Raw genomic sequence first — 50,826 nt, 5'->3', positions numbered from 1 at the left:
TGTTAGTTTTTGGGTTGTCGTTTGCAGGAGCTTTTTTTTCTGCCGGTTCCTCTGTAACCGCTTGTTTTACTTGGCTTGGATTTGCTGCCTGGTGATCTAAAATTTGATACACTAAGTCAAGCTTTTTCATAGTGCGAAACTTAGGCACATTTAAGGCTTTTGCAATTTCCTGCAATTCAGGAAGCTTTTTCGCTTTTAATTCAGAAATCTCTAACATTTAAATTTGTTGTATAATTTACGTTTAGGTATAAATTTTCGAAAGAAGAAATCTAGGAAAATTTTATTTTGAAGGTAAGTAATCTAATTTTGAATAGATTACGTATTTTGTGGTGCAAGTATACGATTTTATTTTTGTTTTTTAAACATATTTATGAAAAGAAACTCTTATTTTTGCTATCCGTTAAGAAAAAGTTGTAATGTTACAGAGAATTCAAACCGTATATTTACTATTAACTGCAGGGATTGCAGGTGTGCTCTGGATATATTTACCTTATGGAACTGGTGTTGATAAAGAAGCTCTTTATATGATTACAAAGCCTTTTCTTATGGGGATGTTTATTGGATCTGCTATTTTAGCGTTAATTTCCATTTTTTTATTTAAGAATAGAAAGCTTCAATTTGTATTGGGGCGTATCAATATAATATTAAACTTTATTTTACTAGGAGTATTTGTTTATTGGTCTCCAACGGTATCTGGAGAGACTTATGTTTCTGAGAAAGGTATTGGGATGATCATTCCTATTATTTCTATCGTTTTATTAGTGATGGCCAATAGGGCTATTAAAAAGGATGAGAATCTTGTAAAATCGGTTGACCGATTACGATAAACCTAACATCTTAGTAGTATTAGTGCGTTAAAACCCGGAGTATGCCAACTCCGGGTTTTATATTAATAATATTTTAGTTTTTAAAATACTACCGTATTGAAATCTGATGGTTGAATTGATATCTTAGTAAAGTAGGATCTATTTAATGGTTTTTTGAAAAAAAATACTAGAAATCATTTTGTCTCATCTACTTTTTTCCTAGTTCAATAACTTCTAGGTTTTCAATTTTACCTGAATCTAAAGTAAATCTAAGCATTGTTCTTACTTTATGAAACCCATGTTTTCCTGCAGCGCCTGGATTCATATGTAACAATCCATTTTTGTTGTCAGGAATTACTTTTAAGATGTGTGAGTGTCCGCAAATAAATAATTTAGGAGGGTTAGATTTGATCTCATCTCTGGTATTGATGTTATATTTAGGTGGGTATCCACCAATATGCGTAATCCATACTGTAACGCCTTCACAAGTAAATCTTTGATCTAGTGGATACGCAACTCTCACTTTATCATCATCAATATTGCCATATACCGCCCGTAGGGGCTTAAGTTTTTCAATAGCATCTGTAACTTTTAGATCCCCAATATCGCCGGCGTGCCATACTTCATCCGCTTCATTTACATAATGTAAAATGCGATCATCAATATAGCTATGTGTATCGCTAAGCAGTAATATTTTTTTCATATATATTCTATAAAAATCATTTATCACATAATAAGAAAACAGAAACCATATTGTAACAGGTATCTTTATTTTAAAAACTATATTTGTTTTCAGTTTTGTGCAAAAATATAATACTTTGAGGTACTTTTTAGAACTTTCTTATGATGGAACTCCGTATCACGGATGGCAGAGACAACCTAATGCGATTACGATCCAAGAAGTTCTGGAAGATTCATTGTCAACTTTACTGCGAGAAAAAGTTGAAATCGTTGGTGCCGGACGAACAGATACAGGTGTTCATGCTAAACAAATTATGGCGCATTTTGATTATAAAAAAGATATTGAAACGGATCAATTAAAATACAAACTCAATTCTATTTTGCCTCCTGAGATTGCCATACAAAAGGTTTATGATGTAAAAGATGATGCACATGCTAGATTTGATGCGCTGAGTAGGTCTTATGAATATTATGTTACTTTATCTAAAGATCCTTTTGTTATAAATAAGGCATACTATTTTAAAAAAACATTAGATTTGGATGTAATGAATGATGCTGCTAAATTACTGTTAAACTATACTAATTTTAAATGTTTTAGCAAGTCCAAAACCGATGTAAAAACGTATAATTGCACTATTACAGAGGCTATTTGGGAAAGACAAGGAAATCAATTAGTTTTTAAAATTTCGGCTAATCGATTTTTAAGAAATATGGTAAGAGCCATAGTAGGGACATTAATAGAGATAGGAGAAGGTAAACTAATCAGGGAAGATTTGGTAGCTATAATTAGAAGTGAAGATCGTAGTCAAGCCGGGTATTCAGTTCCTGCTTGTGGACTTTATTTAACTTCGGTAACATATCCAAAAACAATAATTAGATAGATGGCAGAAAAGAATAATAAGGGTAAAGCTTTTGATTTTAAATTATTCAGGCGATTGATTACGTTTACTAATCCTTATCGTTTGACTTTTTATCTGATAGGGTTTTCAGCCGTATTGTTATCTGTGTTCGCAATCCTTAGGCCTTATCTTCTTAGGCAAACCATCGACAGGACTATTGTTCCTCAGGATCAAGAATTGTTGGTGTATTTTATATCTCTCATGTTGGGGGTGTTATTAGTTGATGTAATTCTACAATTCTTATTTATTTATTTTGCTAATTGGCTTGGTCAGGGAGTGATACGAGATATCAGAGTTAAATTGTTCAAGCATATGCTTGGTTTTAAAAAGCAATATTATGATCAATCTGCAGTCGGAAGACTAGTAACCAGAGCCGTTAGCGATATAGAAACAATTGCTAGTATTTTTAGTCAAGGACTGTTTATGATTTTTAGTGATTTGCTAAAAATGATGGTGGTTTTGGGGTATATGTTATATCAGAGTTGGCAACTTACTCTTTTGGTTCTTGTAGTTTTGCCAGTTATAGTATATGCAACTCGAATTTTTCAAAAGAAAATGAAAGCAGCTTTTGAAGAAGTAAGAACCCAGGTTTCTAATTTAAATTCTTTTGTACAAGAGCGAATTACAGGCATGAAAATTGTTCAGCTTTTTGCTAGGGAAGAAACTGAATACGCAAATTTTAAAGAAATTAATGAGAAGCATAAAAAAGGCTGGATAAAGACGGTTTGGTATAACTCAATTTTCTTTCCTATAGCAGAGATGTCTAGTTCTGTGGCTATAGGTCTTATTGTCTGGTTTGGAGGATTAAGAGCGGCAGAGTTAGATGGTATTACCCTTGGTCTTGTTATTGAGTTTATTCAATTATCTCAGATTTTGTTTAGACCATTACGCCAAATAGCAGATAAGTTTAACACACTACAGATGGGTATGGTAGCTGCTAATAGAGTCTTTAAAATTTTGGATACTGATGCTAAAATCGAAAATAATGGAGAGCTATTGCTGGAAAATGTTAATGGTAGGATAACTTTTGATAAAGTAAGATTTAGTTATGTCGAAGAAGAAGAGGTTTTAAAAGGGATTTCTTTTCATGTTAATGTCGGAGAAACTGTAGCTATAGTTGGTGCAACAGGAGCTGGTAAATCAACGATTATAAATTTATTAAGTAGGTTTTATGAAATTGATAGTGGTGTTATTTCTATAGATGATACAGATATCAAAAAAGTTGATTTAGAATCTTTACGAAGTCATATAGCTGTAGTATTACAGGATGTATTTTTGTTTGCTGATACAATTTTGAATAATATCACACTTAATAATCCTGAAATAACTGAGGAGCAGGTTCAAGAAGCTGCCAAAGAGATCGGAATACATGAATTTATTATGAGTCTTCCGGAAGGCTACCATTATAATGTAAAGGAGAGAGGTGTAATGCTTTCATCAGGGCAGAGACAGCTAATTTCTTTTTTGAGAGCTTATGTTACTAACCCAGAGGTCTTAGTATTGGATGAAGCTACATCTTCAGTAGATTCTCATAGTGAAGAGTTGATACAGGATGCTACTGATAAAATTACTAAAGGCAGAACCTCAATAGTTATTGCGCATCGATTGGCTACCATCAAAAATGCAGATAAGATCATTGTGATGGATCAAGGTGAAATTATGGAGCAAGGCAATCATAGAGAGCTTCTGGAAATCGAAAATGGATATTACCGCAATCTTTATGAGGTGCAATTTGCAGAAGTGAGGGAGGTTTAGTTTATAAAACCATTTCCTTCGAGAATTTTCTTAGTAACAACAGCAATAAGTATAATTCCAAAAACGATTATAAAAACTAATAGCCATCCGACTAGCCCTTTAATAATAACTTTTTTATAACTAATTTGATATAAATTCTTAAATAAAAAAGCTGCATATATTAATTGAATTAAGGTGAAAATAAAACTACTTTCTTCTGTATAATCTCCAAGACTAAACGTTATAATATATGGTATAAAAGTTAGTATTGTAAGATGTGAAGTAAGGTAAGAGTTGATAACAATGTGTTCTGTGAAATTATATTTCTTATACTTTCTAAATATAAATCGTGATATCACTGAATAGAAAGGAATTAATATAAAATAGCCTAATGTTGGAAACTTCTCTGTTATTTCAATAAAAACCTGAGCAAATCTTGATGATTCTTCTAGTTTTTCTGCTTCCGATGGAATATTGAACCCTTTTTCTTTTATAAAAGTCAAAATAGCTGCTAACGTTACAGATAATAAGAAATATGATCCTACGTTTAAATGCTTTTTCCTTATTCCATGAATATAACCATCAATAACTTCGTGCGGTCTTATAGTTAAGTCTTTAATTGTTTTAAAAAAAGTATTATCAACATTAAAATAGACTTCACTAACTTCAGCAGCTAGGTTTTTAAATGTAATTCTTTTACTAATTTTTTTTGCTCCGCAGTTGGGACAGAAATTATAAGTCTCAATCTGATGGTCACAATTTTTACAATTACTGATAGGTAATAATTCACTCATTAAACCAAGTGTTTTTTAATTTTCTCAATTAGTTCTTCCTTTGTTTTATACATAATAAACTCCCCATTTTTTATGTATGATATTTGCCCGGTTTCCTCACTTACTACTAGTGCTAATGCATCAGTTTTTTCGGTGATACCGGCTGCAGCCCTGTGGCGTAATCCAAACCGAAGAGGCATATCTCTTTCATTGGTTACTGGCAGGATAACACGTGTAGCAAGAATTCTATTGTCTTCTATAATCATGGCTCCATCGTGTAGTGGGCTGTTTTTATAAAAAATGCTTTCTATAATCGGTGTATTTACCACAATGTCCATGCTGTCACCTGAGGTTTTTACAAAATCTAAAGATGTATTTCTTTTGATTACTATTAAAGCTCCAGTATGAGTTTTACCCATATGCTCACAAGCATTAATAATTGCTTCTATATCGGTTAGGGTTTCTTCAGTAGTATCTCTAATAATTTTTAATTGCCTTAAGAAATTACGTCGCTTTCCAATATTTGTAGAGCCAATCATTAGTAAAAATCTTCGTATCTCTTGCTGAAAAACAACAATAAGAACAAACATTCCTACCGCAATAAATTCGCCTAAAACACCACTTAACATCTCCATAGCCAGAAACTGAGTGAGTTTCCATACCAGATAGATCATTACTATACCGATAAAGATGTTTATTGCTGCGGTTCCCTTAACCAACTTATAGATATAGTAAAGAAGTAAAGCCACTAATACAATATCTAATATGTCGAGTATTCTAAGATTTATTAAATCCAAATGCTGGGTTTTTTGTAAAAATATAAAAATTAGCGAAACCCTGTTTTTTAAAACTCACTAAAAACAGAAGTAGTATAAGAGGTCTTTTTGATAAAAAAACGAATTACTTCTGGTATGTCCTAACTAGTTTAATGCATTCTACAGCTTCTTTTACATCATGGACACGTAATATAGAAGCTCCATTTAATAATGCTATAGTGTTTAAACTTGTAGTTCCATTAAGTGATTCTGAAGGAGTGTTGTTTAGGGTTTTGTAAATCATTGACTTTCTAGAAACTCCCGCTAAAATAGGTAAGTCCTGAAATTTTAAAAGATAAAGCTTTTGTAGTAGCTCAAAATTTTGAGTTATATTTTTGGCAAAACCAAATCCAGGATCAATTATGATGTCGCTAATGCCAGCTTTTCTAGCCTCAGCTACTTTTGCTGAAAAATATAATTGTATTTCCTTAATCAGGTCATCATAGTGATCCATTGATTTCATAGTCTGTGGATTACCTTTCATATGCATCATGATATATGGAACCTTAAGTTTACCAACTGTAGGAATCATTTTTGGATCCAAGTTTCCTGCCGAAATATCATTAACAATAGCAGCTCCAGCTTCAATACAGGGTTTTGCAATATCACTTCTAAAGGTGTCAATCGAGAGTAATATGTTAGGAAATTTTTTCATCAATAATTCTACGACTGGTAATATTCGGGTAAGCTCTTCACTTTTAGTAATATCCTGTGCTCCAGGCCTTGAAGAATACCCGCCAAGATCAATAAAAGTAGCTTCTTCAGACAACATTCTTTCGACTTTATCGAGAATCTGTTTTTCATCTTTATACTTTCCGCCATCATAAAATGAATCTGGAGTTAAGTTTAGAATCCCCATAACTCTAGGAGTTGATAGGTCAATTAATGAGCCTTTGCAGTTAATGGTCATTTGTAGGAATACAGTTTTTTAGCTTTTATTTGGTATAATTGCCATATTAAAGCGAAATTTACGCAAAATTCAACAGTTTTATGCAAGATACGTCTACACAATATGACGCCGTGATTAGTAAATGCCGCGATCTTTATATCAAAAAAATGAAAGATTATGGTAGTGCCTGGAGAATTCTTAGGTTACCTTCTTTAACAGATCAGATTTTTATCAAAGCACAACGAATTAGAAGCCTTCAGGAAAATGAAGTTCGAAAAGTTGATGAAGGAGAAGTGCCTGAGTTTATTGGGATTATTAATTACAGTATCATGGCATTGATACAGATTGAAAAAGGAATTGCAGAACAGCCGGATTTATCTCCCGATGAGGCAGCCGATTTGTATAATAAGCATATCAATATTACGAAAACGCTGATGATGAATAAAAACCATGATTATGGAGAAGCATGGAGAGATATGCGAGTGAGTTCTTTGACTGATTTAATTATTCAGAAATTGCTTCGTGTAAAACAGATTGAAGATAATAAAGGTAAAACTATCGTTAGCGAGGGAATTGATGCTAATTACCAGGATATGATTAATTATGCAGTATTTGCAATGATTCATTTAGGAGAAGCAATTGATGTGTAGAAGTTTAAAATACTGTTAAATTAAAAGTACTAAAATCCAAAGCCCCTTATATTGCTTTAATTTTTTTGTGATATCTAAAACAACAATTATATATAGATGAAAATACTTGTTCATTTTTCGAGAATATTTGTAGCAGCACTTTTTTTGTTTTCAGGATTTGTTAAGCTTAATGATCCGTTAGGTTTTTCATATAAGTTACAAGAATATTTCAGCGAAGGTGTTTTGAATATGGAGTTTCTCATCCCGGTAGCTTTATTACTGGCGGTATTTTTAGTTATTTTTGAAGTGATTTTAGGAATAACTTTAATTTTAGGATATCTGCCTAAATTTACAGTTTGGTCATTGCTACTAATGATTGTATTTTTTACGTTTCTTACGTTTTATTCAGCATATTTTAATAAAGTAACAGACTGTGGGTGTTTTGGAGATGCATTGCCGCTCACTCCTTGGGAGTCATTTACCAAAGACATTATTCTTCTTGTTTTGATTTTGGTTCTATTCTTTGGAAGAAAGCATATCACGCCAATTCTGCCAGCTGCATCTCATAAATGGATTGTTTTTATGAGTTTTACAGCCTGTCTGGCGTTTGCTTATCACGTATTGATGCATCTACCAACATTTGATTTCAGAGCTTATAAGATCGGAACTAATATTCAGAAGGGTATGGAAGTTCCCGAAGACGCTCCAAAAGCTGTGTTTGATTATCATTGGAAATTTAATGTTAATGGTGAAGAAAAAATTATTACTACTAACGGAGAATATCCTACTGTAGAAGGAGGAACTTATATCGACGTAGAGACTGAAGTTGTAGAAGAAGGTTATGCACCACCAATTCACGATTTTTCTATAGAAAAGAATGGAAATGATTACACCACAGAGTATCTCGAAAAAGAAAATGTGATAGCAATTATAATGTATAATCTGTCCAAAAGTGAAGCCGAAGGACTAAGCAGGATTAAAGAATTTACTGATAATGCCATGGCTCAGGGTTATGATGTGATTGGACTTACCGCTTCAACTCCAATAACAATATCACAAATTAAACAGCAGTATAGTCTAGATTTCGATTTCTATACTACAGATGAAACAGCTTTGAAAACCATTCTTCGTTCCAATCCAGGTATTATACAATTAAAGAAAGGAACTATAGTAGATAAACTACATTGGAATGATGCCGATGATCTTACGCTAGAAAAGGTAGAGCCTTCTAAACCAAGGATTAATTTAAAATTAAAAGCACAGCTAGATAGCATTATGAAATTGGATCAAGCGGGTAGAGATGCTGGTGATATTTCTTGGGAAGAACAAGTAGTGATAGATAGTACGAATACTATTTTTATTGAAAAGGTTTTTGAAAAATATGGATATCCGGGTAAATCTTTGGTAGGAGGTGCAACTAATGCAGTTGCTTGGTCGGTGATTTATCATTCTGATAAAATAGGAAAACATTTTCCCCTTTTTAAGAAAGCTGGAGAAAAAGGGGAGCTAGAGCAAGTACTTGTTGCAATTATGGAAGATCGATATTTGATGGAACAAGGTAAAGAACAAATATATGGTACTCAAAACATAACATTAAATGCCGAAAGCAAAAATCCAATTCCGATAATATGGCCTATAAGAGATCCTGAATTCGTTAATGAGAGAAGACAGCAGATAGGATTACAAGAAACTATAGAACAATCCTGTAAACATTTACTGGGAGTGGATTATAAAGTATATACTATTGAAGAAATCAAAAAGCTCGATAAAAACGTTCAATAACTTATGTTCAGCTACCTCATTACCAAACTAAGCTATGCATTACTTACTTTATTAGGTGTAGTAACAGTGATCTTTTTGCTTTTTACTCTACTTCCTGGTGATCCTGCACAGATGATGTTAGGTCAAAATGAGAGCGAAGAACAGTTGAAAAATGTTAGAAAAAAATATGGTTTTGATCAACCTATTACTACGCAATACAGACACTATCTAAATGATTTATCACCGATTTCCTTTCATAGTTTAGACGAAGAAGATTTTTCATACTTTACTACTAAAAAGTACTCTGCAATAAAATTATTTACAATAGGAAATACTGTTGGGGTAATTAAGTTTCCTTATATGCGAGAATCTTTTCAGAAGAATGGAAAAAAAGTTAGTGAAGTCATTAGCGAAACGCTCCCCAATACAGCAGTACTTGCTGTTTCGGCTATCTTTATTGCAATATGTCTGGGTATTGTTTTAGGTGTAATAAGCGCTTTAACCAAAGATCAATGGACTGATAAGTTGATTCAGTTGTTAAGTACATTAGGAATGAGTCTTCCTTCTTTTTTTAGCGCGATTATTTTTGCGTGGCTTTTTGGTTATGTGTTGCACGAGTATACAAATCTAAATATGACAGGCAGTTTGTATGAAGTAGATGATTTTGGATCAGGAAGTTATATACAATGGAAAAACCTGATATTACCAGCAATTGTATTAGGAATTAGACCATTAGCAGTAATTACTCAGCTCATGCGTAATTCTCTATTAGAAGTAATGACTCAGGATTATATCCGCACGGCAAAAGCAAAAGGGCTTTCGATGTTTCAAATTATTAGAAGACATGCTTTAAAAAACTCTTTAAACCCTGTCGTAACAGCAATTTCCGGATGGTTTGCTTCACTACTTGCTGGTGCAGTTTTTGTGGAATACATCTTTGGATGGAATGGATTAGGTAAAGAGATCGTAGATGCATTAAATACTTTAGACTTACCTATAATTATGGGTTCTGTTATTGTAATAGCTACTATGTTCATTGTTATCAATATATTTGTCGATATTATTTATGGATGGTTGGATCCAAGAATTAGGGTCTGAAGCTTTCTTTACATAATGAGTTAACCATACTTTAAACCAAAACATAAAATTTTAGATTAATGAGAAAAAAAATTGTAGCCGGAAACTGGAAAATGAATAAAAACCTGTCTGATACTAAGGTTTTGCTTTCGGAATTAAAAGCTCAACTGGCCGGAGTATCTGAAGCAGAAATTGTTGTAGCACCTACATATGTGAATTTATATTCAGCTTCAGAAGCATTAAAAGGTTCAGGTGTAAAAGTTGCTGCGCAAAATATGCATCAAGCAGAAAACGGAGCGTACACAGGTGAAATATCTGCTGATATGCTAAAGGATATAGGAGTAAAAACTGTGATTTTAGGACATAGTGAACGTAGAGCTTATTTTGGAGAAACAGATGCATTATTGGTAGAAAAAGTAAATACTGCGTTAAAACATGGTATCAAAGTGATTTTTTGCTTTGGAGAAGAGTTGGATGACCGCAAGAGTGATAATCATTTTAATGTTGTAGAAAGTCAGCTGAAAAACGGTCTTTTTCATATTGATGCTGCCAATTGGAAAAACATAGTTCTAGCATATGAACCAGTTTGGGCTATAGGTACCGGAGAGACGGCAAGTCCAGAACAGGCTCAAGAGATGCACGCTTTTATTCGTAGTACGATTGAAAAAGCATTTGATGCTACAGTAGCTGATGAGGTTTCTATTTTGTATGGAGGAAGTGTAAAACCAAATAATGCTGTTGAAATCTTTGCTAAGCCAGATGTAGATGGAGGTTTGATTGGAGGAGCTTCTTTAGATGCAGAAAGCTTTGCAGCTATTGCAAAGGCGATTTAAGGAAGAATAGAATAAATAAAGAATATATAAGAAAGCATCCTAAAATCAGGATGCTTTTTTGATTAGTAAAATAGTACATTTGTACTATAAAAACAACCTTATGTCAAACACTAAATATCTGGGATATTATTTTAAAGTTAATCCACTTCAGCCTACATCAGAAATCTTGATTGCAGAATTAGGATACGCAGGATTCGAAAGCTTTGTAGAGACTGAAGAAGGAGTCAATGCTTTTATTCGAGAAGAAGACTGGAATGAGGCGATCTTAAATGATATTCATGTGTTGACCTCTGGTGAGTTTAGTATTGATTACTCCTTTGAGGAAATCGAACAGATCAATTGGAATACCGAGTGGGAAAAGAATTTCAACCCGATTGTGGTGGATGATATATGTACCGTTAGAGCACCATTTCATGAAAAACCGGATACGCAGTTTGATATTGTTATTGAGCCCAAGATGTCTTTTGGTACCGGACATCACGAAACAACTCATATGATGATTCAGCATTTGCTTAAAGCTGATTTAAAGGATAAAAAGGTTTTGGATATGGGGTGCGGAACAGGTGTTTTGGCTATTTTGTCAGAAATGAGAGGAGCAGGTTCCATAGAAGCTATTGATATTGATAATTGGTGTTATCTAAATACAATGGAAAATGTAGAGCGTAATAATTGTAATAATATTAAAGCGTTTGAAGGTGATGCTTCACTGCTTCAACGAAAAAAATATGATGTAGTTATTGCTAATATTAATCGTAATGTATTGCTAAACGATATTTCGGTATATGCAAGTTGTCTAAACCCAAATGGGGAGCTGTTTTTAAGTGGTTTTTATAGCGAAGATCTAAATATGATTACAGAAGAATGTAAAAAACATAATTTGCAGTTTATAAACTATATAAATAGAAATAACTGGATAGCAGCTTCTTATGAGTTAAAATAATGCCTTTAGATCGTTATTATTGTACTAAACTGTTATATTTGTAATGTAAAAAGTAATGAGCCATGAGTACTCAGGAAAAAATTCAGGAAGAAGTTTTAGAGAAAACAGTAGATCAAAGTAATAATGAGATTGTATTATATAATGATGATGTAAATACATTTGATCACGTTATAGAGACATTAATTTATACTTGTGAACACACACCTATACAGGCAGAGCAATGTGCTTTGTTGGTACATTATAAAGGAAAATGTACCGTTAAATCAGGAGTTTACGAAGAATTAGTTCCTAGATGCTCTAAACTACTTCAGGCAGGCTTAAGTGCAGAAATCGTTTAAAGAAATTATATGTATATAGAAAAAAACTCAACTTTTGTTGAGTTTTTTTGTTTTATGCTCGTTTCGTTGTTCTCTAAATAAATCACGATGAAGAACCTAAAAATGTTTTTTTAGTAATACCTATTGGTCATTTTTATATAGCTTTTGAATGGTTTTTTTTGTAAAAATCGGTTTTATATATGTTATTTATTTAACAATTATAAAAAATATGTGAATTATATCATATTTCAGGGAGTATAATTTATATTTTTTGAATTGTAAGAAAAATCTTCAAATCTTGTTTTTTATACAATATACTTTAAGATTTATCTTACAAGTAGATTATTAGGATATTTTGAAAGATATTACCTTCTAGTTTATAAAATTACTTGTGTATTTTATCGGTTTTTTTGATAAATTTAAAGTGCATACTTTTTTGTGTTTAGTCTTTTTCTTTGAATTAATCTTATGATTTTGTCTTTTATGGAAAGAATAGTTTAAAAAATTAACTGATATTTAGAAAAAAATATCATATCTTCAGCGTTCAATTTTTTTAAGTTCAAAGCTTTAATATAATTGAATCCAAAGTAAACCTTGTGTTTATTTTGGTTTGTAACTACACAAACTCAACTTGTTAAAAATGAAAAAAATCAAATTATTGGCGCTTTGCGCTATCGCGGCAGGAGTAGTAACTTCTTGCCAAAATGATGAAATTACTAATGATGCACAACCAGAAGTAGCTATTGAACAACTTTCTAAAACACATATCGATGCAATGTGGGCTGCAGGTGTAAGTCCTATTGATGCGAGATATGGAGATTTGAAGCGTTTAGATGGTTCGGTAGAAAGAGCTATTTTTTCTGGTGATGTAGCAATAGCTATTGCACAATTAGAACAAGGAATGCATTCATTAGTAAAAGATAATGCTAAACAATACAGAACGAATAACTTGATTAGTAGCAGTAACAGAACTATTGATATTCTAGGGTTTACAAGAAGCGATTTTGCTTTAACTAGTACAATGAGAACTGGTTTACAATGGGCTGTTAATAACTATAACAGAATAAATACTACTCTTAATTTTAGACTTACTTTTGGAGAAAACTTCCAGGCTGCGGATATGGTAGTGTACAATAATAACCAAGGTGGAGCTGGTGGACAAGCTGAATTCCCTAGTGGAGGAAGACCAGGGAAATTCATTCAGATTAATGCTGGTACAGGTTCTTTTGGAGGTAGTAATGTAAACAATGTTAATGAGCACGTAATCGGACATGAGATAGGTCATGCTGTTGGTTTCAGACATACAGACTATGCAAGAAGAAGATGTGGTGGAGCTAACGAAGGTAGTGGTGGTGTAGGAGCTATCAATGTTCCTGGTACTCCTTCTGAAAACCGTTGGGGAGCTAGCGGTCTTGATTCTGACTCTTTAATGATTTCTTGTTTCGATGGAAGCGAGGATGGAGAGTTTAGTAGCTTCGATGTCGTAGCTTTAGAATTCCTTTATTAAAAAATAAATCATATAAATAAAATCAAAGCTTTGAACTTTTGTAAAGCCATCTACCTAAGGTAGATGGCTTTTTTTTACTTAATTTCAATTTCTTACAAGATAATTTCTTTATTATCTAATGCAGATTTCAAATCAGCCTTTACTGTAGTGAGGGTCCCAAAAAACCTGGCCCCGTCTTTTCTCTTAATTGTTACAATTGTCTTACCATCCTTTGATGTTTCGATTTTAGTAACCACTACACTTTTTCCTTTAAGGTTTTTGTAATTTGCAACTCCGCCTCTTTTGATGATAAAATTCGTTTTAGGAAAATGAATGTAATGATATTGTTGTGCCGATGGCTTTCCAATAGTTAGTATATCTCCAATACTAACATCCTGTTGATTATCAATATCGTTTTGATACAGATGTAATGACGATAATGATAATAATGCAAAAAATATGAGCTTTTTCATATCGTAATTGGTTTATTGTTAATGATTCGTTGTTGTAATTACAAATTTATTATAAAACATTTATAAGGAAAAAACAAAACGGTTAAATAAAAGTTAATCTATTATCGTTTAATAGTAATACTTTTATATTTGTGATATAAATTGTTAATAACATGAAATATCTACTCCAAAATTTGAAGGTTACGATTAATGATAAAATTTATGTAAAAGATCCCGAGTCTTCTGCACTTGGTAAGCGAATTATAGAGAATAGTATTCTTATGATTGATGAGATCGGGTTTGAAAGCTTTACATTTAAAAAACTGGGAGAAAAGATTGGATCTAATGAAAGTTCCGTATATCGCTATTTTGAGAATAAACATAAACTGCTGCTGTATTTAACATCCTGGTATTGGGGTTGGCTAGAATACCAATTGGTTTTTACGACTAATAGCATTGCAGATCCAAAAGAAAAACTGAGAAAAGCGATAGAGATTATCACAAGAACCATTGTTCAGGATTCTTCATTTTCGCATATAAATGAAGTCCTATTGAGTAAAATTGTAGTTAACGAAAATTCTAAGTCATATTTGACCAAAGAAGTCGATAAAGAAAATAAGGAAGGTTATTTTTCTATTTATAAAAGATTGGTAACTCGACTTAAAGATATGATAGTAGGATTAGATAGCAGCTATATGTACCCTTCTAGTCTGGCAAGTACGGTTATAGAAGGTGCACTGCATCAGCATTTTTTAAAGGATCATTTTTCTTCATTAACAGATTGTGATAAAGAACATACTCCTACGCTTTATTTTACTGAATTGGTTTTTAATGCACTAAAGAATACATCTAATGTCTAAAACTGTATTGACTGCTTGGCAGAGGTTTGTTGGACTTTTGCAATTAGATAAAAGAGACATTCTACAGACATTTTACTACGCTATATTTGCGGGTTTAGTAAACCTTTCTTTACCATTGGGTATACAAGCGATTATCAACCTTATTCAGGGAGCTCAGATTAGTACTTCTTGGGTTGTATTAGTAATCCTTGTTACACTAGGCGTATTATTTGTTGGGATTTTACAGCTGATGCAAATTCGTATTATAGAAAATGTACAGCAAAAAATCTTTACTAGAGCTTCGTTTGAGTTTTCATATCGGTTTCCGAAAATCAAGATGAGCGAATTGCGTAATTTCTATCCACCTGAACTGGCAAATCGTTTTTTTGATACCTTAAACACCCAGAAAGGATTAGCAAAAATATTAGTAGATATACCCGCAGCAATATTGCAGATTATTTTTGGGTTGATGCTATTATCCTTCTATCACCCATTCTTTATTATTTATGGAATTCTATTGTTGCTCTTGGTGTATGTAGTTTTTAAATATACTGCAAAAAAGGGTTTAGAAACTAGCCTTAAGGAATCTAAAAGTAAATATAAAGTAGCACATTGGATTCAGGAGATTGCCAGGTCTGTTGTCAGTTTTAAATTGTCAGGCAAAACTAATCTGGCCCTAAATAAAAATGATGCTTTGGTAACAGAATACCTAGCAGCTAGAGAAAGTCATTTTAAGGTTTTGGTGTTGCAGTTTATACAAATGATCGGTTTTAAGGTCCTTGTAACAGCTGGATTATTATTGATAGGAGGAATTCTTGTACTAAATCAAGAAATGAATATAGGTCAGTTTGTAGCAGCAGAAATAATAATAGTATTGGTAATAGCCTCTGTAGAAAAGTTGATCACAGGCTTAGAGTCTTTTTATGATGTACTTACTTCTTTAGAAAAATTAGGACAAGTTGTAGATAAAGAATTAGAGCCACAAGACGGAGAAATGCCTTTTAAACAAAATGAAGGGTTTACTGTCGAGTTAGATCAAGTTTCCTATACCACTGCTGAAGCTAAAAGAAAAATCTTAGATGATATTTCATTAACTATAAGTGAGGATTGTACCATTTTGATTCAAGGACCCAATAGTTCAGGAAAATCTACATTACTAAGACTGATTGCCGGATTGATCGAACCAGATAATGGAAGTGTGTATGTAAATAATGTGTTGTTAAGTGGAATCAATCTTAATTATTATAGAGCTCATTTAGGTCAATCCTTAACAGAAGAATCACCGTTTGAAGGTACAATTCTGGAAAACATCACTTTTGGAGATTCTAATATATCTATGGAAGATGTGTATTGGGCGTTAGAAAAAGTAGGGCTGACTCAATATGTAAAAGAGCAGCCAAAGGGATTAAAAACTATCATTTATCCTGAAGGAAAGCAGATGGCATATACTGTTACTAAAAAGATAGTGTTAGCTCGAAGTATAGTAAGAAAACCTAAGCTTTTGATTTTAAAAGATCCTTTAGATCAGTTTGATGAACAAGAAGTAACTCGGATTATGAATTTTCTAACAGAACCTTCAAAACCTTGGGCATTGGTTGTAGTAAGCCAAAACCCTAAATGGATAAAGCATTGTGGTAGAATTATCAATATAGAAAAAGGAAAAATTGTAAGTGAAAAATAAGAAACTATGTTGAACATCACACATAATAAATTAAATAGGAAAGTTGATCTTTCTGAATATACTGCTGTTCAGAAAGTATTTCATAAAAGGCATTACAAGTATTTTAATCGCTTTTTAATTGGGTTTACCATAGTATCTTTTGTAGTGTTATTTCTTCCTTGGACACAGAATATTTCTGGGACCGGAAATGTAACAACCTTAAAACCTGATCAAAGACCACAAACAATTCAATCACCTATACCAGGTAGGATAGAGAAATGGTACGTTCAGGAAGGTGATTTTGTAAAAAAAGGAGATACAATATTACACATTTCAGAAATCAAGAATGAATATTTTGATCCAAATTTAGTCCAAAGAACTGGCCAGCAGATAAAAGCAAAATCAATGGCTGTAACCTCTTATCAAGGTAAAGTCAAGGCATTAGAAACTCAGGCCGATGCATTACGTAGTGAACGTGTCTTAAAGCTGGAACAAGCAAATAATAAACTCCTTCAATCCAGGTTAAAAGTAAAAAGTGATAGTATTGATTTTGAAGCAGCAAAGACTAATATCGCTATTGCTGAACGGCAATATGATCGAATAGTTCAGTTAGAAAGTGAAGGATTAAAGGCATTGACTGATGTAGAAGAGAAACGTTTAAAACTACAGGAAACACAGGCAAAACTTATTTCGCAAGAAAATAAGTTATTAGCTAGTAAAAATGAAGTAATAAATGCAAAAGTAGAAATCAATCGTATTCAGGCGGAGTATACCGATAAGATATCTAAATCTCAAAGCGATAAGTTTACGGCACAATCTAATCAGTTTGATGCAGAAGCACAGGTGACAAAACTAGAAAATGAATATACTAACTATGAGATTCGCAACGATATGTATTACATCAAGGCTCCACAAAGCGGATTTATCAACAAAGCATTGCGTTCTGGTGTAGGTGAAACATTTAAAGAAGGTGATCAGCTGGTTGGTATTATGCCTTCGGATTATGATCTGGCAGTAGAAACTTTTGTGAAACCTATTGATTTGCCTTTAATGCATATTGATGAAAAAGTAAGAATTCAGTTCGATGGTTGGCCGGCTATTATATTTAGTGGTTGGCCCAATGTATCTTATGGAACCTATGGAGGTAAAGTTGTAGCTATCGAAACCTTTATAAGCGATAACGGTAAATATAGAGTACTCATAGCACCAGATCCTGATGATTATAAATGGCCAAAAGATATACGTGTAGGTTCTGGAGCTAATTCTATGGCATTACTAGAAGATGTGCCTATTTGGTTCGAGTTATGGCGAAAACTAAATGGTTTCCCACCAAATTATTATCAACCTTCCAAAAAACCGGCAATTTCCCAAAAGAAATAAGATGAAAAACTACCTGTTGTACACGCTGCTGTTTTTTACAGTATCATTTTCTGCGCAAGAAAAAGATACCGTTGCCCTTAATTTCAAAGAATATTTGGGGTATGTAAAAAAGTTTCATCCTATTGCTAAGCAAGCCGAATTAAATATTGATATAGGACAAGCCAATTTAATGAAGGCTAGGGGAGGCTTCGATCCTAAGATTGAAGTTGATTATGATCGAAAAAAGTTTAAAGAGAGTGAATATTATGATCTGTTAAATGCTACTTTCAAAATTCCGACTTGGTACGGCATAGAAATCAAAGGTGGTTTTGAACAAAATGATGGAGATTTTCTAAACCCTCAGAATTTTCTACCTGATGAAGGGTTATTCAATGCAGGAATTTCTGTTCCGATTGCACAAGGTCTGTTGATCAATGAGCGAATGGCTACATTGCGCAAAGCAAAGTTTTTTAGAGAACAAACCAAGGCAGATCGTGATTTGCTAGTAAACCAGATTCTCCATGATGCTTCATTGGCTTATTTTGATTGGCTGAAAGTGTATCAGGAAAAAGAAATCTATGATAACTTTTTGGAAAATGCCAAAATTCGATTTGAAGGAATAAAGCAAAGTGCACTAGCAGGTGATAGAGCGACAATAGATACCGTAGAAGCCAAAATCACAGTTCAGAATCGTGCCTTGAGTTTAGAGCAAGCCAAGGTAAAATTGATGAAGTCCTCTTTAGAATTATCCAATTTCCTCTGGTTAGATGGCAATATCCCTGTGGAGTTACAATCTAATGTAATACCAGATAGTGATGTAGGGGGAGTAATAGATAGTACTTTAGAAATACAAGGCAATCCTTTGGATAGTTTTACTTTAGAAAATCATCCAAAATTAAAATCATTAAATTATAAAATTCAAGGTTTAGAAATTGATCAAAAGCTGAAGGCTAATAAACTTCTTCCTAGAATTGATCTACAATATAATTTTTTAACTGAGACACCCGAGATAGGTAATTCTTTTAATACACAAGAGTATAAGGGAGGGGTCACGTTTCGGTTTCCGCTTTTTCTCAGAAAAGAACGCGGTGATTTAAAGTTGGCTAAATATAAAGTTCAGGATGCAGAATTTGAACGAGAAACAACACAGCTTCAAATCAAAAATAAGGTTATGGCAATTTATGTAGAGCTTGAATCTTTTGAAACTCAAAATGAATTAATCAGAGCTATAGTTGGAGATTATGATAAGTTACTTACAGCCGAAGAACGTAAATTTAGCTTTGGAGAGAGTTCCTTGTTTTTGATCAATTCCAGAGAACGGAGTCTGATAGATGCTAAATTGAAGGAGATCGATGTACAGAATAAGTTTTTTACAACCAAGGCAAAACTCTTTAATAGCTTGGCTATAAACCCTGAGGATATATAGAATTTTAATAAATCAAAGGGTTTTGTATATGTTTCCTAAGACATAAATCCTTTTAAAGACTTCGTTTGTCCACATAATCAAGGAACTGATCCACAAAGTATGATTTGGTGCGTTTTAATTTGTGATTTTAGATGTACTAAAAATTACTAAAAATGAAAAATTCGCACATCAGAATTATAGGCTTATATCTATGTATTTATACTTTGTTTTCTTGTACTAAAGAAATTGATGATTCTATTACGGTTTCTGCTTCTAGACTAAATATCAACTCTGTATTGGTGAAAATATTGGAGGACAATCCCGATAATACGTTGAATTGGGATGGAGGTTATAACATGAATTTTTGGGACGGTGTTGTCATTGAAAATGATAAACTGATAGGTTTAGATATAGAGCATAAAGGATTAACTTCTTTGCCATCAAGTATTAATCAATTGACAGACCTAAAAACACTTAAATTATCGGGGAACTTATTGTCTAAAGTTCCTTTAGAATTATTTGATCTCAAAAATTTAGAAGAACTTTCTCTATCTGGAGAAGATGCTGAAATATTGGAAGAAGATTTTCTAAATGGTTTATATACGTTAACGAATCTAAAAAAGCTGTCACTAAGTGGTATTATGATAACTAATATGGATGGAATATCTGTTTTAGAAAAGCTAGAAAAACTAACCATAGAGAATAGTTTATTAGGCAATATTTCTGATGAAATAGCTCAATTTGCAGTATTAACTGATTTAAATTTAAGAAATAATAAAATCGAAAGTATTAGTGCAAAAATAGGAGAGTTACAAAATATCAAAACTTTGGATATAAGCTCTAATCAATTTCCAAAATTACCAATAGAAATAGGTGCATTAACGACTTTAGAGTCTTTAGATATAAGACAAAACCTCAATTTAGGTCAAATTCCGAGAGAGATATGTGATTTGGCTGTTTCTGGTACAACAATCTTTGTAGAAGGAGAATGTAATGATCTTAGGGTTAATGCAGAATATAGAAATGCACCTTCAGGAGTACCAGCAGGTTTTCCATTAACCATCGATATCTGGGTTAATGCAATTATAGAACCCCGTTTTATTGGTGTTGATGGGCCATTTGATTTAGATTTTGGAGAAATAGGTTTTGAAATTCATGAAATCAATATAGATAATGTGTTTGATATGAATGATGTTCCCAATCAGGTTCTTGTCATACAAAGTGCGACAAAACAATTTATTGATGGTACCAGGGATATGAGTTTTGATGTAGTCGCACCATCAACTCCAACTGATGATTTGCCCGAAGGAAGGACATATAGAGTACGATTATTTAATACAGAAGTGGGAACAGTGAAAACTTATCTTGCAACTTACGAATTAGTAGTATTTAAGTTGTTACTGTAAACAAAAACAATGGAGGATTGAAAAAAGGGAGATGTCAAACCAGACAACTCCCTTTTAATATTGATCCCAATACAATTTTTAATTTTTCTTCCCATCAAAGGAAACTATAAGAACCTTGCCATCTATTTCCAGATCGTTAAATGATAAATCTACTTCTATTGCTGATGAATATTCACCTTCTATAACTACAGAAGTGTATTCGTCAAAATCATTCTTTCTGCCAAACTGTACGCCGTGTATAGAAGGAACCCCATTACTAAAGTCCAAACGGTAAGTTTTACAACCTGTTTCTACAATAGTACATATTCCTTTTCTGGTGTCTACGCCTCGTGTTTCTAATTTACCTCTATAGATCCCAACCATTCTCCGTGGTAAATGACTTATTTCTGAAGAATTGCAATCAATCAAACCACCAATACAGTGTTCCTGTTCAATGATAAAAATTTCGGAATGAGTACTACTACCAGAATTTACAGATACTCCCGAGTTTCCGGTTCCAAGAGTGATATTACCATTTTCTATCTGAATACCGCTATCTCCTGTACCAATGGAGATGTTACCATTATTCATATGGATACCGGCATCTTCAGTTCCTATGCTCGTTTGATTTCCATCCATATGGATTCCCGTACTTCCTGTACCTAAATGGATACCGGAACCTCCTGTTGTAACAGTAGTATTTTCTGATGCGTCATCATCATTCCATCTACCATCTTCTATACTTCCTGAGAAGGCAATGGCTCCTACACCCGTCGCCCCGATAGATAAATCCCCTTCTTCGTCAACAGTAATAGCTAGTGTTTTTCCTTTATAGATCACCGTAGAAGTATAGGTGTCGTCATCTTTGATAAATTTTATACCTGAAATAGGAGGAATATCATCACTAAAATAAAAAGCATAGGTTCTATATCCTTTGGTTTTTATGGTACAAGTACCATTTGTATTTACTCTGGTTCGACTGCCCGCTCCGGTTAATACACCTTCGTATTTGGTAATTAAAAAGTCCGGTAATTTGGCATTGGATTGTGCAGATATCGCATTGGTTTGAAATCCAAATAAAAGGATTAAGGCAAATATAAAACCTTTAAATGTTCTTACAATTTGTGTGTTTTCCATGATTTATTATTTTTTGAAGTACTAAACTATGGAATAGGGTAGTGTGAAAGTTTTGGTTGTGGAGTTTCGTAATAATTATGTGTACGAATGAAAGAATAATGGGTTTCTGTGTATTAATAATATACAAACTAAAAGCGGGACATGCCCGCTTTACTTAATTGTTTTTAATCACATCGTTCAGAAGGACAGAAAAATGGCATATCTGTTATTTGGCAATCACATCCATCATAACCACCATTTACAGTTTTCTGAGCTTCTTTGTTTAGAATTTTTACTCCTTCTAGGTTTAAAATGTCTTTTTTCATTGTGTACATAATTAAGTTATTAAAGTATTAATGTACCTAATTATTTGATACAGAATGCCTGTCAGTGGCTGTTTGGCTTGATATTGTGGACGAGTGTAGCTTTTATTAGTTTAGCCGCTATATTTTAAGATTAAATACTAAAGAAACTACTATCATCGGAAGGTTTTTGAATGTCTTTTTTGGTTGTTTTTGTAGTAGGTTTTGTTTTGTTTGTAGTAGATTTTTTGTCCTTTGATAATTGAGTATCTAATTGGTGTAATGTCTTTCTTTTAGTGGTTTTTGGTTTTGTGGACGGATTCTTTTCTGGTGTCTTGGGGTTCGTTTTTTTAGTTATTGCTTGTTTGGGGTTAGCCTTTTTTATAGTGGCTTTAGAAGCTGTTGCATCTTTTGTTGATGTTTTCCTTTCAGCTTTTTTAGCTAATGACTGTAAAGGTTTGGTTTTTTTTCCAGTAGTTTTAGAAGTTGTTTCCAGTATTGTTGTATCTACTTTTTTAGGTTTAGCGGTTTCACCCAAGCTTAGCAGACTAGTATTACTAGTTTTATTCTGGATTGGTTTAAGTTTATTTACTTTTTTGGTAACTGGTTTTACAGAGGTTTTGGCTATACTAAGCTGTTTTTTCTCTTTTTTTAGTTGTTTTGCAGATTCTTTGAACTGTTTAAGGGGTGAAGTAGTAGTTTTTGGCTTTTTTTTGTCAGTAACTCTAGGGGTTAATTTGGTTCTAGGTTGTTCTTTTGGAACAGAGATATCGCCTAGGATGATGGAAGTTTTTTTCTTCTTTTTAGGTTTTAACTCTATGCTTTTAGCAGGAGTAACTTTTTTTACAGGAGGTTCTTCTTCTCTTAATAGATACTCGTCTTCTTCTTTAAATTCTAGGATTTCATCTAGGGTAAATTCTTGTACCGGTACATCTTCGAAGCCCTCAAAATTAGAAATATCATGCTCTTGATATACTTTTTCTATAAATACCAAACATTCTTCACTACTGGCATAGCATTGCCTATGCAATATGCCAGGTACAGTGGGATGATCTATTAGCCATTTGTTGTGAGCTAACCATTTAAAGATAATCACTTCATCATATACATCTATAAAACCTATATAGGACTCCTTATGATCTGAAAGCGCAGAAAAATAATCATCAGCATCTGATAAACCTATCGACTTATTTTCGAAAGTTACTTTTCTGGGAGTGTCGTTGTAATAGGTTTTCATTGTTGTTTAATATATTTAACCCTTTTTTGTTACTTAATTTTGCTTGTCATTAGTTACAAATTGGTAGTAATCAAGATTTGTGAAATGAGGCATTTCAGCCACCATTATTATTGGGCTTAGGCAAAATTTGCATTGGAGGACCTTCACCGGTAGGATTTGCATGAGTATTAACTTTATCTTGTTCCCATTTAAAAGCACTAGGTCTATCAGGTATACTATCTTCAATTACTTGACCACCAACTATTGGGTCATTTTCATATTTCTGTTTTAGTTTTTGAGTAATTCTAGGAGATTCTCCTCTCGCAATTTCATTAGGCGTTCTTACTTGCCCACTTATACCGTATTCCAAAATTTCGCCAGTCTCCTTATCATATACTACATAACCATGATGTTCTCTTTCATTAAGAGGGATAGCTTCTTGACCTTCACTTAAACCAAAAACATCCACCCAAGTATTACTATCATGAGTATACGCATAAATATTAGGATTATTCCCTTTTAATCGTATAGGATCTTGAGAAATATAAACACCATCTTCAGCATTATAATATCTAAAACGGTTATAATAGAGTCCGGTTTCTTGATCTTCATACTGTCCTTGATACCTGAATGGGCAATCATTCAATGAACCTATTACAAGGTTACGAACTTTTCCATAGATATCATATATTGCTTGCCAGATTTTTTCACCTGAACTATCATACATTTCTATTGGAGTGCCTAAGTAATCCATAATAATTGAGTAGGTATCTTCTTTTGTAATCTTAGCCGCAGGTTTAAAGGTTCCTTGATCAAAGACCCAGGTTGTTAAATCTTGTATAGGTTCTTTTTTGTCTTTTGAGATGTTTCCTGATGAGTCTACTATCGTTTTTGGACGGTTTTTAAGCTCATATTGCCATTCGTGTAAGGGTACGTTGCCGTCCCAGATAAAGCGGGTGATTGAACCCTTCTGTCCTTCGGACATTTCCCCTTGAGAAGGGGAGAAACCATTATTACTTTGAACTATCTTTGCGGTTCGACGACCAAGAGCATCATATTCAAAAGATATGTTGGTTTTATCTGGTTTGGTAACACTTTGTAGCATGCCACCAGCTTCCCAGATATATTCCCAGATACCTTCTGGACTATCTTTTTTGATTAGATTTCCTTCATTATCATACTTGTAAGTCGTTGCACCAGATCGTAATAATCTACCACTTTTTCCATACTCTTTGTCATTCTTACCTTTGGTACGATATAAGTTTCCAACTTCATCCGGGAGTTTATAATCATAACTCCCATCTTCGTATTGTGCAGATGCCAGGTTGTTAAAATCATCATAACTAAATTGAACAATTCCTCTGGTTAAGTTATCTGTAATCTTTTTTAATTTATTATTGACATCCCAGTTATACGAACGATTTCTTTGTTCTCCTCCTTGGCTTCTTACTTTTTGTTGTAATGGTCTGCCGGCTCTATCATAACTCCAGCTATTAGTTATACCGCCGGTCAAAACACGCTCAGTTTCCATGCCCAGACTATTATACTTGTAATTGGCTTCCCACGGTTTGTTTTGCCCTACTTTAGCTATAGTACTTGTGCCTTCACCTATGGCAGAGTGTTCAAAATTGATATCCGCACCAAGACTACTTATTATGCCAGTACGTATACCTAGTTCACCATATTCGCTCGTTACGATATGTCCACCTTGATTTTCGGATACAATCCTTCCAGCTTCGTCTCGCTTTAATTGTACATGACTGTTAGGATTAATGGCTTCTACTAATAATCCGTCTTTATTATAATTGTATGTTGCCCAGGTACCATCGTGATGTTCGATTCTTGAGATTCGTCCGCCTTTATTATATTCATAAATACTATGTTTATCGTCAGGGCGGTCTACTTTATATACTTTACCAGCCTTATCTCTCTGGAAATGACGTGTAATATCATCATAACCTTGTTCTCTGATGATATTACCTTTGGGATCTCTCGTAAAATTATAAGATTCTCCTTTTCGATTGATAACTCCTAATAATTGGTCTTCATTATCATACCTAAAGTATATTTTCTTACCATTTTCTTCTCTTGTTTTTAAACTTCCAACGCGAGTATATTCAAATTTTACAGTACGATGCTTATCAATTGCTTCTACAACTTGTTCATAGCCATTGTATTTCAATTGTATTTTATTATTGTCAGGTAGTTGTACATTGGTTACCCTGCCTAATATATCATAATGAAACTGTTGTTTGTGTTTCTCTGGATTTATGACGGAGATACATTGTCCCCATTCATCATATTCCCATAAAGAAATAGCACCATTAGGGAGAATGATTTTAGACAGATTATGATCTTCATCATAATACAGAAGCGTCTCATTATCCTGATTGTCATAAACTTTAGAGATTAATCCTTTTTCATTATAATCAAAGGTGGTCATCATGCCATCCGGAGAAATAACACAATCTAAACGATCATTTTTATATGATTTGATGAGATTACCGCCTTCTGGCCTGGTTAGTAGTTGTAACCTTCCCTTATTATCATATGCATAATTGGTGCTTACACTATCAGGATAGGTAGTCGTTATAAGGTTACCAAATTCATCATAGTCATATGATATTGCTACTCCTTCTTCGTCAATAAATTTTATTAATTTCTGATCTTCATCATATTCTTTTATAATTTCACCTCCCAAAGGATCTACTATTTTAGTGGTCAAGTTTCCACCTTGATGATAAAACAAGGATGTATGTCCTAGTGAATTGGTAACTGTATTGTATTCTTTACCATAAGTTATGGTGTAATCAAGAACGCCTCCATCTCCCCAGGTATGAATACATTTAGCTCCCGTCTTAAATCCATCATATTCCCAATAATAGATTTGTCCGTTACGATCCGTTTTAGCAATCATTAGATGATTCTTATAAACAGCACGTGTAGATTGTCCAAGAGGGTCAGTCATAGTAATCATATCACCAGCATCATTATAATCATAACTCACCAGCGTTTTTTCTTTTAATTTATTATGTAGGGTAATTTTTGTAATACGATCGTTTTTGTCTGAATGGATTTTTATAATTCTTCCTGCAGTATCTATTATTCTGTGTAATCGCGAATTGATATATTGAAAGTGAACCGCAATTCCATTAGTGTTGCATAGTTTGGTTACTCGATAAACGTCCGATCTGTATTCCAGTATATAGGTTAATTGTTTTTTATGATCAAATAGCTCATAATTTTTGTTCTCTAGTAGAGTGAGGGTGAGTTTTTCGACACGATTATAAGTAGTTGCATTTTCCGTTGTCAGGATTTTAAAAAATGCAGCTCGACCATCAGGTAAAGTCATGAACAAATCATGAGTTCGCTGTTTTAATTGAATGTCATAGCTATGATGGCAACCATAACCTAATGGACCTTTATATTTAGAATCTGAATACCAATTTCGTTTCCATTGTATCGGAATAATACCTGGAATTTCAAAATCTACATAGTTATTAATTACAGTGCCAGTTACTACATCAACAGGATCTCCTTTTTCTTGATCAGTTGTATCCGATGCTTGGCCTGTTGCTTCATTCGGTTTTTGCGAATCTGATTCATCACCTTGCTGTTGACTTGTTCCATCCGAATCTTGATTTTCCTTATTTTGGGTATTGTTTCTATCATTTTCATTGTTTCTGGAACTAGTATCGGTTATATTACTGCTTACATTAACACTTCCTCCCCCCTTATTTTTGACTGCATCAGCCAATCCTTTAGCTCTCATTACAGCTGCTTTACCAATATTTACCTTATCCACAGCATACACTACAGCTGGTGCAGCACCATCTATCATACCCGTCGTTCTTTCTTCTTGAGATAATGATGTATCATTAAATGTCTCAATACCATCGGTTAACCCCAGCCTAACATCATAATATTCCTGTTTTAATGGATCGATTACATAGCCTACACGATCTTGATTAAACTTTTCTATTTCCTGGCCAAAATGTTCTATGTTATTGTTTATTTGTTGTAAATTTTCGTTGCCTATTTCTTGACCAATCTCTAATACAGTTCCAATCCGATCATCTGAGGTTTCAATTCGTTCTCCATATGCTACTACTTCCTGAGTCTGATCATAAAGATTACTAGCACTCTCGTCAACAGAATCAATTACAAAATTAACAGCTTTCGCTCCATAATGATTTGCCTGATACACCAAATTATTGGCAACATCAATACCAAATTGGAATCCATTTTCTACTCCCCATTCTGCTCCTTTTTTTAGTATTGCATCTTGAGCATCTCCCGCCATTTCAGATGCTCCTTTGAACAGTCCTAGTGCTTTTTTTCCAAACCAAGAATTACCAACAGATTTTGCAAGACTTCTTGCTGGAGCTTTGAGGGTAGATTCCATGTTATTTAAACCATTTTCTATTGATCCAAAAAAAGTATCCTCGTCTGGAGTAGGAGGTGTTGGAGGTTTTATTTTAATAGAAATCACTCCAGCGCCAGATGTACAAAATAGTTTACTGTGTCCTGTTAATAATTTTTTCTTATTTGACCTAACTTTAGGGTCGGATAGGTTCTTCCAAGATTCAACATTAGGTTTACAAGTCTGCCCAGTGGTCATACATGTTCCAAAACCAGCAAATTTCTTATCCGTTTCAAGCCCTAATGGTTGAGATTTTATGTTTACCTTTAAATCTTCAATAATTAACGGGCAAGTGACTCCTTTAGGTCCAGCAGAGCATTCTAAATGTGTTTTGCTCGGGATACATTTATGTCTTGGCATAGCACTTATTTTAATTTAGTAATGTTGCATTAGAAAATTGGTTGAAACTATAAACTTCACCGATAGAGATATCCAAAAGTTGGTACCCACTGTCAATATTGTTTTCTTGGTTTAAATATAACATATCTGAATAGTTACAATTAATATCGGCATTCATAGAAGGAGATTTGTACATTTCTCTATACATTAATTGCACTGCAGTTTTTTCAAAAAGGGAATTATCAATAAATCCAGATCGACCAATAGCTAATAGATTAGTATCAGAATTCTTTTTTAAATGCTTTGTTAGTAATTTAAAGGGAGCTGAAAACATACCAAATAAATAAGGGATCACCTTATATTGGAATACTTGATTATCAGGTAACTCTAATCCATCAATATAAATGGGTGGGAATAATAAAGCACTAATTTCGGATTTATGATATAGCGTTAAAAAGTTATCATTTTTGGACATGATTAAAGACATTTTTTCCATAACCTGATCAATATCTTTGTCTTTTTTGAATTTTTTTCTAAAGCCATTTTTAATATCTTCCCAAGTTTCAACAATCTCTCCAAAGTTTGCAATAGAAATAATTTGACCAATCTTATTCGTATATAAAATGACTTTTTCTTGAAGTTTAAATAAGTAGTCATCAATCTCTTGATTACAATTTTCAGTGTTTCTTTCTCTTTTGTTTACCAAAACTTCAAATAAATACCCAACGTGATCTTTTTTTATAAATCTTTTTGAAACTTCATAAGTAATTAAGCTTTCCTGACTATTTCCCATAGAAATAATAGTTTGTTTTGTATCTATTTTATAATTTAAACTATTAGTATCTGTAGATTGAACTAATTTTTGATTTTGGGTATTGATTAGATTCATTTTAATAGTAATTTATTCGTTGAGATCTATTTGTCCACCGTTTAATTTCAATACTTTACCAAAGAATTTGGCCATACCTACTGCAGCTATAGCAATACCGGTTGCTCCAAGGGATAAAGCCACACCTGCCTGAATATTAGCTATAACAGAAGCAGTAATGGAAATTCGTTTTCCAGAAATAGAAGTAGTTTTTCCTTTTATTGAAGCTTTTGATCCTCCACTAGCACTAAAATTACTGCCTCCATTTAAGCTCATATTACTGGATGCACTAGCACTAAAATTACTACTAGCACTGGCAGCTATATTATTTCCTGCATTAACACTAAAATTATTACTGGCCTCAATCGCTACATCTGTAGAAGAGAAAGTAATTTTATTAGGTGCATTGATCGTGATTTCACCGTTGCCACCCATGACTATGGTATTACCACTAGGATCAGCGATAGTAACACTACCATCTGCATCATTAAGTGTTACCTGATTACCACTTCTGGTTTTGATCGCTTTTAGATGATTATTACCACTTTTAAAACTCTCGGGAACCGAAGAAGCATTTGTTACACTTCCCTTTACGATAGGAGATTCTGCATTACCACCTTCGTGATCCACAATAACTTCATCTCCTTTTTCCGGTACAAAATACATACCTTGTCCTGGTCCTCCTGCAAGACTGGCTTGTCTAATCCAGGGAGAAGTCTCTCCTGATTCTTTTTGCCATGCATATTGTATTTTTACTCGCCCCATTCCTTCTGGGTCTACATTGTCCACAACAACTGCTGTCTGAGACTTACCTTTTGGAAATGCTTTAATAGAAGTTTTAGGATATACATCAGTTTCTGCAGTAATACCTTCAAAAGTGTTTTCGTATCGTCCATTTTCGCTACAGGTATGGGTTATTTTAGTAATTCTATACCCACCATAGGATGAGGATTCTCCCTCTATATCAACTAAACTTCCTATTGCAATAGCAGGATTGCTACTTTTTCCATTAATTTTTACCTGGTTAACTTCATTGGCTTGCTTTTGTAATGCAGCTTGCTCATCGATCCTTGACTTCATTCGTGGATCATCATGCGCACTAACAAAAACCTGTGTTTCTTTCTGGTAAATCTGATCACTCTTTTTACTCACTATAGAGCTGAAACCATTGGCATTAGATCCTATTTCTTTTGTTTTTACCTCATGAAAAGAATCATTTAAATAGTCATTTGTAAAATATTTAAACCTATTGGGAATGGTTTCTAAGTTTACTGATAATTTAAGGAGGTCATATCCATATCGTAATGTTATAGGAGTTTTATCTTCTGGTTTGCCAAAAACTAATTGTGTTCCATTATAATAAAACCATTCTCCATATTGTGCTGCCAACCTACTAGCATATTGAAAAGAACTTTCTTCTTGTTGCACACTATAATGAATGGGCTTTGTCATTTTTGGCAAAAACCTAAACTGCAATGTACCTTTGTCATAACCGGTAAATGTTTTTTCTAATATTTCAGTAATCCCAATCTCTTTGTGGGAGGTGTAGTGAGGTCCGTCATCGGCAATGATACTACAGCTTTTACCCTTGATATGTATTAAGTCACCTGTGTTTTGATAAAAACCTTTTTCTGTATTGATATTGGTAACAATACCTTTAAATTTTAATTCTTCCTCATCAGAAAAACCATCTAGAGATTGGATTTTAAGCAGAAAAATTTCTCCTAAAAAATTAATGCTTTCTCCAAAAATGTCTTCTGACATTCCTTCCAGAACATCTTTTCTGCAAATGAGTTCAAAACTATGGTGCTCATCTATTTCCTGATGTAAGGATAAACTTCTATAAGCTGGAATATGTTCTCCGCCAATAAAAATTTGGATTTGTGTGTTTGTGGCCATAAACTAATGAATTGTGCGATTTATACAAGTAGTTAGATGATTTATAATGATTAATATATATACTAGTTACAAAAACTATATGTATGCCAATTAAATTACTATAATAAAAACAGTATTTTTTGAAAAAGTGGATGAACTACAAAAATTTGTGGACTAATGTAGTATATGCAGTGGCTTTTTATTGGAATTAACCTTTTTTGAATTAAAGAATACAGTACAAATATCTTTAAATGCTAAAAAAGCTATCCTCATCAGAGGATTTTTCAACATTTTTCTTAGTTGTTTTTTTTGAAGTAGGTTTAGCTTTACTTGAAGTACTTTTTTTGTTTTCTGTAATTGGTTCTCCTAAGGCGTGTAATGTTTTTCCTTTATTTTTTTTAGGTTTTGTTACAGGTTGTTGTTCTGGTGTTTTTGGAGTAGCTTTTTTTGCCGTTGTTAGTTGAGGTTTGAATTTTTTTTCAACAGTTTTGGAAACTGTTGTGGTTTTTGTAGCCTTTTCAGTCCCTTTTAGATTTAGAAGACTAGTGCTATTAGTGTTAGATTTTGTTGGTGTAGATAGACTAGTTTTTTTAGAGGCCGTTGACTTTGCTGGAATCTTAGCCGTTTTAGGTTGTTCTTTTTCTTTTTTTAATTGTTTTGCAGACTCTTTAAATTGTTTAAGAGGTGAGGTAGGAGTTTTTGGCTTTTTTCTGGCAGTAACTCTAGGGGTTGATTTGATCTTGGGTTCTTCTTTAGGGACTGTTATATCTCCAAGTATTATAGAAGATTTAGTGATTTTTTTCTGTGCTGTATCGCTTTTTGATTTTTCTAGTTTCTCTTTTGGAGAAGGAGTAGGTTTTAGTAGATCGGGATCTTGACCTCCGAGCATCATATCATCCTCACGTTTAAACTCTAGCATATCATCTAGAGTAAAATGTTGTATGGGAACGTCTATTAAGTCGTTAGAGTCTTCAATATTTCCCCCTTCATATAATTTCTGAACGAGATGAATACACGTTACTCTTTTAAGGTATTGTTGTTTGTGAATTTTATTTTGTTCTAATGGGTAATCGACTTTCCATTTGTTATCTTCTATTCTTTGAAGTGCCATTACGTAGTTTTCAGAATCAAATTTAAATAATTCAATTATTGAATGCGCATCAGGTGAGAGTGTATTTATAACATCTGTAATCTCTTGGATATTCATATTGACCTTATGAATAGTAAGATCATTTAATTCATCGTTTACAAATACCTTTAACATACAGTTTTCATTTTAGTAATAGTTTTATTTATTGAAATATAGAGTTCGGTATAAAATTCTGAATGATCAAAATTTACTAACTATTATACATGATAAATTTACAGTGTGTTTTTTTCTAAATATTTTGACATATTTTTTTTCTCTACTTTATAGATATACTTAGGTGCATCATCTTTCCGTCTGTATGCTTTTACGGGATTAAATAAATTAAAAAAGAGCTTAGAGTGTTGTTTGTCGTAAAAAGGTTCACCATCAATAGCATTTTGGCTAAGCTTTACTAGAACCACTCCTTCTATTGCATCTTTTGCGTATTGTGCCAATACTTCTCTTTCACTAGAAAAGTATGTATTTCCTTTAATTCCATACGAAGGGTCATAATACTTAATTTTTGATCCTTTTCTAAAAACAGTATAGACATGATCCCAAAAGAAATGTAAAGGGAAAGAATTACCCTGTGCTTTGTTGCCAGAAGTAGAAATTTCTTTTGGCGCTTTTGGATCATTTGTTTTCCAACCTTTTACAAGAAACACCGTCGGAAAGAATGTTTTCGGAATATTATTATCTAGATTTTCATTATAACTTGGCCATTGATTTGGATTTAAGCTTGTAAATTGAGATGTTTTGAATGCATAGGGACTAACAGATGTTATCCCTTGTGCTAACATTATTGCTGTAAGAAGAAGACTAAATTCTCCACATCTTCCCTCACCATCTCTTAGAAGCTCTCCTAAACCTCTACCTCTTGGCAATGGCATAATTAATGGATACTTAGGTTTAGTACCGATAAAAGAAGTTCGATTTCTCCAATATCCTAATCCTTTAGTATTTAAATTTGTTCTTAAATAGCTCGTTCCTTCTCTTGCTCTAAGTACTTTTTTGGTCTCAAATAATTTAAAAACCTCATCTAGAATTAATTCTTCATCATCAAGCCCTTTTGCTTGCTTACAGCCCCACCAAAGTAAAGATTCTGTAATGATTGGTATACTTCTTTTATTTTTAGCATCCGTAAATTGAAAATCTGGTAATGCTTTTGAATATTCGGGGTTTTTCAAAGTAATATATAATCTATTTACAGATTGCCCAAGATTAATCCAATTTACACCATCTTCAGAATATTCAAAAACGAGTTCAAAATCCTTAAAATATTCTACAGTTCCAGCATAAGGTACATTTGTACTAGAAACAATTATGGCAAACTTTGAATTAGTTGCCCCTTTAACAATATTAAATAGATAAGCACCACTTTTATCTATAACTCTAATATCTGGAGTTTTTGCTAATGGGTCGCTAGGGTCCTCTAGTTCTATGGTTGCCGTAAAGCTTATTATATCCCTACTGCTAAACATTATAGGAATATTTTTGGGCTTTTTAGTGATGGCATTATCTGGGATGCTTCTATCTAGCATATAATGATAATAACCATCTTCATCCTCAAGTACATATATATCATCGAAATTTTCGGCATCATCACTGCAAACATCATATTTTGTATCGAAAGTAATTTTGGTTAACTTTAATTTACTAGTCTCACTGCTAGACGATGATGATGAGGGACCTTCAACCAAAGAAAGTGCTGCACCAGTTCCATTTCCTACCCCTTCTTTATCACCCTTTTTCTTTTTAGGCTTGGCTTTGGTTACTACTAATCCAGCTGGTAAGCCACCTGCAATAAATTTAGCACCATTAAGACCTGTTGCTGCTGTGCTTAAATTAGCATTAGCGGTCTTTAGTTTTTCTTGTGCTTCTACCAATCTTGGATCTACTTCACTATTAAATTTAGCAATAATTTGGTCAGAAAATCCTGTGACAAAGTCATTATATTCATTGCCTAATCCAGATAATAACGTAGACGCTCTGTCCATATCGGTTTGTAATTCGGCAGATTCTTTTTCAGCTTTCTTAATTCGTCTATCTAGTTCGTCGTCTATTTTTTGTTGTAAATAATTGTTTAAGCTATATCTTTCTATTAATGCCTCTAAATCAGCGATTTCGGAACTTAATTCATCTCTTATTTCTTGGGTTTGAGCGCTGAGTTGATTTGTTAAACCATCAATTCTGTCCGAGAGGCTTGTAGTTTGGTGAGGCGCTCTGGTTGTTACTGAATGAGTGTCGAATATACTTGAATCAGAGTTAGCGTTTACTTGGAAGGGAGCATTTTCAGGATTTTCAGTTAAAACAGTACCAGCATCCCTAATTCCAGATAATATATCTAATAAAGGATTGGATTGAGGATTAGTTCCTGCTACATTAATTCCATTTCGTATTTCATCTAAATTTTGATTTATTGCGTCTTCAACATTGTTTAATAAATCATCTAATTCTTGTTGAAGACCATCAGTAACATCATACACTAAATCTGTTGCTATAGCTTCTCTGCCACCCACTTCTTGTTCGATATATTCGCTAAGAGTTTCGGTACTATCACCAGCTGTTTCTATATGTTCATCGACTGTGTTTTTTAGTTCTTGTGCTTTAGCAAGATATTCTTGTCCTGTTTGCAATGCACTTTGTACTGCTTCGTTATTAATTACAGCTGTAACTGGAGCAGCAATATCTCCTACTGTTGTGGCAATGGAACCCGCTACTCCAGCTTGTATGGCTTCTACTTTCTTAACAACTGTTTTAAACGTACCATTCAGAGATTCTTTTAGTTTATCAAATGTATTAGGTGGATCTACCATATCACCTACACATTGCATTACTAATGAAATCTTTCCACCTTTATCACATGTTAATGTACTGTCATCGGCCAATAACTTTTTACCTTTACTTAAAATTTTGTCAGAAGCTGGAGTTTCCCATTCCCCTTTAATAATAGCGCAAGGCACTTTACATTTACTAGAACAGGAAGGAAATGGTTTGAAATTAGCATTTGGTACATTGTCGTTAGTTGTTAACCAGTTTTCTCCATAAATAGTAATTGTAGAGTTTGTTGCCGTTATTTCTGTTGTTTCTCCTGAAGCAATGCTACAGGTAATCAAGGTTCCACTAGGTACAAACTGTCTAGACATGCGCTATTTTTTTTAATTTGGAAATTTGTCTGTAACGATATAAACTATCGATTTCTACACCCATCATTTGAGTGGCAGCATAGATGTCATTATTCTTATCTAAATCTAAGGTTTCAAGGTATGCTACATCAATATCTATGGCTAAGTCTTGTGCATTATACAATTTTCTAAAAAACCGTTTTATTTCAGCAGATTTAAATTGATTATTATCAATACTACCTAATCTAATGATTTGATTGTTTACAGCTTCTTTATTATCTAAAAGTGTTGTTTTTATAGATAGAGGAAGCTCATAATCATCAAAAAAAAGCGGAAATATTTTATGTTGTTTAAGCTGTTTTTTTCTTGAAAGTTTTTGATCATAAATAGGTGGTAGTAATAAGGTTATTATTTCAGATTTGCATATTAATTCTATAAAAGCGTTTTCATCGTCTAATAAAGCTTCTGCACCATCTAAAATTAAATCTATGTTATCTATAGTTTTCTTATGCCTTTTTTTTACTTCTTTTTTATGAAAATACCAATCTTCTTTAATCTGTTGTCTATTCACTACTGTAGTAATTTCACCATGATTATTACAATATAAAACCAATTTTTGTTGTAGCCAGGCCAATTCATTTTCTAATGTTGCATTGCCTTCAAGATTAGATTGCTTTCTATTTTTAGTTTCTACAGAAAAAAGAGTTCCGGAATTATCTTTTTTAATGAATGTTTTGGTAACATCTGCTGTTATCGTATTATTTGTTTGGTTACTGTCAGACACTAAAAGTGTAGATGTTTCCAAATGGTAATTCAATGGTTTGGTAACATGGTGATATATGATATCCCTATTTTTTAACGGTAGAGTTGTTTGCATGGTTTAATCATTGATTTCTACTCGTTTCCCTAGAATAGTAACTTTGGCACCGTTAAGTAAATTTTTGGCGGCTCCAGTTAGATTTAGAACTCCCATAGTCATTACAGTGAGTATAGCACCACTTTGTATATTGGTCATAATCATTCCTGTTATGGATACTCTTTTGCCAAAAACGGTAACACTTTTATCTCCTTTAAGAGAAGCTTTAGATCCTGCCTTAGCTGCCAGATTGCTCCCTGCATCCATTTTTAAGTTTGCTCCAGCTGATGAACTAATGTCAGTGGCCGCAGTAGAGCTAATATTATTTCCGGCGTTTACGGTTAAATCATTACTAGCATCCATAACAATATCAGTAGAGGAGAAAGTAATTTTATTAGGTGCATTGATTGTGATTTCGCCATTACCACCCATAACAATGGTATTGCCACTAGGGTCAGCGATGGTTACACTACCATCAGCATCATTAAGGGTTACTTGATTACCACTTCTGGTTTTTATGGCTTTTAAGTGGTTATTACCACTCTTAAAACTCTCGGGTACTGAGGAGGAATTGGTTACGCTTCCTTTTACAATAGGAGATTCTGCATTACCACCTTCGTGATCAACAATAACTTCATCTCCTTTTTCAGGCACAAAATACATTCCTTGACCTGGTCCTCCAGCCAGACTGGCTTGTCTAATCCAGGGAGAGGTCTCTCCTGATTCTTTTTGCCATGCATATTGTATTTTTACCCGTCCCATTCCTTCTGGGTCTACATTGTCTACCACAACTGCTGTTTGAGACTTACCTTTTGGAAATGCTTTAATAGATGTTTTTGGATAAGTATTGATATCCGAAGTAACCCCCTCAAACGTATTTTCATATCGCCCATTTTCACTACAGGTATGAGTTACTTTGGTAATTCTATATCCACCATAAGAAGAGTTTTCTCCCTCTATTTGGACTAACCCTCCTATGGCAATGGCAGGGTTACTACTTTTTCCGTTAATTTTTACCTGGTTAGCTTCGTTGGCTTGCTTTTGTAATCTAGCTTGCTCATCTATCCTTGATTTCATTTGTGGATTATCATGCGCACTAACAAAAACCTGCGTTTCTTTTTGATAAATCTGATTACTTTTTCTGCTTACAATAGAATTGAATCCATTGGCATTTGATCCTATTTCTTTTGTTTTTACTTCGTGAAATGTATCATTTAAATAATCATTAGTAAAGTATTTAAAACTATTAGGAATGGTTTCTAAATTCATAGATAGTTCCAAAAGGTCATATCCATATCGCAAGGTTATAGGGTCTTTTTTTTCTGGTTTGCCAAACACTAATTGAGTACCATTGTAATAAAACCATTCGCCATATTGTGATGCTAGTCTACTAGTGTATTCGAAAGAACTTTCTTCTTGTTGTACACTGTAGTGAATAGGAGAGGTTTTTTTGGGTGAAAAAGAAAATTGCAATGCTCCTTTGTCGTATCCTTTGAAAGTTTTTTCTAAAATTTCAGAAAGCCCAACCTCTTGGTGAGATGCATAATGAGGGCCATCGTCAGCTATAATACTACAGCTTTTTCCTAGTATATGTACCAAATCTCCTTTACGCTGGTAAAAACCTTTTACAGTCTTAATAGAGGTAACAACACCTTTAAATTCTAATGTTTCTTCATCAGAAAAACCATCAAGAGACTGTATTTTTAGTAAAAAAATTTCTCCCAAAAAGTTAATGCTTTCTGCTGAAAACTCTGATGTTTTGGTCTCCAGGACATCTTTTCTACAAATGAGTTCAAAATTGTGATGCGCATCTATTTCCTGATGTAGAGTAAGGGCTTGAAAAGCTGGAATAGATTCATTGCCAATAAAAATCTGAATTTGTGTGTTTGTTGCCATAAGTTTGTTAGATTTTCTATGAGGTAGCTTGTATAACCTATTTCATACAATATATCTCTATAAAGTAATGAAATATCATATAACTAAATATCTAGAAGTGGATAAATGATTAAAATTTGTGGATGAATGTATGAATTGTAGTGGTTTATGTAATTCGCCCTAATTAAACTGTTCGATTTTACTAGTTAATATGGTTGTTATACCTAAAGTATCTTTAATCGTTTATAGACTTCATTCTTAAAAGTTCGTCCCAAAGGAATATGATGCCCTTGAATCTCGATGGTTTGGTCAGATTCGTGAAAAGAATCTATTTTATGCCAATTGATGATATATGATCGATGTGTTTGGATAAAATTGTTTTTATCTAATGATTCGTATAAATTAAGAATAGAACTTCTTATAGATAGTTTCTTATGATCCGTGGTCACTAATGAGCAATAATTTTTGGAATCCGTATGCGCAAAAAGAATACTATCGACATCTATTTTTACCAACTTATTACCATTTTTGACAAACAAATGTGATACTTGTTCAGTTTTTGTTTCAGTATGTGGTGTATGTTTTTGAGCTAATATAAGAGCAGCCTGTAAATCTTTGATGTGTATTGGTTTGGTTAGGTAAGCAACAGGGTCGATATCTGCAGCTTCTGATATAACTTCAAAATTACTATCGGCAGACGTGAATAATACGGGAAGATGGAATAGGGATTTGATTCTTTTGGCTAATGCAATTCCGGCTTGTTTGCCACGTAGGTGTATGTCTACCAACACAGCATCTGGCATTAATTTCCCAATTTCTTCTTGTGCCTCAAATGGATCATCAGAAGTCCCACAACAGGTATGTCCCAATTCTTCTAGTGAGATTTTAAGATCTTCTATATGAAATATATTATCTTCTACGATATAGATATTCATGCCCCTTTTAGTTTATGCAGACATAGGTTTCACGCCTTCAGTCTGTTTGTTTAATGATGTTGTGATAGGAAGGCTTATGTCAAAACGTGTGCCAATTCTTTTTTCTGAAGATACTTTGATAATACCATTATGCATTTTTACAAAGCGATAAACCAGGTTAAGTCCTAGTCCGGTACCTTTTTCTCCATGTGTACCTATAGTAGTTTTGTTGTCTTCTAAAGTAAAAATATCTTGAAGTTGTTCTTCAGTCATTCCGACACCGGTATCGGTAACTGAGCATACTAATGTATTGAAATCTTTTCGGAACTCAATTCTAATATTCCCTTTTTCGGTATACTTTAGTGCGTTGCCAATTAGATTTCTAAAAATAACATGAAAAGCTCCTTTATCAAATTCGATAGTCACATCTGTTTTGTATTTTACATCTATTTTTGTGTTTTTATAAGCAGCCTGTTGCTCAAAACCTTGAACAATTTCTTGAAGCTGGTTGGCTACAGAAAGTTGTTCTGGATGTAATCGATATCCATTCATCTGTTCCAGGGACCAACTCAATAAATTATCCAGCATAGTTGATAAGCTTTCTGAGTTTTTCTCAAGTTCTTGAGATAATTCTATGGTTCGCTCATGGTTTCCTTTATCTATGTGATACTTTAGGATCTTCCCTGATCTTTGAAAAGGGAGTAACATTCCTCTTAGATCGTGAGCGATGATTGAAAAAAGGCGATTCTTTACCTGATTTATTTCCGTTAGATTTTGATGAGCTTCTCCTAGTTGTTGTTGTTGTTTTCTAAGTTTTAAAAATACCCAAGTTCCAAAAGCTAATAGTACCACTAACAAGATAGAAAAACCAAGGAAAAGATTTTGTTTGAGGTTTGCTCTAGCTGTCAGTTTTTCCTGTTTTTCTTTTTCTTGGCCTAATTTTACAATTTGTAACTCTTTTTTTTCGGTGTCATATTTTTTCTCTAGATCTGCTATTTTAGTTTGTACTTTCTCATTTGATATAGAATCTCTTATCTGTATATATGATTTATAATGAAATAAGGCTTTTTCAGGCTTTTTAGTTTTTTCATAATATTGAGTCAGTATTTTTTCCAAGTAGGCTTTAAAATCAATTTGGGGATCTTTGGAAATCAATACCTTTAATTCGTTTTTAAGCTTTAGAAATTCAGCATAATCTTCCTCATAAAGTGATAAGTCGGCTAGCGATTTTAATGAATCAAATATTAAGGGGTTTACCTTTGTGTCTTTTGCAATTTGATATCCTTTTTGAAAGAAAAGCCTTGCATTTTTATTGTCTTTAAAGCCTTTTAGGAGAATTTCTCCTTTTTCTATATAAGTATATGTTAGGTTGCGTTTGCTATTCATTTGATTAGCAAGAAATATTGCTGAATCAATTGCTTTATTTGCTTCCTCGAACAAATTTAGATGTCTATTAGAAAAAGCTATTGCGGCGTAATTGGAAAATAAAGTATGATCATTATTGTTCAATCTTCCTACTTTTATTCCTTTTTCAAAATAGTTTTTAGCTTTTTCATATTGCCCTAATTCATTATAGCAACTGCCTAAATATCTATATGTTTCCCCGATACTTCTAAGTGCATTTAATTGCTCTTTAATTTTTACAGATTTTATAAAATATTCAATTGCTTTTTCAAATGCGCTCAATCTTTTATATACTACCCCTAGATTCTCATAGTAATTATGAATATCACTAGTATCTTTGCTTTTTTTTGAAGCTAAAACAGTAGAATCCATGAATTTTATTGCTTTTTGATAGTCGCCTTTGATATAGGAATAATACCCTTGTTTATCATAATAGTTGGTCCAGCTTGTACTATTAGGAAAATCCTTAAGTAAGGATTTTGCTTTGATTAACATGTTTTTTCCGTCATCGTATTTTGCCGTTCCTATTAATATCTCTGCTTTTCTTGAGTATGCATAAGATAATTCTTCTTTTGCTTCAAGGTCTTTTGCTAGCTTTATTCCTTTATCAATATAGAAAAAAGAGGAATCTATCTGGTATTTATATGCGTAACGCATACCTATTTCTACATAAGCTTTTATTCTACAAGTAGAAGATAATTTTGGAATGGAAGACTTACCATATTGTATTCCACGCTCTAAGTTAGAAATTGTATCTATTTTTTTACGCCATTCTTTGCAGTGATCTTTTTCATTTTGACTTTGAACTAAAAAAGAAATGAAAATTAAAAAAAAAGTAATATTTTTTATGGTTGGCATTAATAAGGGTTTAAGAAAGCATTAAAATACAAAAATCAAGGGGTTATACATTAAATACGTTTAGTTTTTTTTAACATACTGATATTAGAGCTTTTAGATTTATACAAGGAGTAATACTTAAAAAAATGAAAATTAAATCCTTTTTGATATTAGTTCTCTTTATATTAATAAAAGGTTAGTGGAAAGACTTCTCGAATAAAATAATTAACTATTCGATTATTTTAATTTTTGTGATATCTGGAAACTTCTTTAATATCAAACCAATCATATTTTCTTTGATTAATAACAGAACTAAACTGAAGAGAATGATTATTTTTATCTTATGATTAACCAACCACTCACTATATTAGTATTTCTAATATCTATATATTCTCTGACACAATGAAAAAGAAAATTCCATTACTATTCATCATTGTTTTTTTTTCTACGTTTTTTGTAGGAACAGGACAACAAGGATCAGAAAATTTAGATACTCAAGATAGTATAAGAGTTGAGGAATTATATGCTCTTGCTAAAGAAAAATCAGACCGTCAACCCAGCGAAGCTAAAAAATATCTCTATCAAATTGTACAGTATATTGATAGTTTAGTAACCTCTCGAAAGTCAAAAAATAATTATTTTAATAAAAGAAAAGCAGATGCTTATCATTTCCTTAGTTATTATGAACGTAGAGAACATAACTTTGATGAAGCCGCAATATTAGCTCAAAAAAGTATCGATATAAAGCTTGCACATGGATTAGATTCTTTATTAGCTACATCCTATCATCAAAAGGCCAAAGCATGGATTTCTGTACTAAATTCCATGGAAGATGGTATTAAGCAACTTAAAAAAGCTGAACAAGTAGCTAAAAAATATAAGCAAACAGGACAATTGTTAGAAATTTATAGTTCGTTAGGCTCTGCTTATGGGGTAACAAATGACACTGTTAACTCCATGAAGTACTACAATAAATCTATCCATTTTGTTGATTCTATAGGAACAGATTATCAAAAAGCCGCAATGTATGCAAATTATGCAGCTATACTAAGGCGTTATAAGGACTACAAAAGTAGTTTAGGGTATTTGCAGAAGGCCATAGTGCTCCATAAGAAAAGTAATAACAAAATAGGTTTAGAATCTGGTTTATATGCGTTAGGGGTTCACTATTCTGATGTAGGTCAACCTGAAAAGGGAATAACATATTTAAAACAAGCTATAGATTTATGTGTAGAGCTTAAAAGTGAAGCCGTAATACCTTTTAGATATCTTAAATTAAGTAGGAGTTATGAAGCTATAGGGAACTACAAAGAGAGTCTTGAGGCATATTTAAAATATCATAAATTATTAGAAGAACGCAATGATGTTGAAGAAGCAAAAAAGTTAGCAAAGCTTGAGACCGTCTTTGCTTATGAAAAACAAAAAGTACGAGATAGTTTAGGGTTTGCAAAAGAAAAAAGTGAGCTAAAGCTAATAACTGAAGCCGAAAGTGCCAAAAAGAGATTATATTTCATACTGTTTATTATTACAGTATTAGCAGGGATAACAATAGGTTACCTTATTAGAAGAATTTATAAGAACAGAGTTCTTAAGGCAAAAGAAGAACTAGAAAAAAACAAAAAAGAGCTAGAAGATTTTACCGCTCAGCTGGTTGCAAAAAGTAAAGAGCAGGAAGCTTTACATAAAGAACTTGAACAGTTAAAGACTGAAGTAGGTGAAAAAGAATCTATACAAAACTTACAACATCTTGCAACAAGTAAAATCTTAACCAAAGATGATTGGTATACATTTAAAGAAAAATTTATAATAGCATACCCTTCTTTTTTTAGTAATATAAAGAATAAAGGGTATGAGCTTACCCAATCAGAAGAACGCCTGGTTGCCATGGAGAAATTGAATTTAGATACAGGGCAAATAGCCAATATGCTTGCAATTTCTCAGGATAGCGTAATGATGAACAGGTATCGTCTACGTAAAAAGATTAATGCTCCCAAAGGAGCCCCAATCCTGGAATATCTTGAAGTTTAAAAAGAAATTCTAAATACAGCATTAGGTGTAAAGCCTAGAGAAAATCGTTGAATTACTTGTTCTAAAATTACCTCAAGTTCCTCAGGAGTAGATCCCGTAGTACCAGGGATTGCTATCCCTCCATCATCTAATGGTTTACGTTCTGCTTTATATATTAAATTTAACGGTTTTACCCTGTCATATATATTTAGGAATGATAATCCTAATTGCGCGTTTAGTTTTTTGCTACCCGATTTTATATTAAAATCATACAAAACCGAAGCATCTAGACGATGAAAATCTGGTAACTTGTCACTATTCACAGAACCAAAATTTACTACTCCAGCATTTTCGCCATCAGCATCAATTTGAATTTCATAACTGTTTACTGGAGTAATAGGTTTTCCAGTTCTAAACTGCCATCCCAGAGAAAACTGCCAGTTTTTGAATTGTAAAGTGTTGGAAATCCTGAAGGAATGTGTAATATCATTGTTCCCTGGAAACTTAAAAGGAGTGTCTTTAAGATTAGGAAATTGAAACGTAATGTCGTTATAGGTATAACCTGCCCATATTTTGTAGTTATCCCATCTATATTTTAGCAAAATATCTAACCCTTTTATTGTGCTTTCACCTTCTTCTAAGTTCTCCAAAGGATTACTAAATCCATTAGTAAATGTAGTTAACCCTTCTAGCTCTTTATAATACGCATCAATATCAATATTAAAACGTTTATAATGATATAATAATCCACCAGAAATTTGATTACTGCTTAACAAGGGAAATTGTCCATCGTCTGATAAACGCCATAATTCATTCTCTAGACGTAACTCGGTATGATTAAACTCTACTAATTGAGAAATAGGTTGATTCCTTCTTTCAATAGCAGTTTTAAATCGGAAACGATCACTCAGGGGGTATTCAAAATTAATACGCGGTTCTATTAAAAATTCATCTAAAGAGCTATAATGCACAAGTCGAAGTCCGGTATTAATAAATCCTTTGTTTTTTAGATTAAAGGTGTATTCACCAAATAGTGCATTTTTAAGATTGCTATCGTTCTGACCGGAGTTTTCTATTTCAGCATCAATAGGATTTTCTTTACTGATAAGAACATTTAAATCTGTATATGAAAGATCATATCCTAATGTAAGCTGTTGTGTTTCGTTAATAGTAGAAATAGAGGTAAATTTTATTCCTAAATCGGTAATGTCGTTTTTACGAATATTAATCTCTGCCAGGTCCAAAATACCATCATCGGTTTCATCTTTTATTTCATCATTTTGATAAAAAGAGTTGTATTCAGAAAAATAGGCTGCAAGTTTCGTTTGTTGTTTTTCGCTAGCTTTATATTGCCAATTTACACTTACCCCTTTGTTTTGTGTAATTAATGAATCTACAACAAATTCTTCACCATCTCCTGTAAAGTCAAAATCTAAACGATTTCTGGTATATAACCCACTAACAGAAATACTATGCTTTTTATTTGGTTTTAAGATAAGTTTTGTGCCAATATCAGCAAATGAAAAATCAGTACTACTGGTTTGCGGACTAAAATCATCATCTGTTTCGAGCTCTAGTACATTTCCGTTAATATCTCTAGCTACTCCAAAATTTGTGAATATTTTATCTTCATAACTAGTATACGTTGGTGTTTCCAAAACATCAGCATAGGATCTTCTGGCAAAAACATATACGGCAGTTTTCTCTGATAAAGGAGCTTTTATATAACCATTTGCAGATAAACCGTCAATTTCAAGTCCTCCTTCTGTTTTTTTGGGAATAACATCTCCACTAGAAATATCGATGATTCCAGAAATACGATCCCCATAAGAAGAACTGGTCCCAGATCTATAAACAGTTGCTTTTTGTGTTGCGAAAGGATTAAACAGAGAGAACATACCATAAAAATACCCGGTATTGAATAACTTGATATCATCATACAATACCAAATTCTGATCAGGAGATCCTCCACGAATCTGAATACCTGTCGCTGACTCATCAAGGGTCGAAATACCTGGAATGAGTTGAATACTTTGCGATATATCAGGACTTACTAATCCTGGTAAAATTCCTAATTTTTCTGAATCCAGAGATAGTGAACCATCCTTGTTCCTATCAATACCAGTCGTGATATATCCCAATACTACCACCTCGTCTAGTGCAGATGATATAGGGTCTAACTCAATAGTTGTACAGGGCTCACCAATAGAAATACGGAGTTCTTTATCATCATACCCTATAAAACTTAAACGTACATTTTCTGAGTTTTGATCTATATTCTCAAAACTAAAATATCCATTATCATCGGTCGTAGTGTTACGATCAGAATCAATAATTACGGTAACATAAGGGAGAGATTGCTTTGAGTCTGAATCATAAACATAACCACAGATCACCCTTTTTTGTGATATGATTACTTGTTGTGCAGATACTTTTTCAAAAATAAGACCTGTTTGTGCCGCCAATAAAGGCAAAAGGCTATCAAAGGTTATCTCTTGCTGGGATAGTGTTATGGTTTTAGAAGCTATAACCTCCTGTCCATAAGAAAACAGCACAGAAGTTTTTGATTCAATATCAGTAAGTACCTCCTTTAAAGGAGTCTCTGAATAGGAAACGTTTAATTTTTCTTGACCAAAGCATACCATAGTGAAAAGCAATGCCAAAGCAAATAATAAGGGGGTTTTCATGTAATCGAGTTGGTTAATCTAAACTAAGTGCAAAGTTAAGGTAAATATATAATAGTTTTATCTTCAGAAAGAGTATATGAGATTCCCATAGGTGTTAGCGTAGATTTTAACGCTTTCTCTATATCATCGTGTAAAAAACTTCCAGTAAATAGCTTGGATAAATCAGTGTCATTGACTTGGAATGTAACATTATACTGAATACGAATTTCATCAATAACCTCGTGTAATGGTTTTTCTTTAAAAACGCTAATGCCTTTCATCCAATTCGGATGCGTTTCCTCAGTTTTTTCGTTATTAATTTGATCGTTGTAAAGCGTAATTCTATCATTTTTTTTCAGGATACGATACTCATCTGTATCAAGTTTGTCAAATCTAACTGCTCCTTCAAAACAATTTACTTCCAAAGCTTTACCTCTTGTTTTAATATTAAATTTGGTTCCTAACACGGATATCGAACCTTGTGACGTTTTTACCACAAAATCACCACCTTTTTCTACCTCAAAATACGCCTCTCCTTTTAGGTTAACATCACGATTATTGATCCAAAAGAAACGTTTATGAGTTAATTCAGAATCTGCATTGAGCTGAATTTTGGACCCATCAGGTAATGTGACAGCCAATTGTTCTCCATAAGCTGTTTGGTAACTTTTGGAAGAATTGAGAATACCGAAGGTACCAATCACAATAGCAATGGAAGCAGCAATAGCATACCAGGCATTTGATGTTTTTCTCTTTTTACCAAAGGTAATTTGCTCTTTGGTTCTGATTAGAGCCTGTCTTTTATCAATTGGAGGTGCCTGAAATTGTTGAGCCTCTTCGTTAATACGATCAAACACCTTATAAGCATCTGACTTCTCAAACTCAGATAGTTCCTCTTCGTTTAATTCACCAGCTACCCAACGAGCTATAAATGTTTCATCTGATTCATACTTTTCCATAATTCTAAAAGTTTAGGCTTTTAAACAGCTAAAAACCTTCCTTATACCTAATACAGCTAATTACTGGATTACCCTACTTTTTTAAATTTTAATTTCGTCTCCCAGTAATTTTCTGAGAATAATAAAGGCATTGCTCATTCTTCTTTCTACAGCTTTTACTGAGATATTAGTGATTTCCGAAATCTCTTTATATGTTTTTTTATCAATCCTACTCAATAAAAACACTTCTCTCTCTTTAGGTGAAAGTTTTGAAATGCACCATTCCAGTTTTTCTCTAAACTCTTCTGTTTCCATAATAAAATCAGGACTTTCGTGATTTTTATCAGTACGTGGAGTATTCTCATACCGCAATACAACTTTTTTATGAGCAAATTCATTCAAAAGTGCATTGTTACATATTTTAAAAATCAAGGATTTTGCAGTCTCATAGATAATATCAGCGCATTGTTTCCATAATTTCACAAAAGCATCTTGTACAATATCTTCTGCCTGCTGAAGATCCCCACATTTATAATATAGGTAGTTTCTCGCTGATTCATAGTGAGTATTGAAAAGGGTGTCAAAATTCTTTTCTTCGCAAACCGATTGCTTTTTATCAGGCATAAGGGGAATTAGATAAACTAAATAGTCAAAATTATTAAATAAAAACAGTAAGCCAAAAAGTTTATTGACTATTCATAAAACCACTATTGTTAAACTGTTTATTTACAGCGGTCTTCAAAAATTTTGTAGGGGTATTTGTAGGGGGCAAAAAAGAATATTATTGTTTAAAACTATAACTCAGGTTCTTTTATTTAAAATTTTAAATGCCACAAACCATATCAATAATAATTTTTAAAAAACTACAAACTTCTTTTTTTTTAAAATATGAATAAATAAAATAGGGTTTATACTCAGTTGCCTGTATTCTTAGTAGCGAATAATAAAATTATAAATACAATAATTTCTAGAATATGAAAAAAATTACCCCATTGATCCTGATGATGCTATGTGGTCTGTTTGGATTCTCTCAATCCTTCAATTACCAGGCAGTAGTACGAAATGCTGCTGGAGATATTGTTTCTAATCAATCTATCGGTGTACAAGTTAAACTGCTAGAAGGTAGTGCTATAGGAACAACTTTATATACCGAAACGCATACGGTAAACTCAAACACACAAGGAGTTATCTCACTGACAATTGGTACAGGAACGAGTTCGGATGATTTCAGCACTATCGATTGGAGTACTCAAAACCATTGGTTAGAGATCTCGGTTGATATTACAGGAGGAACTACCTATACTACAATTGGTAGCTCGCAATTACTGAGTGTTCCTTACGCTTTCACCGCAAATACCGTAGCTCAGGGAGATAACTTAGGAAATCATACTGCTATTCAAAATCTTGACCTTAATAACAATGACATCATTGGAGCAGGAATGATTACAACTAATACCCTAGTTGCTAATAATGGTATTGCGGTTAACAATACATCACTTAATGGTAACGAAGGGATTATAATGCCAGGAGGCACTTCGGATTATATCGTAAGTGTACAAGATGGAAACGGAAGAATACAACATAAATGGAATGCCAGTTATGGAGTTAATGAAACCTATATAAAGGGTAATGAAGATGCCGCTTTTATAGATATCAACGCTTTTGCAGGCACTGATGATGATGCCTGGATAGAATTTAAGCATGCAGATGGAGCATCCGCAATTGCTGGAGACCCAATCTCCTGGAATACACAAATGATTATTAATCAAGGAGGAGAAGTTGGAATTAATGAAACCAGCCCTGATGATAAACTACATATTACAGATGCTGGAAATGGAACTCGTGTACGATTAGAAAACACGAGTAATGGTTGGGCTGGTATGGTTGCTAAAAATACACAGAGAGAAATATTTATGGGAATACAAGGTGCTTTTGACGCTAACCCAGGAGAATTTCATATCTACGATAATACCGCTGGAGCTAGAAGATTAGTTATTGATGCTGCCGGAGAGATAGGAATTGGCAGAAATAATCCTTCTGTAAAGCTAGATGTAAATGGGTCAGTGAATTGTACCGGAGGAACTTGCAGTTCGGATCTAAGATGGAAAAAGAACATTGTGGCACTTCCCAATGTTATCGAAAATATCAAACAAATGAGAGGGGTTTCATATTATTGGAAAACAGAAGATTTTCCTGATCAAAACTTTACAACAGACAAGCAAATTGGATTGATCGCTCAAGAAGTAGAAAAAGTATATCCCGAATTGGTAAAAACTAATAATGAAGGCTTCAAGTCCATGGATTATATGTCCCTTACAGCCGTTTTGCTAGAGGCTGTAAAAGCACAACAAGCTCAAATAGATGAGTTAAAAAATAAAGTGGACGAAATTGATCAGTTAAAAGAAATAATAACGGTTATGCAAAAGCAAGAGGATAAAGTTGATAGTTCAAATATCGGAAAGTAATTTTTTTAATGCGTATGTAGCTTTTATTGAGATGTTGGTTGGGTTCGAAGTTCTAATACATTGATGTTAGGTCTAATCAATTCCTTATGTCAATACATGAACAAAAGAAATGATCTTAACAGATAATCTTGGATGATAATTGGTATAACATTCTTCTGATAAAACTTTTCAATATTAGACATTGGTATGTAATGAAACCGTTTTTAGATGGAAATCTACACATGCGATAAAGCAGTAGTTTTTTTATAACATTAATTGGATTGAATCCATCAAAAAAATAAAAATAGGGTAAATAGAGACTTAACTGTATTACCTATGAATACATAAAAAAAAGAACCCCAGAATAACACCCCTTTTACTATGAAAAAACTACTACTATTCTCAGTATTATTAATCAGCTGTTATGCTTATACACAAACCTTCGCCGAATTAGCCACAGCAAACTTAACAGGAGTTGCCCAAAGTTCTGTAGCTTGGGGTGATTATGATAACGATGGAGACTTAGATGTATTATTGACCGGTTGGGCAGCAGGAAGCATGCGGGTGTCAAAAATATATACGAATACAGCAGGGACTTTTACCGAGCTAGCTACTGCAAACTTAACAGGCGTAAATGATAGTGCTGTAGCTTGGGGCGATTATGATAATGATGGGGATTTAGATATATTATTAACTGGTTGGGCAGGAAGCATGCGAGTGTCAAAAATATATACGAATACAGCAGGGACTTTTACCGAACTAGCTACTGCAAACTTAACAGGCGTAAATATTAGTGCTGTAGCATGGGGTGATTATGATAATGATGGAGATTTAGATGTATTATTAACTGGTTGGACAGGAAGCATTCGGGTGTCAAAAATATATACGAATACAGCAGGGACTTTTACCGAACTCACCACAGCGAATTTAACAGGAGTAACAGATGGTGCTGTAGCCTGGGGCGATTATGACAATGATGGAGATTTAGATATATTATTAACAGGAAGCATAGGAAGTACAAAGGTTTCAAAAATATACACCAATACAGCAGGCACTTTTACCGAACTAGCTACTGCGAGTTTAGCACAAGTATCTTTTAGTTCTGTAGCCTGGGGCGATTATGATAATGATGGCGATGCAGATATACTGTTAACTGGTAAAGAAGGAAGTACAAGTATTTCAAAAATATATACCAATACGGCAGGTACTTTTACAGAACTCGCCACAGCCAATTTAACAGGTGTTAATGTTGGTGCTGCACTTTGGGGAGATTACGATAATGATGGAGATTTGGATATCTTGTTAAATGGCTGGACACCAAGTGGAAATATTTCAAAAATATATACCAACACCGCAGGAGTTTTTAGCGAACTAGCTACAGCGAATTTATCAGGAGCAACCTTTGGAGATTCAGCTTGGGGAGATTATGATAATGATGGGGATTTAGATATTCTATTAACAGGAGAATTTCCTGTAACTTCAAAAATTTTCACTAATAATACAGTTACACCTAACACAGCTCCTGCAGCACCTACGAACCCTACAGCAGTTGTAAATGGTGATGAAGTAACCTTAAGCTGGACTGCCAGTACCGATAATGAAACACCAAGTAGTGGATTAAGTTATAATGTATATATCAAAGATGTTTCGGCAAGCTCAGCATACGAAGTTAGTCCCATGGCGCAAGAAAATGATGGTTGGCGTAAACTACCGGCCTTGGGTAATGCACAGCAAAACACCTCGTATACT

General features: G+C 33.3%; 39 protein-coding genes (1 of these 39 only partly in view). 18 read left to right on the top strand and 21 right to left on the bottom strand.

The window, feature by feature from the left end; genetic code table 11:
• A partial coding sequence (locus J8M14_RS11290; RefSeq protein WP_211074720.1) for a Rho termination factor N-terminal domain-containing protein occupies positions 1–217 on the bottom strand: 217 nt, incomplete at its 3' end.
• A gap of 199 nt (positions 218–416) precedes the next feature.
• Here J8M14_RS11290 and J8M14_RS11285 point away from each other — a divergent pair.
• Positions 417–827 carry a DUF4293 domain-containing protein gene (locus J8M14_RS11285; protein ID WP_211074719.1) on the top strand — a complete coding sequence of 137 codons (411 nt, stop codon included), beginning with the start codon at positions 417–419 and terminating at the stop codon, positions 825–827.
• A 187-nt stretch (positions 828–1,014) separates the two neighbouring features.
• Here J8M14_RS11285 and J8M14_RS11280 read toward each other — a convergent pair whose 3' ends face one another.
• Complete coding sequence (locus tag J8M14_RS11280) at positions 1,015–1,509, bottom strand: metallophosphoesterase family protein (RefSeq protein WP_211074718.1); 495 nt, start codon at positions 1,507–1,509, stop codon at positions 1,015–1,017.
• A gap of 115 nt (positions 1,510–1,624) precedes the next feature.
• Between J8M14_RS11280 and truA the strand changes: the two genes are divergently transcribed.
• A complete protein-coding gene (gene truA, locus J8M14_RS11275) occupies positions 1,625–2,368 on the top strand; it encodes a tRNA pseudouridine(38-40) synthase TruA (protein ID WP_211074717.1) in 744 nt (247 codons plus the stop codon).
• A complete protein-coding gene (locus J8M14_RS11270) occupies positions 2,369–4,141 on the top strand; it encodes an ABC transporter ATP-binding protein (RefSeq protein ID WP_211074716.1) in 1,773 nt (590 codons plus the stop codon).
• Here J8M14_RS11270 and J8M14_RS11265 read toward each other — a convergent pair.
• From J8M14_RS11265 to folP, 3 genes are all read right to left on the bottom strand, one after another.
• On the bottom strand, positions 4,138–4,914 hold the full coding sequence (locus J8M14_RS11265) for a DUF3667 domain-containing protein (RefSeq protein ID WP_211074715.1): 777 nt from the start codon (positions 4,912–4,914) through the stop codon (positions 4,138–4,140). The genes J8M14_RS11270 and J8M14_RS11265 overlap by 4 nt on opposite strands.
• Positions 4,914–5,690: a diadenylate cyclase gene (locus tag J8M14_RS11260; RefSeq protein WP_211074714.1), complete on the bottom strand. Its 777-nt coding sequence runs from the start codon at positions 5,688–5,690 to the stop codon at positions 4,914–4,916. The genes J8M14_RS11265 and J8M14_RS11260 overlap by 1 nt, the downstream gene beginning before the upstream one ends.
• 103 nt (positions 5,691–5,793) lie before the next feature.
• Entirely contained in the window at positions 5,794–6,618 is an 825-nt protein-coding gene (folP, locus tag J8M14_RS11255; RefSeq protein ID WP_211074713.1) for a dihydropteroate synthase, read from the bottom strand.
• 80 nt (positions 6,619–6,698) lie between these two features.
• On the opposite strand from folP, the gene J8M14_RS11250 reads away from it, so the two are divergent.
• From J8M14_RS11250 to J8M14_RS11220, 7 genes are all read left to right on the top strand, one after another.
• The gene (locus J8M14_RS11250; RefSeq protein ID WP_211074712.1) at positions 6,699–7,247 is read left to right on the top strand and encodes a DUF1599 domain-containing protein; all 549 of its coding nucleotides are present in this window, start codon (positions 6,699–6,701) and stop codon (positions 7,245–7,247) included.
• Between the two features lie 96 nt (positions 7,248–7,343).
• Positions 7,344–9,008: a BT_3928 family protein gene (locus tag J8M14_RS11245; RefSeq protein WP_211074711.1), complete on the top strand. Its 1,665-nt coding sequence runs from the start codon at positions 7,344–7,346 to the stop codon at positions 9,006–9,008.
• Positions 9,009–9,011: 3 nt separating this feature from the next.
• A complete protein-coding gene (locus J8M14_RS11240) occupies positions 9,012–10,085 on the top strand; it encodes an ABC transporter permease (RefSeq protein ID WP_211074710.1) in 1,074 nt (357 codons plus the stop codon).
• Positions 10,086–10,144: 59 nt separating this feature from the next.
• On the top strand, positions 10,145–10,897 hold the full coding sequence (tpiA, locus tag J8M14_RS11235; protein WP_211074709.1) for a triose-phosphate isomerase: 753 nt from the start codon (positions 10,145–10,147) through the stop codon (positions 10,895–10,897).
• A gap of 100 nt (positions 10,898–10,997) precedes the next feature.
• A complete protein-coding gene (gene prmA, locus J8M14_RS11230; protein ID WP_211074708.1) occupies positions 10,998–11,837 on the top strand; it encodes a 50S ribosomal protein L11 methyltransferase in 840 nt (279 codons plus the stop codon).
• 62 nt (positions 11,838–11,899) lie between these two features.
• The gene (locus J8M14_RS11225; protein WP_211074707.1) at positions 11,900–12,175 is read left to right on the top strand and encodes an ATP-dependent Clp protease adaptor ClpS; all 276 of its coding nucleotides are present in this window, start codon (positions 11,900–11,902) and stop codon (positions 12,173–12,175) included.
• A gap of 619 nt (positions 12,176–12,794) precedes the next feature.
• Positions 12,795–13,661, top strand: coding sequence for a M57 family metalloprotease (locus tag J8M14_RS11220; protein ID WP_211074706.1), 867 nt, complete (start codon positions 12,795–12,797; stop codon positions 13,659–13,661).
• Between the two features lie 92 nt (positions 13,662–13,753).
• Here J8M14_RS11220 and J8M14_RS11215 read toward each other — a convergent pair whose 3' ends face one another.
• Positions 13,754–14,113 carry a hypothetical protein gene (locus tag J8M14_RS11215; RefSeq protein WP_247672617.1) on the bottom strand — a complete coding sequence of 120 codons (360 nt, stop codon included), beginning with the start codon at positions 14,111–14,113 and terminating at the stop codon, positions 13,754–13,756.
• A gap of 152 nt (positions 14,114–14,265) precedes the next feature.
• On the opposite strand from J8M14_RS11215, the gene J8M14_RS11210 reads away from it, so the two are divergent.
• The 5 genes from J8M14_RS11210 to J8M14_RS11190 all read left to right on the top strand — a co-directional run bounded on the left by J8M14_RS11210 (position 14,266) and on the right by J8M14_RS11190 (position 20,761).
• A complete protein-coding gene (locus J8M14_RS11210) occupies positions 14,266–14,952 on the top strand; it encodes a TetR/AcrR family transcriptional regulator (protein WP_211074705.1) in 687 nt (228 codons plus the stop codon).
• Entirely contained in the window at positions 14,945–16,612 is a 1,668-nt protein-coding gene (locus tag J8M14_RS11205; RefSeq protein WP_211074704.1) for an ATP-binding cassette domain-containing protein, read from the top strand. The genes J8M14_RS11210 and J8M14_RS11205 overlap by 8 nt, the downstream gene beginning before the upstream one ends.
• A gap of 6 nt (positions 16,613–16,618) precedes the next feature.
• Positions 16,619–17,971 carry an HlyD family efflux transporter periplasmic adaptor subunit gene (locus J8M14_RS11200; protein ID WP_211074703.1) on the top strand — a complete coding sequence of 451 codons (1,353 nt, stop codon included), beginning with the start codon at positions 16,619–16,621 and terminating at the stop codon, positions 17,969–17,971.
• A gap of 1 nt (position 17,972) precedes the next feature.
• Complete coding sequence (locus J8M14_RS11195; protein ID WP_211074702.1) at positions 17,973–19,376, top strand: TolC family protein; 1,404 nt, start codon at positions 17,973–17,975, stop codon at positions 19,374–19,376.
• Positions 19,377–19,528: 152 nt separating this feature from the next.
• Positions 19,529–20,761 (top strand): leucine-rich repeat domain-containing protein, encoded by a 1,233-nt coding sequence (locus J8M14_RS11190; protein WP_211074701.1) that lies wholly within the window; start codon positions 19,529–19,531, stop codon positions 20,759–20,761.
• 78 nt (positions 20,762–20,839) lie between these two features.
• Here the strand turns inward: J8M14_RS11190 and J8M14_RS11185 are convergent, their stop codons facing one another.
• The 12 genes from J8M14_RS11185 to J8M14_RS11130 form a co-directional block, all read right to left on the bottom strand.
• Positions 20,840–21,877 (bottom strand): hypothetical protein, encoded by a 1,038-nt coding sequence (locus J8M14_RS11185; protein WP_211074700.1) that lies wholly within the window; start codon positions 21,875–21,877, stop codon positions 20,840–20,842.
• 164 nt (positions 21,878–22,041) lie between these two features.
• Positions 22,042–22,182: a hypothetical protein gene (locus J8M14_RS11180; RefSeq protein ID WP_211074699.1), complete on the bottom strand. Its 141-nt coding sequence runs from the start codon at positions 22,180–22,182 to the stop codon at positions 22,042–22,044.
• A 130-nt stretch (positions 22,183–22,312) separates the two neighbouring features.
• Positions 22,313–23,395 carry a hypothetical protein gene (locus tag J8M14_RS11175; RefSeq protein WP_211074698.1) on the bottom strand — a complete coding sequence of 361 codons (1,083 nt, stop codon included), beginning with the start codon at positions 23,393–23,395 and terminating at the stop codon, positions 22,313–22,315.
• Between the two features lie 94 nt (positions 23,396–23,489).
• Positions 23,490–28,157 (bottom strand): DUF6531 domain-containing protein, encoded by a 4,668-nt coding sequence (locus J8M14_RS11170; RefSeq protein ID WP_211074697.1) that lies wholly within the window; start codon positions 28,155–28,157, stop codon positions 23,490–23,492.
• A gap of 10 nt (positions 28,158–28,167) precedes the next feature.
• Positions 28,168–29,025 (bottom strand): hypothetical protein, encoded by an 858-nt coding sequence (locus J8M14_RS11165; protein ID WP_211074696.1) that lies wholly within the window; start codon positions 29,023–29,025, stop codon positions 28,168–28,170.
• A 12-nt stretch (positions 29,026–29,037) separates the two neighbouring features.
• Positions 29,038–30,903, bottom strand: a complete 1,866-nt coding sequence (locus tag J8M14_RS11160; protein ID WP_211074695.1) for a phage baseplate assembly protein V — start codon at positions 30,901–30,903, stop codon at positions 29,038–29,040.
• A gap of 226 nt (positions 30,904–31,129) precedes the next feature.
• Complete coding sequence (locus J8M14_RS11155; protein WP_211074694.1) at positions 31,130–32,146, bottom strand: hypothetical protein; 1,017 nt, start codon at positions 32,144–32,146, stop codon at positions 31,130–31,132.
• A 98-nt stretch (positions 32,147–32,244) separates the two neighbouring features.
• Positions 32,245–35,157 carry a PAAR-like protein gene (locus J8M14_RS11150; RefSeq protein ID WP_211074693.1) on the bottom strand — a complete coding sequence of 971 codons (2,913 nt, stop codon included), beginning with the start codon at positions 35,155–35,157 and terminating at the stop codon, positions 32,245–32,247.
• A complete protein-coding gene (locus J8M14_RS11145; RefSeq protein ID WP_211074692.1) occupies positions 35,150–36,013 on the bottom strand; it encodes a hypothetical protein in 864 nt (287 codons plus the stop codon). Before J8M14_RS11145 ends, J8M14_RS11150 begins: the two co-directional genes overlap by 8 nt.
• 3 nt (positions 36,014–36,016) lie before the next feature.
• Positions 36,017–37,888: a phage baseplate assembly protein V gene (locus tag J8M14_RS11140; RefSeq protein WP_211074691.1), complete on the bottom strand. Its 1,872-nt coding sequence runs from the start codon at positions 37,886–37,888 to the stop codon at positions 36,017–36,019.
• Positions 37,889–38,091: 203 nt separating this feature from the next.
• Complete coding sequence (locus J8M14_RS11135; protein ID WP_211074690.1) at positions 38,092–38,802, bottom strand: response regulator transcription factor; 711 nt, start codon at positions 38,800–38,802, stop codon at positions 38,092–38,094.
• A gap of 12 nt (positions 38,803–38,814) precedes the next feature.
• Positions 38,815–41,043: an ATP-binding protein gene (locus tag J8M14_RS11130; protein ID WP_211074689.1), complete on the bottom strand. Its 2,229-nt coding sequence runs from the start codon at positions 41,041–41,043 to the stop codon at positions 38,815–38,817.
• A gap of 381 nt (positions 41,044–41,424) precedes the next feature.
• On the opposite strand from J8M14_RS11130, the gene J8M14_RS11125 reads away from it, so the two are divergent.
• Positions 41,425–43,050 carry a hypothetical protein gene (locus J8M14_RS11125; RefSeq protein ID WP_211074688.1) on the top strand — a complete coding sequence of 542 codons (1,626 nt, stop codon included), beginning with the start codon at positions 41,425–41,427 and terminating at the stop codon, positions 43,048–43,050.
• Here J8M14_RS11125 and J8M14_RS11120 read toward each other — a convergent pair.
• From J8M14_RS11120 to J8M14_RS11110, 3 genes are all read right to left on the bottom strand, one after another.
• Positions 43,047–45,716 (bottom strand): TonB-dependent receptor, encoded by a 2,670-nt coding sequence (locus J8M14_RS11120; RefSeq protein ID WP_211074687.1) that lies wholly within the window; start codon positions 45,714–45,716, stop codon positions 43,047–43,049. The genes J8M14_RS11125 and J8M14_RS11120 overlap by 4 nt on opposite strands.
• 35 nt (positions 45,717–45,751) lie before the next feature.
• Positions 45,752–46,654 (bottom strand): FecR family protein, encoded by a 903-nt coding sequence (locus J8M14_RS11115; protein ID WP_211074686.1) that lies wholly within the window; start codon positions 46,652–46,654, stop codon positions 45,752–45,754.
• An 81-nt stretch (positions 46,655–46,735) separates the two neighbouring features.
• Complete coding sequence (locus J8M14_RS11110; RefSeq protein WP_211074685.1) at positions 46,736–47,257, bottom strand: RNA polymerase sigma factor; 522 nt, start codon at positions 47,255–47,257, stop codon at positions 46,736–46,738.
• A gap of 350 nt (positions 47,258–47,607) precedes the next feature.
• Between J8M14_RS11110 and J8M14_RS11105 the strand changes: the two genes are divergently transcribed.
• Both J8M14_RS11105 and J8M14_RS11100 read left to right on the top strand, forming a co-directional pair.
• The gene (locus tag J8M14_RS11105; protein WP_211074684.1) at positions 47,608–49,098 is read left to right on the top strand and encodes a tail fiber domain-containing protein; all 1,491 of its coding nucleotides are present in this window, start codon (positions 47,608–47,610) and stop codon (positions 49,096–49,098) included.
• Between the two features lie 360 nt (positions 49,099–49,458).
• Positions 49,459–50,826: the 5' portion of an FG-GAP-like repeat-containing protein gene (locus tag J8M14_RS11100; RefSeq protein ID WP_211074683.1), read on the top strand. It continues 7,197 nt past the right edge of the window; 1,368 of the gene's 8,565 nt are visible here — the first part of the coding sequence; its start codon is at positions 49,459–49,461; its stop codon lies off the right edge, out of view.

The organism is Aquimarina sp. MMG016, from assembly GCF_018100805.1.
Taxonomy (GTDB): Bacteria; Bacteroidota; Bacteroidia; order Flavobacteriales; family Flavobacteriaceae; genus Aquimarina.
This window is presented reverse-complemented; position numbering and strand designations above follow the sequence as displayed.

Coding starts and splice junctions, on each gene's coding strand:
- J8M14_RS11210 (WP_211074705.1), top strand. CDS start 14,266: ATGAAATATCTACTCCAAAATTTGAAGGTTACGATTAATGATAAAATT.
- J8M14_RS11200 (WP_211074703.1), top strand. CDS start 16,619: ATGTTGAACATCACACATAATAAATTAAATAGGAAAGTTGATCTTTCT.
- J8M14_RS11125 (WP_211074688.1), top strand. CDS start 41,425: ATGAAAAAGAAAATTCCATTACTATTCATCATTGTTTTTTTTTCTACG.
- J8M14_RS11240 (WP_211074710.1), top strand. CDS start 9,012: ATGTTCAGCTACCTCATTACCAAACTAAGCTATGCATTACTTACTTTA.
- J8M14_RS11165 (WP_211074696.1), bottom strand. CDS start 29,025: ATGAATCTAATCAATACCCAAAATCAAAAATTAGTTCAATCTACAGAT.
- J8M14_RS11195 (WP_211074702.1), top strand. CDS start 17,973: ATGAAAAACTACCTGTTGTACACGCTGCTGTTTTTTACAGTATCATTT.
- J8M14_RS11155 (WP_211074694.1), bottom strand. CDS start 32,146: ATGTTAAAGGTATTTGTAAACGATGAATTAAATGATCTTACTATTCAT.
- J8M14_RS11175 (WP_211074698.1), bottom strand. CDS start 23,395: ATGAAAACCTATTACAACGACACTCCCAGAAAAGTAACTTTCGAAAAT.
- J8M14_RS11270 (WP_211074716.1), top strand. CDS start 2,369: ATGGCAGAAAAGAATAATAAGGGTAAAGCTTTTGATTTTAAATTATTC.
- J8M14_RS11150 (WP_211074693.1), bottom strand. CDS start 35,157: ATGTCTAGACAGTTTGTACCTAGTGGAACCTTGATTACCTGTAGCATT.
- J8M14_RS11245 (WP_211074711.1), top strand. CDS start 7,344: ATGAAAATACTTGTTCATTTTTCGAGAATATTTGTAGCAGCACTTTTT.
- J8M14_RS11105 (WP_211074684.1), top strand. CDS start 47,608: ATGAAAAAAATTACCCCATTGATCCTGATGATGCTATGTGGTCTGTTT.
- tpiA (WP_211074709.1), top strand. CDS start 10,145: ATGAGAAAAAAAATTGTAGCCGGAAACTGGAAAATGAATAAAAACCTG.
- J8M14_RS11140 (WP_211074691.1), bottom strand. CDS start 37,888: ATGGCAACAAACACACAAATTCAGATTTTTATTGGCAATGAATCTATT.
- J8M14_RS11250 (WP_211074712.1), top strand. CDS start 6,699: ATGCAAGATACGTCTACACAATATGACGCCGTGATTAGTAAATGCCGC.
- J8M14_RS11180 (WP_211074699.1), bottom strand. CDS start 22,182: ATGAAAAAAGACATTTTAAACCTAGAAGGAGTAAAAATTCTAAACAAA.
- J8M14_RS11265 (WP_211074715.1), bottom strand. CDS start 4,914: ATGAGTGAATTATTACCTATCAGTAATTGTAAAAATTGTGACCATCAG.
- J8M14_RS11225 (WP_211074707.1), top strand. CDS start 11,900: ATGAGTACTCAGGAAAAAATTCAGGAAGAAGTTTTAGAGAAAACAGTA.
- J8M14_RS11120 (WP_211074687.1), bottom strand. CDS start 45,716: ATGAAAACCCCCTTATTATTTGCTTTGGCATTGCTTTTCACTATGGTA.
- J8M14_RS11215 (WP_247672617.1), bottom strand. CDS start 14,113: ATGAAAAAGCTCATATTTTTTGCATTATTATCATTATCGTCATTACAT.
- prmA (WP_211074708.1), top strand. CDS start 10,998: ATGTCAAACACTAAATATCTGGGATATTATTTTAAAGTTAATCCACTT.
- folP (WP_211074713.1), bottom strand. CDS start 6,618: ATGACCATTAACTGCAAAGGCTCATTAATTGACCTATCAACTCCTAGA.
- J8M14_RS11190 (WP_211074701.1), top strand. CDS start 19,529: ATGAAAAATTCGCACATCAGAATTATAGGCTTATATCTATGTATTTAT.
- J8M14_RS11110 (WP_211074685.1), bottom strand. CDS start 47,257: ATGCCTGATAAAAAGCAATCGGTTTGCGAAGAAAAGAATTTTGACACC.
- J8M14_RS11130 (WP_211074689.1), bottom strand. CDS start 41,043: ATGCCAACCATAAAAAATATTACTTTTTTTTTAATTTTCATTTCTTTT.
- J8M14_RS11115 (WP_211074686.1), bottom strand. CDS start 46,654: ATGGAAAAGTATGAATCAGATGAAACATTTATAGCTCGTTGGGTAGCT.
- J8M14_RS11280 (WP_211074718.1), bottom strand. CDS start 1,509: ATGAAAAAAATATTACTGCTTAGCGATACACATAGCTATATTGATGAT.
- J8M14_RS11145 (WP_211074692.1), bottom strand. CDS start 36,013: ATGCAAACAACTCTACCGTTAAAAAATAGGGATATCATATATCACCAT.
- J8M14_RS11135 (WP_211074690.1), bottom strand. CDS start 38,802: ATGAATATCTATATCGTAGAAGATAATATATTTCATATAGAAGATCTT.
- J8M14_RS11185 (WP_211074700.1), bottom strand. CDS start 21,877: ATGGAAAACACACAAATTGTAAGAACATTTAAAGGTTTTATATTTGCC.
- J8M14_RS11170 (WP_211074697.1), bottom strand. CDS start 28,157: ATGCCAAGACATAAATGTATCCCGAGCAAAACACATTTAGAATGCTCT.
- J8M14_RS11220 (WP_211074706.1), top strand. CDS start 12,795: ATGAAAAAAATCAAATTATTGGCGCTTTGCGCTATCGCGGCAGGAGTA.
- J8M14_RS11160 (WP_211074695.1), bottom strand. CDS start 30,903: ATGGCCACAAACACACAAATCCAAATTTTTATTGGCGGAGAACATATT.
- J8M14_RS11285 (WP_211074719.1), top strand. CDS start 417: ATGTTACAGAGAATTCAAACCGTATATTTACTATTAACTGCAGGGATT.
- J8M14_RS11205 (WP_211074704.1), top strand. CDS start 14,945: ATGTCTAAAACTGTATTGACTGCTTGGCAGAGGTTTGTTGGACTTTTG.